Raw genomic sequence first — 48,867 nt, 5'->3', positions numbered from 1 at the left:
CCCCGGTGCCGCGCCCGGCCACCCCGTTCACCCTCCGGCCGAAGGTCCGCAACCGCACCCAGCCCCGCGCCCTGCTGATCGGCTCCTCCACCGGCGGACCGCGGGCGGTGGGCGAGATGCTGGAGGGGATCGGCGCCGCCGCCCTGCGGCGCGTGCCGGTGCTGATCGTGCAGCACATGCCCCCGATCTTCACGGCCGTCTTCGCCGAGCACCTCTCCACCCGCACGGGGCTGCGCGCGGCCGAGGGCAAGGCCGACGAGCGCTTGGAGGCGGGCCGGATCTACGTGGCACCGGGCGGGCGCCACATGGGGCTCGTGGCGGGACCCGGCGGTCCCACGATCCGGCTCACCGACGGGCCGCCGGTGAATTTCTGCCGTCCGGCGGTGGACGTGCTGTTCAAGGATGCGGCCGTGGTGTTCGGCGCCGCTACCGCGACGGTGATCCTCACCGGGATGGGCTCGGACGGTACCAACGGCGCGCGCGCGCTCACCGAGGCGGGCGGCCCGGTCCTGGCCCAGGACGAGGCGACCAGCACCGTCTGGGGCATGCCCGGCAGCGTCGCCCGGGCCGGCCTCGCCGAGGCCGTGCTGCCGCTCCCCGAACTCGCGACGGCGCTGCGCGCCCTGATCACGGGGCAGCTGTCATGACCGAACTCGAGTTCGAATACCTGCGCAGCTTCCTCAAACAGCGCTCCGGCCTCGCGCTGACCGCGGAGAAGCGCTACCTGGTCGAGAGCCGCCTGACCCCGGTCTGCCGGCGCTTCGGGCTCGCGACCCTCGGCGATCTCATCGGCGCGCTGAAGCTCGGGCAGGATGGGGCGACCGAGCGCGCCGTTGTCGAGGCGATGACCACGAACGAGACCTTCTTCTTCCGCGACCGCATCCCGTTCGACCTGTTCCGCGACACGATCCTGCCCGAGGCCCTGGCACGCAACGCCAGCCGGCGCCGGCTGCGGATCTGGTGCGCCGCGGCCTCGACCGGCCAGGAGCCCTATTCCCTGGCCATGCTGCTGCAGGAGGCAGCGCCCCGGCTCGCCGGATGGCAGGTGGAGATCGTCGCCACCGACCTGTCCACCGAGGTGATCGAGAAGGCCAAGCTCGGCCTCTACAGCCACTTCGAGGTTCAGCGTGGCCTGCCGGTGCAGTGGCTGATCAAGTACTTCACCCAGATCGGCGAGCAGTGGCAGATCGCCCAGAGCCTGCGCTCCATGGTGGATTACCGCCAGCTCAACCTGCTGCACAGCTTCGCGTCGCTCGGCCAGTTCGACGTGATCTACTGCCGCAACGTGCTGATCTACTTCGATGCACCGACCAAGTCGGATGTCCTGGCCCGGCTCGCGGCCCAGCTTGCACCGGGGGGCGCCCTGTTGCTCGGGGCGGCCGAGACCGTGATCGGCCTGACCGACCGGCTCAGTCCCAACCCGAAGCAGCGCGGCCTCTACGGCCATTCCGAACCGGTGGGCCGCACCCCCGAGATGGTACCGCCCCTGCGCGTGGCCGCCGGCGTCTGACGGCCCGGCGGCCAGTCCGGGCCCCGTTCTGCGCGTCGGGATCGTCGCGGCCGGCCCCGGTGCCATGCCCGGTGCCGGCGTCCTGACGGGCGCCCCACCGCCGGGTGCATCGCCCGCCTGCGCCCGGACGGGGTCGACCCCGGCGTAGCGAGGCGGCATCAAGGGCCTGCGCAGCAGCCCGGGATCGGCGGACGGCCCGGCGGCCAGGAGACACGGCATGGCGGCAGGAATGGCGGCAGGACACGGGGCGGGATTGCCCAAGGTCGCGTTCATCGGCACGGGCGGGACGATCTCGTCGCTGGGACGCGACGCCCTCGACATCCTCGACTACACCGCCACCGACCGGCGCCTGGAAGCCGGCGCGATCCTGGATGCGGTCCCGGAACTGGCCACGGTCGCCACGGTGGTCCCGGTGCCGTTCCGGGCGGTTCCGAGCCCGGCGATCGGGTTCGCCGAGTGGCGCGACCTCGTCCTGCTGTGCGAGCGGACCGCCGGGGAGCATCCGGACCTCGCAGGCATCGTCATCGGGCACGGCACCGCCACACTGGAGGAGACCGCCTACGCGCTGAGCCTCACGCTCACGATCGACCTGCCGGTGGTGCTGGTCGGCTCGCAGCGGCCGATGAGCGCGCTGTCCACCGATGCCAAGCTCAACCTCGTGGCGGCGGTCCGCACCGCCGCCAGCCCCGCCTCCCGGGGGCGCGGCGTACTGGTGGTGCTGAACGACGAGATCCAGGCGGCTCGCGAGGTCACCAAGACCTCGGTGGCTCGGCTGCAGACCTTCCGCACCCCGGATTTCGGCGTGCTCGGCCAGGTCGACGGCGATCATGTCCGCTACTACCGCCGCTCCGAGCGGGCGCACGCGCCGGGCACGCCCTTCGACATCCGGGCGCTGGCCGCGCTGCCGCGGGTCGACGTGTGCTACGGCTACGCCGACGCCGACGGCACCGCGGTGCGGGCGTTCCGGCAAGCAGGGGCGCGCGGCCTGGTCGCGGCCGGGCTCGCCCCGGGGATGATGCCGCCGGCCGAGGCCGACGCCCTGGAGCAGGCCGCCGCGGCGGGCATCCCGGTGGTGATGTCCACCCGGGCCGGCAGCGGGGTGGTGCCACTGACCACGCGGCTGCGCACCCGCGGCATCCTCAGCGCCGACAACCTGACGCCGCAGAAGGCCCGGATCCTGCTCGCCCTGGCGCTGACCGCGACATCCGAGCCCGACGCGGTCGCGCGCCTCTTCGCGACCTATTGAGAACCGATGCCCCTGATCGATCCCGCCCGGACGCGCCTCCTGGTCATCGACATCCAGGTCCGGCTGATGCCGGCCATCGCGGACGGCGCCGGGGTGATCGCCAACACGGGCCGCCTCCTGGCTGCGGCCGGGATGCTCGACGTGCCGTCCCTGTTCACCGAACAGAATGCCGGCGGCCTCGGGCCGACCGTGCCGGATTTCGCCCCGGAACCCGGGGCGGCCTTCGCCAAGATGAGCTTCGGCGCCGCGCAGGCGCCGGGCTTCCTTGACCGGATCGGGGACCGCGACCTCGTCGTGACCGGCTGCGAGGCGCATATCTGCGTGCTGCAGACGGTCCTCGGCCTCCTGGAGGCCGGCCGGCGCGTCTGCGTGGTCGCCGACGCGGTCGGCTCGCGCCGGCCCGAGAACCGTGCGGCCGGCCTCGCCCGGATGGCGGCCCACGGAGCCGAGATCGTCACCACCGAGATGGTGGTGTTCGAATGGCTCGGCACCGCCCGGCACCCGCGCTTCCGCGAGGCCGTCAAGCTGATCAAGTGAGCGGGCTCAGCCGCCGTCCAGAGCCGCACGGGTGCGGGCGTCGGTACCGATATCGTCCAGGCCCTCGAGGCCCAGCACTTCGATCAGCCGCATGCGGGCGCGGCTGACCCGGCTCTTGATCGTCCCGACGGCGACGCCGCAGATCGCGGCCGCCTCCTCGTAGGTGAAGCTCTGGGCGCCCACCAGGACCAGGGCCTCGCGCTGGGCGTAGGGCAGGCGGTTCAGGGCGCTCTGGAACTGGGCCATCTCCACCCGGATCTCCTGCTCGGGCAGGGAGGTCAGCTTCCCCGCCAGCACGCCGTCGGCATCCTCGACCTCGCGCTTGCGCTTGCGCTGCTCCGAGTAGAACAGGTTGCGCAGGATCGTGAACAGCCAGGCCGTGAGGTTGGTCCCCCGCCGGAAGCTTCCGGCATTGACCCAGGCGCGCACCAGCGTGTCCTGCACGAGGTCGTCGGACCGGTCGATGTCGTAGGTCAGCGAGAACGCGAAGGCCCGCAGGGCCGGGATCGCCCCCAGCAGGAGGCCGCGCATCTCGGGATCGACCCCCTGGGATGGCGGCCCGGAATTGCTGCCGGCGGGAGCGGCTTGGGTCATCATCATCATTGCAGGGCCTCCGTGTCGGAGCATGCGGCGAGGTCGTCGATCAGCGTCCGGAGCCGCTCCGGGATCGGCAGGGCCAGGACGTCGGCGTAGTACAGGCGCAGGCCACGTCCGATCCGGTCGCGATCCGCCTCGCTCATCGGCCGTCGTCCGGGCATGGGGCGTGCGGCCGCGCCGTCGGGCAGGGGCGCAGCATCGTTCGCGGGCGTCAGCCCGGCGCCCTCCGCCTCCCCGGCGAGGCGCGTCACCACCCGCTCGTCCTTGCCCTGGATCATGATCACGCCCCGATCCTCGGCGATGCGGCCCCGGGGGGGGCGGCACCCCCGCCGCCCCGGTCTGTCGACCGGATCCGGCGAAGACGCGCTCCATCGCCTTCCGACGGCGCTGGTAGGCGCGGCGGATTTAATCGGTTCTGAACTTCGTATTCATCAAATCTTAATGTCGGAATTTATGAGCTAGACGGTGATTGATTAGCAAATATTCCAGTTACAATTCAGAAATACTATTTATAGCTTGGCCATAAGCCAAGGTCGTCCACTGAGGCTGAACGGCGGCTGAGCATCCTGGCGACGTTCAGGACCTCGTGGGCGAAAGCGTCGAGGGTGCGCGACCGCGCTGACGTTCGGTGTGCGCAAGCCAGGCGCGTCCCGCAGGATGCGACAACCTGAAGATGCGGGGTCTGTAGCCAGGGCCGGGCAGCTGTGCTGAATAGGTCCGACGAACGGCCGCAGGACGCCTCGGTGCCGGCAGCAAGCGGGCAGCACGGTCGCAGTTTGCTATCGCCTCTCCATCCCGTCGCTGCGGTGAGGCCGCAGCTCACGCCAGACGACCTGGCGCGGAGGCTTGCCGGCCTGGGGCAGGGCGAGCGTCTGGTCGTCCTGGGCGTCGACAGCGCCGCCATGGGGACGCTGATCTCAGATGGCACAGACCGCAGCGCGCTGCTGGTCGCAAGCGGAGGCCGACGCACGGCCGCGGCGCTCATCGACCGGCTTCTCGACGATCTCGCCGAGCTGGCGCTGGAGAGCTGGCCGCATTGGTACGGCCGTGATGCGTCGCCCACCCCGGTCGTCGCCGATCCGTGGCTGAAGGCGGCCGCCAAGCGCGCCAGGCTCGGCCTGACGCCGCGCTTCCGCAAGATGGGGCGCGACCTCGAACTCCGCCGCCTGTCCCGGTTGATCGACCCCGCCGGCGTCATTTTGGTCTGGGAGGTCGATCCGGTGGCGGCGACGCGGGCGCGTCCGGCCATTGAGGCGCTGGATTGGTGCGTTCGGCACGGGGCCACGGTGGTGCCGGTGCCCGCCGCGGAGCCATCCGACGCCGCGCCCTACGACCGGATCCTCTACGGCGCCCATCAGCTCGCACGGAGGGAACGTGCGGCGGCCGAGCGCTTCATCGCGCCGGCCGGAGCACACCACGCGAGCGCCATCGAGCGGCACGTCGCGGAGGCACTGGCGCAGGACGCAGACCTCAGGGGCCTGTTCGTCTGCAATGCCCCTGTGCCCGTGGGGGCCTGGGGCGCACGACCCCGCGTCGACCTGCTCTGCCGCAAGCACCGCATCGTCGTCGAACTCGACGGCCCCGAGCACCGGGTCGAGCCCAAGTTCGGCAACGATCGTCACCGGGACTACGAGCTCCTCACGGCGGGCTACCTCGTGCTGCGCTTGACCAACGATCAGGTCGCGACCGACCTTCCCCTCGCGATCGAGAAGATTCGAGCCGTCGTCCGCCTGCGACGCGGTGCGCAGGAAGGGCGAACCGATGCGTGAGATGCCGACGCCGAAGCAGGCGCTGATCCTGTGGTGCCTCCTCGGCCGCTGTGGAAGCGCGCTGCAGAGCACACTCGCGCCGCGCATCGACAAAGCGGACCGGGAGGCCCTGATCGCGGGGCGCTACCTCGAGGCAGAGCGGCAGGGGCGCTCCCTGCGCCTGACCGTCACGGACAAGGGCTGGAACTGGGCGGGCGAGCACATGCGCGAGCCCCTGCCGCCAACCTTCCGGGTGCTGCAGGACTGGCTGGAGCGCATTCATGTCGATCTCGCCAGAACGGGTCGGCCCCTCGCCGACCTCGTCGGGAGCGCCCCCGACGAGCCGGCACCGGCGGCGCCTGCCCCACGTGCGAGTAGATCGACGGCCGAGGGGCCGCAGAAACGCGGACCTAAGAAGCTCGGACCCAAGCAGCTCGGACCCAAGCAGCTCCGGGCGCGCATCGACGCCGCCTACCTCGCGCTGACGGGCGGGGCGCGGGCCAAGGCCGTGCGCCTGAGTGCCCTGCGCGCCCATCTCGAGGACCTCGACCGCGCGACCGTCGATGCGGGCCTCGCGGCCATCCTGCGCAACGATCGCACGGCGCGGCTGAGCCAGTTCAGCGACCCCAAATCGCTGGATGCCGCCGAGCGCGAGGCGGCGTTCAGCCCGGCCGGCGAGCCGTTCCACATCCTCTGGATTCAATCATGATCGATGCCCTCGACGCCCTGCGCGCGATCGATTTCGACTGGGTGCGGACGCTCGACAGCATCTGGATCGATACGGCGCCGACCGGCGGCCCGAACGAGCGGCTCGTCCCGGAGATCGTCGCCGACCTGCACGGCAAGGCGCGCCAGCCGGCCGACCGGGCGCTGGGCCGGGTGCTCGTCGGCCAATCCGGAATCGGCAAGACCCACCTCATCGGGCAGGTCCGGCGCGAGGCCTGGCGCACGGGCGCGTGGTTCGTGCCCCTCGACGTCCTCGGGCTGACGGATTTCTGGCGCAGCGCGGCCCTGAGCTTCGTGACCGCCCTGCTGCAGACGATGCCGGACGGGCGGCGGCAGTCGGATGCCGTGCTCGCCGGCGTGGCACGCCGCTTCCGTGTCGAAGCGCAGGTCGAGGCCGCATTCAACACGCCGAACATGGATGCCCGCCGGATCGTCGACGTGCTGGTCCGGGCGCTGATGAGCGTCGATCCCGGTCGGGCGCTCAAGCACCTCGATGTCTTCCGCGCCTTGTGTCTCCTGCGGTCGCAGGATCTCGCCGTCGTCGGCCTCGCGCATGCCTGGCTGCAGGGCTACGATGCCGACCCGGCGGAGCGGGCGGCCCTGGGCTTCAAGACGCCGCCGCCGGCTCCCGTCGAGCTCGTGCGCGGCATGTGCTGGATCATGGCGCTGAGTGGGCCGACGCTCATCGCCGTCGACCAGATCGACGGGGTGATCGAGACCGGCCGTCTCGCGGCCGAGGATGGGATCGACGCGGAGGCGGGCTTGGCCGAGGTGCTCGCCGCGGGGCTCCTGGAGGTCCACATCGTCTGCGACCGCAGCATGACGGTGATGACCTGCCTCCAGGAATCCTGGGAGCGGCTGGAGGTACGCGGCCTGAAGCCCATGCGGGAGCGTTTCGCGGAGGCGACGGGGCTCGTGGGCATGAACGAGCGGGCTGCCGCCGCCGCTCTCGTGGCCGGTCGTCTCGAGCCGGCCTACGCGGAGGCCGGCTACGTGCCCCCGTTCCCGACCTGGCCGTTCAGCGAGCGCGCCCTCGCCGCCGCGGCGGCGGCCGGCATGATGCTCCGCACGCTGCTGATGCGCTGCGACGCCTTCCGACGCCGCTGCCTCGCGGAGGGCGCCGTCTCGGTCTGCGACAGTCTTGGAACGGCCGGTCCACCTCCGGAAGCCCCATCCGAGGAGGCCGGATTCGATCTCGCCGCCGCGTGCCGGGAGGCCGACATTGCGGGCATCCGCAGCGATGAGGATACCTGGCTCGGCCAGCTGCTGCGCGACACCTTCGACCTCTACGCCCTGGAAGACGATCCGGACGACACCCTCGACGTCGCCAGCAAAGGCGAGCCCGACCAGCGGATCCCGCCCCTGCACGGACGGCTGATCTACATCCACCGGGATGAGAACGACCGGGAGCGGCACGTCTGTTATCGGGCCCTCCAGCACCAGAACGCGATCGCGTTCCAGGCCCGTCTGCGGGCGGCGCTCACGGCCTCCGGCATCTCGGCGCGAATCCCCGACCGGGAATTGCTGCTGATCCGCCGCGGGCCCATGCCCGGCGGGGCCAAGACGAAGCAGCTCGTCGACGCGTTCACGGCAGCCGGGGGCATGTCGATCGACCCCTCGGACGCGGATCTGCGCGTCTTCGTCGCCCTGCGCGACCTCCACGCGCGGGCGCTGGAGGCGGGCGCGTCCGATCGGTTCGAGCGCTGGATCCGCGCCGAGCAGCCGCTCGTGAACACCGCGTTCTTCCGGGATGCGGGCCTCGCCCATGCGGCGAAGGCCGCTTCAGCTCCGGGACAAGCTCAAGCCGCCGGCGAGGGCGCCGCTGTCGCGAACGCACCCGCTGCGCCCCCGGCGGCTCACGCCCCGGCGGGACGGGGAGTTCGGCCGGATCGGCCCAATCCCGGACCGTCGGCGCCGGGTGCCGAAGCGGATGCGATACCGGTCGGGCACCGGCTCACGCCCGATGCGCCCGGCGTGAGCCTGCCGCTGCGCCTTCTGCCCCGGCATACCGCGATCATCGCGGGCTCCGGCTCCGGCAAGACCGTGCTCCTGCGCCGCCTCGTGGAGGAGGCCGCGCTCGCGGGGCTTCCGGCCATCGTCATCGACCCCAACAACGATCTCTCGCGCCTTGGCGATCGCTGGCCCGAGCGGCCGCATGGGTTCTCGCCGGACGACGATCGCAAGGCGGCGCTCTACGCCGAGCGGGTCGAGGTGGTGGTGTGGACGCCGGGCGTGCATGCCGGCAACCCGCTGTTCCTCTCCGTCCTGCCCGACTTCGCGGACCTGGGCGAGGATCGGGATGAGCGCCAACAGGCGATCGAGATGGCGGCCGAGACTCTGGGGCCACTGGCCGGGGCCAAGACCAATCTCCAGCGCGGCGTGCTGGCGGATTCGCTGCGCCGCTTCGCGGAGCGCGGCGGCGGCAACCTCGCGGCCTTCATGGCCCTGCTCGCGGATTTACCCGACGGCATCAGCCAGATCGGCAACGCCGCCAAGCTCGGGCTCGGCATGGCGGACCAGCTCCACGCCGCCGTGGCGACGAACCCGCTCCTGAAGGTGGAGGGCACGGTGCTCGACCCGCGGCACCTGTTCTTCGGGCGCGACCCGGCGCGCACCCGCATCTCGGTGATCAACCTGTCGGGTCTCGCATCGGACGCGGCCCGCGAGGATTTCGTGAACCGGCTCCAGATGACGCTGTTCGGCTGGATCAAGAAGAACCCGTCCCCGCGCGGCATGCTCTACGTCGTCGACGAGGCGCAGACGTTCCTGCCGGCCCAGAGGGCGTCGCCGAGTCTCGGAAGCGGCATCAAGCTCGTGGCCCAGGGCCGCAAGTATGGGCTCGGGATGATCGTGGCGACGCAGGTGCCGCGCGGCATCCACAACCAAGTCGTCTCAAACTGCACCACGCAGTTCTTCGGGCGACAGAGCGCGCCCGCGACGATCGCGGCCGCCCAGGAGATCCTGGCGGCGAACGGAGGCGCGGCCGCCGACATCGGCAAGCTGGGGGCCGGGGAGTTCTACTTCGCCACCGAGGGCTCTGGACGGCCGGCCAAGCTGCGCACACCCCTCTGCCTGTCCTACCATCCGGCCAACCCGCCGACGCCGGAGGAGGTCATCCGTCAGGCCAAGCGCTCGATCGAGGCGGGCACCCGGGCGCGCGCCTCCTGACGCCACAGGTCCCGAGCCGGCGTAGCTGCGACCGGGCTCGCCGAGAGGAAGGTTCACGATGACGGCGAGGTCCGATCTGCCGGGAGGTGCGTCCTGCGACCTGCGCCTGCTGCACGCCACGACGATCGCAGGCGGCCAGGTCACCATCGATATCCGAGGTGAGCGTGTGGCCGCGCTCCACGCCCCAGACCGACCCCTGCCGCCCGCAGGCCGGGAGATCGATCTTGGCGGCGCTCTGGTGCTGCCCGGCTTGTCGGACAGCCATGTGCATCTCGACAAGTGCATGCTCGGCCTGGACTGGCGGCCGCACCGGGCCCAGGGATCCGTCCGCGCGATCATCGAGGACGAGAAGGCCGTCCGCCGGGCCCGCCGGATCCCGCTGGCGAGTCAGGGCGCCGAGGCGCTCCTCGAACGCATGCTCCGCGGCGGCACCACCAGCTTGCGGACCCATGTCGACATCGACGACGTGACCCGGCTGGACCACCTCGCGCAGATCCTCGACCTGCGCGCGCGCTGGTCCGATCGCATGCAGATCCAGATCGTCGCGTTTCCGCAGAGCGGGATCCTCCGCTGCGCCCCGGTCGCCGGCTACCTGGACGAAGCCCTGCGGATGGGGGCCGACCTCGTCGGCGGCCTCGATCCCGTCGGCATCGACGGGGACCGGGACGGGCCGCTCGACACCGTCTTCGGACTGGCCGAGCGTCACGGCCGCGGCATCGACATCCATCTCCACGACGGCGGCGAGGCCGGCCTCGACGAGATCGACGCGATCGTCGCGCGCACGAAGGCCTCCGGGCTCGGCGGCCAGGTCACCATCAGCCACGCCTTCGCCCTGGCGGATGCCGACGACCTGCGGCTCGGCAGGATCGCGGAGGCGCTGCGCGAAGCCGGCATCACCCTGGTGAGCAGCGTGCCCGGCACACGCAGGTGCCCGCCGATCCCGCGCCTGCGGGACCTCGGCGTCGCGGTCTGCTTCGGCACCGACAACGTACGCGACTGCTGGAACCCGTCCACGGTCACCGGCATGATCGACCGCGTCCTGCTCGCCGCGTACCGGTTCGATCTCAGGAGCGACGCGGACCTCACGGCTCTGCTCGATCCGGTCACCGCCGTGCCGGCGCGGGTGGCCGGGCTTGGCCCGGGGACGGTGGCCTCCGGCGTGCGGGCCGACCTCGTCGCGTTCGACGCCGCCTGCGCGCCGCAGATCATCGTCGAGCGCCAGGAGCCGGTTCTGGTTTTGGCGAAGGGGGTGGTCGCCATCGACCGCCGTGGCCCGGTCGCCGGAACGACGCCGTTGCCGGCTTGACGGCGGGGGCGCCGCAGGCACGGTGTCGCCCATCAAGACCGCCGAGCCCTTCGCTACGTCCTCGCCGCCGTGCGCGCGGGTTCGGTCCGGTCCGCCGCCGAGATCCTGAACGCCGCCGCCTCGGCGGCGAGCCGGCAGGGCGACGGAGGAGACGGACCGCAGGCTTCCTCTCCGCGGCTCCGACGTCCTAACCTCCTTGAGTCCTAACCTCCTTGCGTCCTAACCTCCTTGTAGGGCTGGATCCTCCCGCACCCGCATGCCGCCGTCGATGCGCTCGACCGTAACGCCCTCCGCCGACGAAGGAGTTCGGACCATGCCGACGCAAACCATCCTGGCCGCCACGACCGCCCTGGCCCTCGGGCAGGGCACGGCGCAACCGATTCCCTCAGTCTCGGCCACGACGACCTACCATCGGGTCGAGATCGACGGCGTCGGCATCGTCTACCGTGAGGCCGGGCCACGCGACGCGCCCACGGTCCTGTTGCTGCACGGCTATCCGTCGTCGTCCCGGCAGTGGGACCCGCTGCTGCCGCTCCTCGCCGACCGCTACCATCTGATCGCCCCGGACTACCCGGGCTTCGGACAGAGCGACGCGCCGTCGCCGGCCCGGTACACCTACACCTTCGACACTCTCGCCAAGACCATGGAAGGCTTGGTCGCCCGGCTCGGCATAGAGCGGTACACGCTGTTCCTGCAGGATTACGGCGGGCCGGTCGGCTTCCGCATGGCGCTGGCTCATCCCGAACGGGTCGACGCGCTCATCGTTCAGAACGCCAACGCCTATGCGGAGGGCCTCGGTGCCAAGTGGCAGGGCATCGCCCGGTACTGGGCTGATCCCGCCGCTCATCCCGAGCAGATCGACGCGTTCACGTCGCTCGAAGGGGCCAAGCAGCGCCACCTCGGCACCAGTCCCAACCCCGAGCGCTACAACCCGGACACCTGGGCCGACGAGTACGCCATCCTGGCGAGGCCGGGCGAGCGGGAGATCCAGGCGGCGCTGCTCGCCGACTACCGCACGAACGTCGCGTCCTACCCGGCCTGGCAGGCCTGGATGCGGGAGCATCGGCTGCCGATGCTCGTGCTGTGGGGCCGCTACGACCCATCCTTCATCGTGCCGGGCGCCGAGGCCTACCTGCGCGACGTGCCGAAGGCGGAACTGCACATCCTCGATGCCGGGCACTTCGCGCTGGACGAGGCGACGGACGAGATCGCCCGGCTCACCCGCGACTTCCTCGGCCGCGTCGAGACAACGCCTCTCCCGTCGTCGGCCCCACGTTGAGAGGAGGGCTCACGTCGAGAGGAGGGCCCACGCTGGACGTGGGCCATCTTCGGGCGCCCCGAAGCGATGCCCGCGTCGGCAAGGCCACCGAGCTATCGACGATCAGCGTCTGACAAAGGCGAGAGTGTCGGCATTGATGATATCCGCATGCACCGTCAGCATGCCGTGCGGGTATCCGGGATATGTCTTCAGTGTTCCGTTCTTCAGGAGCGTGATCGACTTCAGCGCCGCGTCGGCGATCGGCACGATCTGGTCGTCCTCGCCATGGAGCACCAAGGTCGGTACGGTGATCGCCCTGAGATCTTCGGTCTGATCGGTCTCCGAGAAGGCTTTGATACCCTCATAATGGGCTTTGGCGCTGCCCATCATCCCCTGCCGCCACCAGTTCTGGATGACACCCGGAAGGGTTTTCGCACCGTCGCGGTTGAAACCGTAGAACGGACCGGCCGGGACATCGAGGAAGAACTGGGCGCGGTTTTCGGCGAGCGCCTTGCGGAATCCGTCGAACACGTCGCGGGGCAACCCCTCCGGATTGGCCTCGGTCCTGAGCATCAGTGGTGGGACGGCGCTCACCAGGACCGCCTTGGCGACCCGCTCCTGCGGCTGGCCGAACCTGGCGACATAGCGGGCGACCTCGCCGCCGCCCGTGGAATGGCCGATATGGATGGCGTTCCGGAGATCGAGATGCTCCACCACGGCGGCGGCATCGGCCGCGTAGTGGTCCATGTCATGGCCGTCCGAGACTTGCGCCGAGCGGCCGTGACCGCGGCGGTCATGGGCCACGACGCGATAGCCGTTCCCCACGAAGAACAGCATCTGCGCGTCCCAATCGTCCGACGAGAGCGGCCAGCCGTGATGGAACAAGATCGGCTGGGCATCCTTCGGACCCCAATCTTTGTAGGCGATTTCGGTGCCGTCCCGGGTCGTAACCGTGGCCATGGTGTTCCCCGTACCTGATCCAATTCCGTTCCGGCCGTTCCGCCGGACGGCCGAGCACGGTTCCTAGGGCACCGCGCCCACGCCCGCTTGTACGAAAGCATCGCGCTTGTGCCGTCACGGCGCCGAACAGACCCGCGTCCCGACGGGCCGCGCGGGTTCGTGCCGAGCGTTGTCCCGGACGGCAGCGATGCCGAGCCGATCGGCCTCGGGCAAGCCCGGCGGCGCGCCCTAACGTGACAGCGGGCGGGACCCGAGCACGGTGGTCAGGCAGCGCTCGAACTGGTCCGCCTCGAAAGGCTTGGCGTAATACGCGAAGGCTCCGAGCGCGAGCGCCCGCTCGCGGGTCGCCTCGCTCGGATAGGCCGTCATCACCATGACGGGAAGATGCGGCCGCTGGCCCGCCAGGATCCGGAGGAGATCGAGGCCGCTCAAGCCCGGCATCTGCACATCCGTCACCACGAACGCGATGTTGGCCTCGTCGAGGGTGGCGAGCAGTGGCTCCACGCCGTCGAACACGAGGGCCTCGTATCCCAGCGCGCGCGTCAGACGATCGAGGGCGGAGCGGATCGAGGGATCGTCGTCCACGATGGCGACGACGGGACTGCGCACGGAACGTTCAGCCATGGGCGAGCGGCAGCATGAAGTGGAAGGCGGCGCCCCCCGTCGGGGCGGCATCGACCCAGATGTCGCCCCCATGCGCGTCGATCAGGTTCCGGCAGATGGCCAGACCCATCCCCATGCCACCAACCTTGGTGGAGTGGAACGGTTCGAAGATCCGCGCACGCCGTTCGGGCTCGATGCCGGGACCCGTATCGACCACCTCGACCACCACGGAGGCGGCAACCCGGCGGATCGCGATGGTGATGTCCTTCCGGCCCGGGGCGTCCGCCATGGCCTGGGCCGCGTTGACCAGCAGGTTGACGAAGATCTGCTGGATCTGGATCAGATCCGCCGGGACGGGCGGGATCGCCTCCTCGGCGGCGAGATGGATCGTGGCGCCGTGGCTGCGGATCTCGCGCTCGACCAGGAGGTTCGCGTCCCGCGCGGCCTGGACCAGGTCGATCGGGGCGACGATCCGCGGCGCGTTGCTGAGATACGAGCGCGTCCGCGCCACGACATCGCGGGCGCGCGTCGCTTCGGCCACCACGTCGTCGAGGGCGAGGGAGGCCTCGACCACGTCGGGCTCGGAGCGGCGCAGCCAGCGCAGGGCCGCCTGGGCGTTGGCGACGATGGCTGCCAGGGGCGAGTTGACCTCGTGGGCGATGGAGGCGCTGAGCGCCCCGACCGTGGTGATCCGCGAGGTCCTGGCGAGTTCCGTGTCGGCCGCCGCGAGATGGGCCTGGGCGCGCTTGAACGCCGTGACGTCCAGCGACGTGACGATCACGTCGGCGAACGCCGCGCGCTCCTGCGGCAGCGTCGCCGTGAACAGCACGTCGCGTTCGCGCCCATCGGCGCCCAGGATGTGGGCTTCCGAGCGGAAAAAGCGGTCGCCCCGGCCGAATGCGACGAGCCACTGCACGAAGGTCTGGTCGGTGTCGGGCAGCAGGCGATCCAGGGAGCCGAGATAGGCGTCCTTGGCGGCCGCGCCGGTCTCCTCGAGGGTGAAGGCGTTCACATCCGTGATGATGACCTTCGCCCGCAGGGCACGGAGCTCATCGGGGTGACTGGCGAAATGGCACTCGATGTCGACGATTCCGTCCCGGCGCAGGGCCGCAACGGCGTCGGCCACGGCAGTCCAATCCTCGCGCCAGATCGAGATGCCCGAGCGCTCGTAGATGGCCTCGAAGGCACGGTCGGCGCTCCGCCGGCCTCGCCGCAGCGCCATGAGATGGGCCGCGGTGGCGGCCGCGGCGAGAAGCGCCAGGATCCCGCACAGGATCGGCAGGACGCCGCTCGACGACGCGCCCGTCGAGCCCGCCAGGAAGGCCAGGGCGATCGGGATGCCAACCGACAGCCCCGCCGCGGCGAGGTCTCCCGCGCCGATGTGCGCGGGGCGGGATGGCTGTGCCCGCATCCAGGCCGGCAGGTCGTCATTGCCCGTGACCTGGTGGTGGGACGTCTGCGCCAGGCTCGGCCAGCGCGAGAAGACCTGCCGCATGCCACTCATCCAACCGGGTCCACCAGCTTAGGGAGATTGCACCAGCCCGTCTCCGATACGCCTGTATAATGGCGCAATTCGACCGTGGATTGCATGTTGCCGCTATCGACTTGTATCGGCACGGCATCATCAAGTTTCCGAACGCAGGTTTGCTCGCTTCGTCCCACGCGCGGGGTTGGACGGGCGTCGCGGCCGAGTTCCGCTCCCATCCGTCCGGAGACCTTCCGGCGATCGTGCCGACCCAGATGGAGATCACTCTGGCGACGCGGCGCAGTCCCGGTGCCCGGGTGAGCCGGAAGGGCGCGGGCGTGCGCCAGCAGACGCCCGTCGAGGCGGGGACGATCTGGCTGTGCCCGGTGGGTGTCGGTGAAGACGACATCAACATCTCGGCGCCACTCACCGAGATCCTGCACATCTACCTGCCGGTCGATCGCTTCAAAGCCCTGGCCGACCTGTACGGCGATGCCCGCATCCGGGCCGATACGGTGCGCTACCTCGCGGACGTCCAGGATCCGCTGATCCGCCAGATCGCCCTGTCGATCCTCGGCGAACTCGTGGCGGAGAGTTCGGCGGGCCGGATGATGGTGGAGACCGCCGCGCTGACCCTCACCGCGCGGATCGCCCAGGCCTACGGGCACGATCGCCCGGACGCGGCCGCCGCAACCTCGGAGGAGGGCGCCTGTCCCGACCGGATTCAGCGCGCGATCGCCTTCATTCGCGACAATCTCGAGCGCGATCTCTCGATCAACGAGCTCGCCGCCGTCGCGTGCCTGAGCCCGTTTCACTTCGCCCGGATGTTCAAGCGCGTGACGGGACAGACGCCCTACGGCTACGTCAGCGGGGAGCGATTGGCGTGTGCCTGCCGGCTCCTGGCCGACCGCAAGACCCCGATCCTCGACGTCGCGCTGCGCTCCGGGTTCTCGAGCCAGGCCGCCTTCGGAACGGCGTTCAAGCGCGTCAAAGGTCACACGCCGTCCGAATATCGGAGGCTCTTCAGCTAGGTGTCGGATTTCGAAGAGCAAGATCGAAGAAAAGTCCCGCAATCTCGATGAGTACTTTACAGCCTAAATAAAGATATTGTTTTTCCTGCAGAAACAGGAGAGACTACGATGCTCGATGCATCTCCCTCGCGCCCTGATCGATCGGAGACGCGCCTCGGCTCGTCCGCACTGCGCGCCTGGGAGCGGGCAATCACGCCGTCCCATTGTCCACCTCGGCGGCCCCGGGACTGGCCCGCGACGTGGTCGGACGGGGCCGACATCCTGGCCCACAGAGTGGAGGCATCGGATGTCCCCTCTTCCATCGCGCGTTGCGACGCCCTGCTCGTGCAGGTCTTGCCGACGGATCGGCCGGCCGCGGAGCGTGACCGGCCACAACCCGGGGACGTTCTACTCGTGGATCTGCGGCAACCCCACGCGATCGCTGTCCTGCCAGGAGCCGTTCATATCGCCCTCCACAGCACGCTGCTCGGGGAGATTGCCGCATGCTTTCGCTCCAGCCGGGCCAACCCCCTCGACGCGCTGACGGAGGCCTGCGGCCGGCGCCTGACCGATGCCACGATCCGCGATCTGGCACTGCGCGCCTGCGCGACGGTCGATCGAACGGATCGCGGGGCGACGGTGTTCCGCAACCAACTCGGCCGGGCGCTGGCGGCGCACCTGCTTTCAACCTACGCGGCCTTCGTAGACGCGGCGGAGCCGGCACGCGGCGGTCTCGCGCCCTGGCAACTCAAACGCGCTCAGGATCGGATGCGCGATGCGCTCGCCCGATCGCTCAGCCTGCCGTCGGTCGCGGCGGCTTGCGGCCTGTCACCCAGCCATTTCGCCCGCGCCTTCCGCTGCTCCACGGGAGTCTCGCCCCATGCCTGGCTCGTGCGGCAGCGCCTCGCCCGCGCCAAGGACCTGATGCGCGCGCAAGACCTGCCGTTGGCCGACATCGCCCTGGCCTGCGGCTTCGCCGATCAGAGCCACTTCACCCGCGTCTTCGCCCGTGAGGAGGCCATGAGCCCGGGCCGCTGGCGCCGGTCGATCGAACGGGACTCGGCCGCGTGCTGAGCCGCCCCGGTCCGCCCGGCCTCCGGGACGCCGCCGTCAGGTCGCGTGCTCGGCCGACGGGAGCACCGTGGCGACTCCCCCGAGGAGCGTCTGGATCTTGGCCTGGATGATGTCCTTAATGTTCCCGTCCGGCGGAAGGCGATAGATGAATTCCCGCACGCCGAGGTAGAATATCGAGGAATGGATGGACCAGACGATCTCGATCTCGATGTTCGATGCCGGCACATCCCTGATCGACGGCCGATCGAAGTGGGTCCGCAATTCCTCGACCACGCTCTCGAACACGCGGTCGCGCAGGAAATTCAGATAGCGGGCGTTGAAATCCAGGTTCTTCAAGCCCGCGAACATGAAGAGCCGGACCCACTCCGGCGTCAGGATGACGTTGGCGTAACTGATGTAGAACTTCGTCAGCCGCGTCTCCAAGGGGACGCTTCGATCCTTGATCGTCTCCTCCCAGAACGGGTCCCAGCGCCCCACGAAGACGTCCTGGTAGACGCGTTCGATCAGAGCCTCCTTGCTCGGGAAATAGCGGTAGAGCAGCGGCTGCGTGATCCCCAGGATCGTGGCGAGTTCGCGCGTCTGACCTTCGAAGCCGCGCTCGGCGAAGAACGCGACGGCTGCCGCGGCGATGCTCTTCTCACGGTCGATGGGCGAAAGCCGCCTGCGCGACCCGGTTTGGCCCCGCTCGGCAGGGTTCTGGGGGGGGCGGGAGGCGGTGAGCGGACCAGCAGGGCCGGATTTCGGCTTGGGCGAACGGGCCATGAGCCCTCGATACCATAGGGGCCGGAATGATCAAACGATAAACGAGGCGGATCCGTCCTCGCCGCTGTCAGAGCCTCCGCCGCGCACAATCAAAGTCAGCGCACCGCCACATTCTTTATCGAACGATAAACAACGTTGACAGGCAGCCGAGGCTGTCTCATTATTGATCAAGCGATAATCAGCGACCGGGATTGGACGCGCCGCGCCGAGGGCCGGGCGGATCACCCAATCAGGGGAGGGGGCGTTATGGGAACGACCGGGAACGGGCGTCGCGGGAGGCGGCCCAACGCTGTCGTGATCGGCGGCTCCATGGCGGGTCTCTTCTCAGCCCTGCTCCTGCAGCGGGCCGGCTGGGAGGTCGACGTCTTCGAGCGCGCTGGCAGCGAGCTGTCCGGGCGCGGCGCCGGCATCGTCACCCACGCCGAGCTGTTCAGCATCCTCCAGGCCGCCGGGATCGATCGGCAGGCCGCCGAAGTCGGCGTGTCGGTGGTCGGGCGGCGGGTGCTGGCGCGGGACGGCTCGATCGTCGGCGCGCTGGCGCTTCCCCAGGTCTTGACCTCCTGGGGACATCTCTACGGGCTGCTCCGCGATGCGCTCCCCGCCGAGCGCTACCATCACGGCCGCACCCTCGCGCGGATCGAGGAAGGCTTCGGGACCGTCACGGCCCATTTCGAGGACGGCTCCTCGGTCTCGGGGGACCTGCTGATCGGAGCGGACGGGATCTTCTCCGCGGTGCGCGCGCAGTTCTCACCGGAGGTTGTCCCGAGCTACGTCGGCTACATCGCTTGGCGCGGCCTCGTGGATGAGGCCGCGGTGTCGCCGGAGACGCGTGAGGCGCTCCTCGACCACTTCGCCTTCGCGTTGCCGGACGGCGAGCAGATGCTGGGCTATCCGGTGGCGGGCGCCGACAATGCGATGGCGCGCGGCCGCCGCCGCTACAACTTCGTCTGGTATCGCCCGGCCGCGGCGGACACCGTCTTGCGCGACCTGCTGACCGATCGCGACGGCGTCGCCCATCCGCTGTCGATACCGCCGGGCCGGATCCGCCCCGAGATCGTCGCGGCGATGCGCTCGGACGCGCGCCGGCTCCTGGCGCCGCAATTCGCCGAGGTCGTCGAGAAGGCCGAGCAACCGTTCATCCAGGCGATCCAAGACCTCGAAACACCCCGGATGCGGCTCGGCCGGCGGGTCGTCATCCTGGGCGATGCCGCCTTCGTCGCCCGGCCGCATGTGGGCATGGGCGTCACCAAGGCCGCCTCGGATGCGCAGAGCCTTGTTGATGCGTTGGCGGCGCATCCGGATGACCGCGACGCGGCGCTGGCGGCCTTCGAGGCGAGCCGCCTCCGCTACGGCGCCGCCGTGATCCGCCGGGCCCGGGAACTCGGCGCCTACATGCAGGCCCAGATCCTCACCCCGGAGGAGCGCGCCATGGCCGAGCGCCATCGCCGGCCGGAGGCCGTGATGGCCGAGACCGCCGTCGCCACCGGCATCGCGGCTTGATCCGAGGCTTCCGCAGAGGAGGACGCAGTGAACAGCGCACGCATCTCAAGCCACCCCACCTTCCGTCGGCTGTGCTTCGAGCGGAACTGCCTCGGCATCTCCCTGGCGGTGGTGATGGCGACAGCCTACTTCGCCTACATCCTCACGATCGCCTTCCGGCCCGACCTCCTCGGCACACCCATCCGGGACGAGGACGGCACGATCCTGACCTGGGGGCTTGTCGTCGGGGTGGCGCTCCTCGGTCTGGGGTTCGTGCTCACGCTCATCTACGTGCTCGTGGCCAACACGCGCCTCGACGGCCTCAGCCGGCGCCTGCGGGAGGATCTCCGATGACCGGCGCGCGCTTCCTGCCCGCCGCGGCGGCGATCCTTCTCGCCGACGTCGCCCACGCGGACGCCTTGGCGGGGCCAGTGACACGCCAGCCGCTGAATTCGATGGCGATCGCGATGTTCCTCGCCTTCGTCGCGATCAGCCTCGCGATCACCGTCCGGGCTGCGCGCAGCGGGACCAAGACGGCGAGCGACTATTACGCGGCCGGCGGTGGGCTGAGCGGTTTCCAGAACGGGTTGGCCATCGCGGGCGACTACACCTCCGCGGCTACCTTCCTGGGTGTGACGGCGCTGATCTACACGTCGGGCTATGACGGGATGATCTACGCGGTCGGCTTCCTCGTCGGCTTTCCGATGATCCTGTTCCTGATCGCCGAGCCGCTGCGCAATCTCGGTCGCTTCACATTCGCCGACGTGGCGGCCTACAGGCTGTCTGAAGTTCCGGTGCGCCTCGTGGCAGGCGTGAATACCCTCGTCATCGTGCTGTTCTACCTGATCGCCCAGATGGTCGGGGCCGGCAAGCTGATCGAGCTGCTCTTCGGGCTGCCCTACATCGCCGCGGTGGTGCTCGTCGGCGTGCTGATGATGGCCTACGTCGTGTTCGGCGGCATGCGCGCGACGACCTGGGTCCAGATCATCAAGGCGGTCCTGCTGCTTTCGGGATCCGTTCTGATGTCGACGCTGATCCTGGCCCGCTTCGGTTTCAGCCTGGAGGCGCTGTTCGCCCGCGCGGTGGCCCTTCATCCGAAGAAGCTGGCCATCATGGCGCCGGGGGGGCTGGTCCGGGATCCGGTCTCGGCGATGTCGCTGGGGCTCGCGCTGATCTTCGGCACGGCCGGCCTGCCGCATATCCTGATGCGCTTCTTCACCGTGGCCGATGCCCGCCAGGCGCGGTTCTCGATCCTCGTCGCCACGGGGTTCATCACGGTCTTCTACACGCTGCTGTTCATCCTCGGCTTCGGCGCCATCGCGCTGGTGCGGGGCGATCCGGCTTACCTGGACGCGGCCGGCGGCGTCATCGGCGGCACCAACATGGTCGCCCTCCACCTGGCGGACAAGCTCGGCGGCTCCCTGCTGCTCGGGTTCATCTCGGCGGTGGCCTTCGCGACGATCCTGGCCGTGGTCTCGGGGCTGACGATCGCCGGGGCCTCGGCGGCAAGCCACGATCTCTACGCCCGCGCCCTGCGCCGGGGCCGCGCCACCGAGCAACGGGAGGTTCAGGTGTCGAAGGCCGCCGCGGTCGCCATCAGCCTGGTCGCGATGGGGCTCGGCATCCTCTTCGAGAATCAGAACATCGCCTTCTTGGTCGGGCTCGTCTTCGCCATCGCGGCGAGCGCGAACTTCCCCGTGATCCTCCTCTCCGTGGCGTGGCGGGACCTGACCACCCGCGGGGCGGTCACGGGGTCGCTTGCGGGCCTCGTCAGCTCTCTCGTTCTGGTCGCGCTGAGCCCCGGCGTCTGGACCGCGACGCTGAAGCTCGGCGCCGCCCCGTTCCCGTACGACAACCCCGCCCTGTTCTCGGTCCCGCTGGCCTTCCTGACCTCTTGGGCGGTGTCGCGGCTGGACCGGAGCGAGGCCGCCGCATCGGTCCGCGCGGCCTACGCCGCACAGCACGTGACGGCCCATACCGGCTTCGACCGGGCCGCCGCACCGGCCGCCCACTGAACCGACAAGGAGAACGGCCATGACGCAGCAGACGACGTGGAACTGGCCGACGCCCCCGGGCGACTGGCCGCAGGACCTGCGCGCGGATTTCGCCGCCGGTTCGGGGCGCGGACAGGTCGGGAGCCGCCTCGTCTCGGAGACGGACCGCGTCCGGGTGTGGGCGCTCAGCCTGAAGCCGGGCGAGCGGATCGGCTTCCACACCCATGTGCTCGACTACTTCTGGACTGCCGTCACCGGAGGGCGCGCCCGCTCACACTATCCGGACGGCCGGATCAACGAAGTCGCCTACGAGCCGGGTGACACCCAGCACCACACCTTTCCGGCCGGCGCGTTCATGATCCACGATCTCGAGAATATCGGTCCGACCGAACTCACCTTCACGACCGTCGAGTTCCTCGACAGCGCGAACGCGCCGCTTCCCCTGACGGGGCGATGACGTCCGCCCCGGCCGTCCGGCCACGCGGCGGCGACGCCGGACCCGACCGGAGGCCGTCGCCACGCACGAACCTTGCTGTGAACGCCGGCGCGGCACGGCATCATGAGAACCTCCTGGGTCGCTCCCCCCGGATCGGACACGTTTGGCCTTGCGAGTGACATGCCGGAAGCAACCGTTCACATCGTCGACGACGATCCGGCTGTGCGCAGCGCGCTGACGCGTCTGTGCAGGTCGGCCGGTCTCGCGGCGGTCGCCCATCGGGATCCGACCACGCTGCCGATCGCCCGGACGCGCGAAGCGTCGGAATGCATCCTGCTGGACGTGCGCCTCACCGAGCAGAACGGTCTGACGGTCCAGGAGACCTTGCGCGATGCCGGCTGCACCGTGCCGATCATCTTCCTCACCGGATACGGGACCATCCCCATGACCGTGCGGGCGATGCGCGGAGGAGCGGTCGAGTTCCTGACCAAGCCGGTCGGCGACGGCGTGCTGCTCGAGGCCATCCATCGCGCGCTGGAGATGGACGCCGCCGCCCTGCGGGCCGGCCGCCTTCAAGACGCGTTGTCCAGGCGCCTCGCAGCGCTGACGGCGCGGGAAGGCGATGTGCTGCGATGTGCGATCGGCGGCTTGATGAACAAGCAGATCGCCGCCGAACTCGGGATCACGGAGATCACCGCCAAGGTCCACAAGCGCCGCATGATGGAGAAGATGCAGGCCCGCTCGCTCGCGGACCTCGTGCTGATGGCGCATCACCTCGGGATCGAGGCGACGCGGCAGCGTTGACCAAACCGATCGGTCCCGGCCTTCGCCGAATCCTGCACGGTGAGATCGCCGGACGGGCCGTTCGTCCCTGCCGGTGCCGGCCTGAGCCTCATCGGTTTCGCCCGGAAAGCCCGGCAAGCTGGAGGGCTGTCGCGGCGGCGGCGAGCGACACGCCCAGGCCCGAGACCGCAAGCCAGCCGCCCGCCTGCCAAGCGGCGGTGGCCCCCGCCGAGCCGGCCGCGCCGCCGAGGAACATGGCGCCCATCAGGATCGTGTTGAGACGGCCCCGGGCCTCGGGCCGGAGGGCGAAGATCAGGTGCTGGTTCGAGACGAGGGCACTCTGCATGCCGAAGTCGAGCAGGATCACGCCGATCACGATTCCCGCGAGCGCGTTCCAGGCCCCCAGCACGAGCCAGGAGATCAAGGTCACCGCTGCGCCGATCGCCACCACCGCGTGAGGGCCGCGCCGGTCCGCTACGCGGCCCGCGATCGGGGCCGCGAAGATGCCGACCGCGCCGACGATTCCGAACAGGCCCGCCACGTCGGCGCCGAGGCCGAAGCGCGGTTCCTGCAGGCGGAAGGCCAGGATCGTCCAGAACACCGTGAAGGCGGCGAAGATCAGCGCCTGGGTCACGGCTGCGAGACGAAGCGCCGGCAGCTCGCGCCAGAGGTGCGTGAGCGAGCGCATCAGCGCACCGTAGGGCAGGGCCTGGGCGGGTCGGCTCACCGGTAGGCTGACTGCCATCAGCCCTCCGGCTCCCAGGGCCATCGGCACGCCCAGCCAGAACATCGCCCGCCAACCGCCGTGGGTCGCCACGAACCCGGCCAGCGTTCGGCTCAGCAGGATCCCGGTGAGGATCCCGGACAGGACCGTGCCCACGACGGCACCGCGGCGCTCGGGTTCGGCGAGGTGGGCGGCGAGCGGGACGATCTGCTGCGCGACGGTGGCGGACAGGCCGACGAGCAGCGAGGCCACGACGACCAGCGCGGCGTTGGGCGCCAAGGCTGTGAGCAAGAGCGCGACGGCGAGCACCACGAACTGACCGACGATGAGTGCGCGGCGTTCGACGAGGTCGCCCAGCGGGACCAGCAGGAAAAGACCCAACGCGTAGCCGAACTGCGTCGCTGTGGGCACCAGCCCGGTGAGGCCGCCGGGCAGATCCGCCTCCATGATGCTCAGCATCGGCTGATTGTAGTAGATGTTGGCGACCGCGATGCCGGCTGCGCCGGCCATCGCGAACATGAGCCCGCGCCGGAGGAGAGCGGGCTCCCGGGTCTCCAGAGACTCCTGCGTGATCATCGCCATCTCCCATCAAGCCGGGCGCGGGCGCCACCGGGAGGCGGCAGCACGAGCGCACCGGCGGAACGCGTTACCGGGTGCTCAGGCCAAGTCTGGGTCGAGGAAGCGGTGGATCGCCTGGACCACGACAGATCCTTCCCCGACCCCGGACGCGACGCGCTTGACCGAGCCCGCGCGGACGTCCCCGACCGCGTAGATGCCGGGTGTCGTGGTGGCGAAGGGCGACGACAGAGCCTGCCCGGCGGCGTCCCGACCGGTCGATACGAAGCCGCCTGTGTCGAGCGGCAGGCAGCCGCACAACCATGCGGTGTTGGGCGCGGCGCCGATCATCACGAACAGAGCGCCGAGCGCGTGTGCCTGGACGTCACCGGTCTTGGTGTCGCGCCACGAGACACGACGCAGGAACGCGTCGCCGTCGAGGGCGGCCACCTCCGTGAACGGATGCACGGTGATCTTCGGCGACGTGCTGATCCGCCGGACGAGATAGTCCGACATCGTCGCCCGCAAGCCGGGTCCGCGCACCAGGATATGGACGTGGGCGGCGGTGGCGGACAAAAACATCGCCGCCTGCCCGGCGGAGTTGCCGCCGCCGACGACCGCGACCGCCTGCTGCTCGCACAACTGCGCCTCCGTCCCGGTCGCCGCGTAATAGATGCCCTGTCCCTCGAACCTCGCGTAATCCGGCAGGTCGAGCTTGCGGTAGCGCGCCCCCGTCGCGACGACGACCGCCTGGGCACGGACGGACCGCCCGTCCTCCAGGACGATGCTGTAGGGGCGATCCGTGCAGTCGAGACGGCAGGCCGCGCGGGAGATCGCGAGATGGGCGCCGAACTTCTGCGCCTAGATCTGGGCCCGTCCGGCCAGCGCCTGCCCCGAGATGCCGGTCGGGAAGCCCAGGTAATTCTCGATCTTGGAGGATGTGCCGGCCTGCCCCCCGGGGGCCTCCTCCTCGATCACGATGGTCGAGAGGCCTTCCGAGGCCGCGTACACTGCGGCGGCCAAGCCGGCCGGCCCGGCACCCACGACCGCGACGTCGAAGATCCGGCCGTCGTCGAGGGGTTCGGTGAGGCCGATCCGGTCGGCCAGTTCCCAGGTGGAGGGATTCCGCAGAACGAGTGGGCCTGGCGCGACGACCGACGGGAGATCGGACTGCGTGAGTCCGAAGCGTCGCATCATCTCCGCCGCGTCGGCGTCGAGGTCGGTGGCGACGGTCCGATGCGGATAGGCGTTGCGCGTCATGAAGCGCTGGAGGCGCAACGTTTCCGCGCAGTGGCTCGGTCCGATCAGCACCACGCCGCCGTGCTGGTGCCGCACGAAGCCGAGGCGGCGCAGGATGAAGGCCCGCATCACGATCTCGGAGAGGTCCGGCTCGGCTGCCAGCATCCGCCGGAACTCCAGGCGCGGAACCCGGATCAGCCGGGTCTCCATCCGGGCCTGGCTGCTGACAAGGGATGCACGCCCGTTCAGGAAGTTCGTTTCGCCGGCGAACTGTCCTGGATGATGGACCGTGAAGACGTGACGCTCACGGTCCGGACCCTCGTCGAACGTCTCCACCTCGCCATCGAGCACCAAGAAGAAGTCCGCGGCGCGATCGCCCCGCCGGTAGAGGAACGAGCCGGCCGGCACCGTTTCCTCCGTTCCGTACCGGGCGATGCGCGCGATCATGCCCGCGGCGAGGCGCGGAAAGGTCTGGGCCTCCCGGAGGTAGGGATCCGTCTGATCGAGGGGGGAGGACATCGCGGCATCGCCGAGCGTCTGGACCATCGGAGATTTCTCCTCGTTCAGCGGGCTGGTTTCGGGATCGCCCCGTCGCCGGAAACGGAGGACGGACTCGGCGCCCCGGTCGCGACGCTCACGGTCGCGGTCAAGCCTGCGGCGAGCGTCACGTCATCCGGTACGGCGTCGATCGTGACGCGGACCGGGATCCGCTGGGCGAGCCGGACCCATGTGAAGACGGGATTGACCGCGGGCAGGCCGGCGACGCCGGGCGTCGCGTTCGGGTCCATGATGCCGCCGGCCACGCTCTGGACGCGTCCGTCCAGCACCCGGTCCGGGTAGCCCATCAGCACGATCCTGGCGGCGTCGCCGACCCGGATGCGGCGCAGCTGCGTTTCCTCGAAATAGCCCGCGACCCAGTAGCTGTCGGAATTGATGAGCGTCATCGCGGCTTGGCCCGCGATCGCGTAGGTGCCGGCCTGCAGGAGGAGGTTGGTCACGGCGCCGTTGACGGGCGAGCGTACCTCCACGCGCGAGAGGTTGAGCTCGGCGTTCTCCAGATCGGCGACGGCACCTTGATAGGCAGCCTCGGCCGCGTCCGCGTTGCTTTGGAACGTCTGGCGCACCTCGTCGCTGACCGCGAGGTCGTCGAGCTTGTTGCGGCGGTCCGCCTCGGCCCGGGCGTTGGCGACCTGCGCAGCGGCCCGCGCCACGGCGGCCTGCGCGCGCTTGACCGCGATCCGGTAGTCGCGCGGATCGATCCTGAACAACACGTCGCCTTTGCGGACCGGCTGGTTGTCGGTGACGAGGACCTCGGTGACCTGTCCCGATATCTCGGCCGCGACCTGCGCGGTGTAGGCGCGCACGCTGCCGTCGCGGGTCCAGGGCGTGTCGACGTAGTAGGCCCAGGCGAGCCAGGCGAGGAACCCGGCGCCAGCCAGCACCGTCGCCACCGCGAAGAGGCCGAAGACCGACGGGACCGCGGGATGGGGAAGCGGCGTCGGAAGCGGGGTCGGCGGCGGCACCCGTGCCGGCGGTGCCCTGTCCTGTTGGAAACGTGGCATCATTCACAGACGCCCGAGCATGAGGACGAGCCCCGACAGCGTCACGGTGAAGCAAACGAGTTCGATGAGCGGCGCATGCGACCAACGCCGGGTCGCCCGGATCCGGCGCACGGCGATGACGACGCCGCCGGTCACGCACCCGGCGATCAGCACGCAGGGCGCGAAGGGCGCTACGAAAACCCCCAGGATATCGATCTCGCGCAGCGGCATCACGGGGCGGCCCTCCAGATCCGTCCGGGGAGCACCACCTCGAAAGCCGCGACCGCGAACGCAATGCCGACGAAGACCGCCAGGCTCTCGTTCAGCGAGCCGCCGAGATCGTATTGCATTGGGTTGGTTGGATCGACCGCAGTCAGGAATGACAGGTTGTAGCCGATCGCAGCTCCGGTCGTCCGCAGATCCGTGACCGCGACCGCACCGACGAAGAGGAAGGGGAACAGAACGACGGCGAGGATCTCGAAGGCGGCCGGCGTACCGAGGAGGTAATACTTCGCGCCGAGCCCTGCGATCTGTCCGACGCCGACGCCCCAGAGATAGGCGCGCGCGTGCCTGTCGGAATCGGGCATCGTCGCAAAGATGATCGACACGACGCCCGCGAAGGCGACGAAGAGGCCGCCGGTGGGCCAGGCGGTCGTGATCCAGATCGCCCAGGCGGCCCCCACGACCAGGAAGGTTCGAAGCGCATTGGCGGCGACCACGTCCGAACTCGGCATCGCGGCGGCTGCGATCGCGGGCGGTGCGCCCTGGCCGATCTCCGCAAGCGCGCTCGCCGCGTAGACGCAGCCGATCCCCAGCGAGATCTCCGCACCGCGCGCCAGGGCCGTCCCGAATACCGACAAGGGCGCATCCGAACTCAGGACGACGATCACGCCCGCCGTCAGGCCACCCAGAGCCGCGCCGTAGGAGGCAAGGCCCGGTAGGCTGCCCCCGATATAGGCGCTGAGCCCGAACCACAGGGCCAGATACACCCCCAAGCTGATCGGCGACTGACCGAAAGCCGCGATCCCGACCACGCCGGCGACGAGCCCCAGCACGGTCCCGATCATCCGCCATGCCCCTTTCCGGGCGACCAGCCCGCGGGTGGGCAAGGCCAGCGACATCACCGTCCAGGCGGCCCAGCGCGGCGTGTCGAGCTGAAGCCACATGGCCAGCCAGAGCGCCGCCAGAGCAGCCAGCGTCGTCCGGATCCCGAACGGTACGCCGGTCGCAGCGAGGCGCCGCAGAACGTGGGTCGCGTGGTCAATCAAGGAATCTGTCATCGTCGAGGGACGCTCCCCGCCGGACCGGCGTCCGGCCAGGCGGTGGGGCTTTCCGGGCCGCGCTGCCCGGCAGTGCGAGGATCAGGCTCCCGGGATCAGAAAGCCCCGCCGGCGCGTCAGCGCCTCGGCCACGGGACGCGGCACCCCCAGGTTGGTCGCCAGCACGTCCGGGGGGTTCGAGCCCAGCCAAGCCGAGAGATCGTTGGCCTGGTAACGCCCGTTGTTGAAGCCGATGAGCACCCGGAGGATGCCGGGCCCCGTGTTCCGGATGTAGTGTCCCGATCCCATCGGGGCGTAGCCGATATCGCCAGCTTCGAAGGTCTCGACGACGACATGGCCTTCAGCCAGGAACACGGCCATCTCGGCCGATCCGTCCAGGTAATATTGCCATTCGTCCGCGTTCGGGTGCCAGTGCAGCTCCCGCATCGCCCCCGGCTCGATCTCAAGCACCGATCCTGCCATCGTGGTCGAGAGCGGGAATTCGTCGACCGTGACGGTGCGCTGGGTGCCGCCTCCCGGGACGCGCCGCGGTTCCTGTGCGTGGAGCGGGTACCGATGCCGCGACGTCAGCTCCGGCCGCGCCCGGGGCGCAGAATCCGGCGACCGGTCGTCCGGCACGGGCCCCAGGGCGAAGTACGCCTCGCCCCGGGGTAAGCCGGCGCAATCCGCGGGTGCGATGCCGAGGTTCTGCGCCAAGGCGGCCTCAGGCGTATGCGCCAGCCAATCCGTGACGCTGAAGGTGTGGTCTTCGGAGAAGTCGCCGCTGTCGAAGATGAGGATAAAGTGGCATTCCTCAGGTCCAAGCCCCTGGATCGAGTGCCCCCAGCCGCGCGGGAAATACCAGACGTCGCCGGGGGCGAACGTGTCGATCGCCGAGCCGCCGTCGGGGTTCAGGATCGTGGTGCGGCAGGACCCCGAGACGACGTAGGCCCATTCGGCAGCGTTGGCGTGCCAGTGCATCTCCCGCATCCCGCCGGGCGCGAGCCGCATGGATACGCCGGCAATGCCCTGACTTGCGGGAAACTGTTTCACCGAGGCGCCGCGGGTGACGCCTCCGGGTCCAAGGCGAGGCGGTTGCGTCTCGAGGCGGTAGCGGAACGACAGATCCGTGCTGGTCACCGTACAACCCTCGTTGCAAGAGAAACGTGACGTCCCGCGGGGCGCTCCGGGCGATGCGCCGCGTCACATCCGGAAGCGGTGGAACGGTTGCGCGGTGCCGGGGGGAAACCCCACCCCACAGCGCCGCGCGCCAACGTTCCGGTTCGGAATCCGCTGATCGTGTTCCTGATCTGAAAGCGGTCGAACTCAGTAATACCTTGGGATCGGACCATCCTGAGGTGTGGTGTCACCGTCGAGATCGATCATAACCGCGTCGACATAACACCAGCCCCAACCTTCCGGAGGGTCGTATCCCTCGATGATGGGATGCGCGGTCGCGTGAAAATGGGCTGTCGCGTGACGCATGGGCGACTGATCACAGCAGCCCACATGACCGCAGGTTCGACAGATCCGCAGGTGAAACCACGCGCTGCCGATCCGGAGGCAGTCCTCACAGCCACGCGCACTCGGCGTCACCGTCTGAATGTCTGCACCGTGCCTGCAAACTGGCGCCACCCGGCTTCTCCATGCTTGACCGACGGCATCCGGATTGTGCGGGAGGAGCGCGACCCGGACGCAGCCTCACTCAAGAGACAGCGATCCCGCCCGAGCATCTTGTCGAAAGCTGCGGCCATTTGGACGATCGGATCGGTTCCACCGACATCGGCACGCGATCAGCCGGCCATGGCTGGCGGGCGCCGTGATACGAATGTTCCAAAAAGATAAGATCCATCAATATTCGCGAAGCTGTCTGCTCCATCCCTGCAGCATCCACCTGCACGTCGCCCCGGATTGCCTGCGGCGCCCAGGTGGCCCGAATCCGTCGCCGGGATACGGCGATCTTCAGGGATCATGGACGATGAAGTCACTTCTCCTCGGTGCCACCATGCTGGTCGGGCTGCTGATCGCCTCGGCCAATCCGAGCTTTGCGGCCGGTGACGGCTTGGATCGGGATGCGGCCGCGCAGGGCAACGGCCGTTTCGCCGGCATGCACCGCGGCGCTCGGATCACCTCACGGTACGGGGTGATGCGTCCGCGTCGCCATCATCGTCGCTGAGGCGTCCGGACAACTCAGCTCACCGCGCGGCGCGACCGGGGCCGGCGGCTTCCGGCCTCGGGTTCTGGGAGCTGGAGGCTGCGGGCCTGCGCATCGGACGCCGCGCGCCCCTGACCGCCGCCGCTCCGGATGCCCGTGAAGCCCACGCCCGTCTCCCGCCCGAGGACCCTGATGGCCAAGGTCAAGATCCGCGCCTACACCAATCCTGCCGGCGGCTGGGGCGCGCTGGAGGCGACCGGCAAGGCCCTTGTCGAGCAGGATATTCCGGTGCGGGGAGCGGCGACGCTGCTGCGCATGAACCAGCCGACGGGATTCGATTGCCCGGGCTGCGCCTGGCCCGATCCCAAGAAGCCGGGCCCGTTCGAGTTCTGCGAGAACGGCGCCAAGGCCATGGCCTGGGAAGCGACCGCCAAGCGGTGCACCCCGGACTTCTTCGCCGCCCACACGGTCTCCGAACTGGAGACGTGGAGCGACTACGATCTGGAGATGGTCGGTCGCATCACGCATCCGATGCGCTACGAGGCGGCCAGCGACAGGTATGTCCCGGTCGCCTGGGATGAGGCCTTCGCGCGGATCGGGACGATCCTGCGCGAGGATATCGAGCCGGATCAGGCCGAGTTCTACACATCGGGTCGCGCCTCCAACGAGGCCGCCTTCCTGTTCCAGCTCCTTGGCCGGGCTTACGGGACCAACAATTTCCCCGACTGCTCGAACATGTGCCACGAGGCGACGAGTGTCGGCCTCCCGCAGAGCATCGGCGTCGGCAAGGGCACGGTGCTGCTGGAGGATTTCGACCGCGCCGACGCCATCCTGATCTTCGGCCAGAATCCGGGCACCAACAGCCCGCGGATGATGACGAGCCTGCGCGACGCGGCGCGGCGCAACGCGGCCATCCTGAGCTTCAACCCGTTCCCGGAACGAGCCCTGGAGCGTTTTCAGGCGCCCCAGAACCCCGTCGAGATGGCATCGCTGACGTCGACGCCGATCTCGTCGCGCATCTTCCAGGTCCGGGTCGGAGGCGACGCGGCGGCCCTCAAGGGCATCATGAAGGCCTGCATCGCGATGGACGATGCCGCCATCGCCGCCGACGAGGGGCGCGTGCTCGATGTGGACTTCATCGCCGGCCACACGAACGGCTTCGAAGCCCTCGCGGCCGACCTCCGGTCCACATCCTGGGCGGCGATCGAGCGCCGCTCCGGTCTCACCCGCGCGGATCTCGAATCCGCGGCGCGGACCTACGTGGCGGCCGAGAACGCCATCCTGGTCTGGGGCATGGGGATCACCCAGCATCGGCGCGGCACCGAGAACGTCCGCCTGATCAGCAACCTCGCGCTCCTACGCGGCAATGTCGGGCGGCCGGGCGCCGGCCTGTGCCCGGTGCGCGGACATTCCAACGTCCAGGGCAACCGGACCGTCGGCATCACCGAGAAACCGACGCCGGAAATGCTCGACCGGATTCGGGACGCCTTCGGCTTCGAGCCGCCCCGGGCGCATGGCCACGACGTGGTCGCGGCGCTGGGCGCGATGGTGCAGGGCCAGGCGCGGGCCTTCATCGCGCTCGGCGGAAATTTCGCCGCCGCCGTCCCCGACACCGAAAGCGTCCAGCAGGCGATGCGAACGCTCGACCTGACGGTGGCGATCAACACCAAGCTCAACCGGGGACAACTCGTCCACGGCCGTGAAGCCTACATCCTCCCCTGCCTCGCCCGCAGCGAAGTCGACCATCAGGCGACGGGGCCCCAGTCGATCACCGTCGAAGACTCGATGTCGATGGTGCACGCCTCGGCCGGCCGCAACAGGCCCGCCTCCGAGCACCTGATGAGCGAGACCGCGATCGTGGCCGGCATCGCCCGGGCGACGCTCGGCCCGGACTCGGCCGTTCCCTGGGAGGACTTCGCCGCGGATTACGACCGTATCCGCGACGCGATCGAGCGTGTGTTCCCGATCTTCCAGGGTTTCAACGCGCGGATCCGCGTGCCCGGCGGCTTCCATCTCACCTCGCTGGCGCGTGAGCGGATCTGGGCCACGCCGTCCGGCCGGGCCGAGTTCGCGGTCTTCGAGGGCCTCGAGGAGGATGCCCTCATGAGCGACCCCGGGGCGCTCTGGCTCACCACGATGCGCAGCCACGATCAGTACAACACGACACTCTACAGTCTGTCCGACCGGTATCGCGGCGTCTTCGGCGGCCGCATGGTGGTCTTCCTCAGCGAGTCCGAGATGGCCCGGCAGGGCGTCCGGGCCGGGGACCGGGTGGCGCTCGACACGATCGCTGACGACGGGGTCGCCCGCTCGGTGGAGAGCTTCCAGGTCGTGCCCTACCGGCTGCCCGACGGCTGCGTCGGCGCCTACTACCCCGAGGCCAACCCCCTGGTCCCGCTCGGCCTGCACGATCCGCAGAGCCACACCCCCTCCTTCAAGGCGATTCCCGTCCGGATGCGCCGCCTCGAGACGGGAGCCGCCTGACCATGGACGCCCTCACGCTCTCCCGGATCCAGTTCGCCTTCACGATCGGCTTCCACATCCTGTGGCCGGCCTTCACGATCGGCATCGCCTCGTTCGTCGCGTTCCTGAGCTTCCGGTGGTGGCGGACGGACAATCCGGTCTACGGCGCGCTGATGCGGTTCTGGATCCGCATCTTCGCGCTGGGTTTCGGCATGGGGGTCGTGACCGGGCTGGTGCTCTCCTACCAGATCGGGACCAACTGGAGCGGGTTCTCCCGGGCCGTCAGCAACGTGCTCGGTCCGTTCTTCATGTACGAGGTCATGACCGCCTTCTTCCTGGAGGCGGGCTTCATCGGCATCGTCATCTTCGGCGAGAACCGGGTCGGGCGCGGCGCGCATTTTTTCGCCTGCCTGATGGTCGCCACCGGGACCCTGTTCAGCGCCAGCTGGATCCTGGCCTCCAACAGCTGGATGCAGACCCCGGCCGGCTACACGCTCGACGCCGACGGCCTGTTCCACGTGGCCGACTGGTGGGCGGCGTTCTTCAACCCGTCCTTTCCCTATCGCTTCCTGCACATGGTCTGCGCCAGCTACATCACGGGCAGCTTCGTGGTCGCGGGTGTCTCGGCCTATCATCTCTGGCGGCGGCAGCATGTCGAGGTTGCCCGCAAGGGCTTCTCGCTGGCGATGGGCGCGGCCCTCGTGCTCGTCCCGCTTCAGCTCGTCATCGGCGATGCGCATGGACGCAACACGATGCGCCACCAGCCGACGAAGCTCGCCGCAATGGAGGGCCTCTGGGATTCCGGCTCGGGCGTGCCGGCGACGCTGATCGCGTGGCCCGACATGGCGGCTGAGCGCAACCGCTTCGAGATCGCCATCCCGCACGTCGCGAGCCTCTACCTGACGCATAGCTGGAACGGTTACGTGCAGGGCCTCAAGGCCGTCCCGGCCGCCGAGCGGCCCTATGTGCCGCTGGTGTTCTTCGCCTTCCGCATCATGGTCGGCATCGGCATCGTGCTGCTGATCCTGGCGATCATCGGCGGCGTGCTCCGCTGGCGCGGCCGCCTGTTCACCACCCGCTGGTTCCAGCTCGCGGCCATGGCGGCGACCCCGCTGGGCTTCATCGCGGTGATCGCCGGCTGGACCGTGACCGAGACCGGGCGGCAGCCCTATGTCGTCTACGGGCATCTGCGCACAGCCGACGCCGTGGCGCCGCTGGCGCCGGGCGCCGTACTGACCTCGCTGCTGATGTTCGCCCTGGTCTACAACCTGCTGCTCCTGGCCTTCTTCTGGTACGGCGCGCGCGTTGTCATCCGCGGACCGGCCGCGATCACGGGCATGCACCCGAACGCGGTGCGCCCCGGCCTCGAGCAGGCCGGAACGGCGGTCCTGGGCCGGGGGCGCGCCCTCACCACGCCGATCACGGCCGGGGAATGACGATGGACCTGCCCCTGATCTTCGCGCTCGTCTCAGCCTTCGCCATCGCGATCTACGTTCTGGCCGACGGCTTCGACCTCGGCATCGGCATCCTGTTCCTGCTCGCTCCGCGCGATCGGCATCGGGACCTGATGATGCAGAGCATCGCGCCGATGTGGGACGGCAACGAAACCTGGCTCGTGCTCGGCGGCGCCCTTCTCTGGGCCGCCTTCCCGGTCGCCTATTACGTGCTGCTTCCAGCCTTCTACCTGCCGATCATGGCGATGCTGTTCGCCCTGATCCTGCGCGGCATCGCCTTCGAGTTCCGGTTCCAGGCGACGCGTTTCCGGCGCGTCTGGGACTTCGCGTTCGCGGGTGGCTCCCTCCTCGCCGCGCTGGCGCAGGGCATCGTCCTGGGCGGCTTCATCGGCGGCGTTCCGATGCACGATGGCGCCTTCTCGGGAACCGCCTTCAATGCTTTCAGCCTGCTGGGGCTGCTCTGCGGCGCGGGTCTCGTCGGCGGTTATGCGTTGCTCGGCGCCGGCTGGCTGATCTGGCGCACCGAGGGTGCGGTTCAGGTCTTCGGCCGGGAGGTCGGACGCGCCGCCCTGATCCTCACGGCCAGCATGATGACCCTCGTGAGTGCCTGGACGGCCCTCACGGTTCCCGAAGTCGCGCAGCGGTGGTTTGCAGGGCCGCAGGTGCTGCCGCTGGCGCTCTTTCCGCTGGCGGCCGCCGGCGTCTCGGTGCTGATCGGGCGCAGCCTGTGGAGCCGGCGCGAGACCCGCGTTTTTCAACTGACGATCATGTTGTTCCTCCTCGGCTTCGCGGGTCTGGTGGTCAGCCTCTGGCCATACGTCGTCCCGCGCCACGCCACGATCTGGAGCGCCGCGTCCGACGACGCGACCCTGCGCTTCGTCGGGGTCGGTGTGCTGATCGTCGTGCCGGTCATCATGGCCTATCTCGGCCACGCCTACTGGGTCTTCCGCGGGAAGACGGTGCTGGAGGCGCACGGGACCGAGGAGGCTCGGCCAGCGGCTCCGCCCGTAGGCCGACGCGCCACCGCGTCCGAGACCGCCCTGCACCTGTGCTGATGCTGGCCCCCGGCGCCGCCGCAGCCGAATCCTCACGGACCGCATCGCCCTGGCCCTCGCAGCTCCGATCGACGGCTCGGGCGGTGGAGGGCGATGCTCCGGTCCCGGGCGCCACGGCGGTCGAGAGCGCAGCCGCCGCAGCGCGGATTTCTGGCCGATATTGTTCGCGACCGGTGCCGGCGCAAAATTGCGCCAGCCGGCATAGGTGACGATGGTGCGAAGATTGATCGCTGCGCAGAGTTCCACACTCTATACGGCGCCCGCCATGTACATCTACATGAGTCGCCACGGCAGACCGCTGCGTCGCGGCAGCGTCGATGACCGGTTCGACCGCCCCGGCTCGATCGCGGCCATCGCACGGGTCTGACGTCAGGAGGTCGTAGCGACGACATGCAAGCGCCGCAGCTCATCGTTCAACCGGACCACGGCGTCGAGCCGGTCGTCGCGCTGATGCGGAGCGCCGAGCGGGAAATCCTGCTCAAGCAATTCACCTTCGACCATCCCCTGCTGATCGACGCGGTTCTGGCTCGCCACGCCGAGGGCGTCGCGGTGCGCGTCCTCCTCAACCCGGCCAAGGGCACCGGCGAACGCATCAACGACGGGACCTTCGCGCGCCTGGAGGAGGCCGGCATCCCCGTGCGTTGGACGTCGCCGCGCTTCCTTGTCACGCACGAGAAGTCCCTGGTCGTGGACGGCGCGCGCGCCATGGTGGCGACGTTCAACTTCATGGAGAAGTACTTCACCAAGACCCGGGATTACGCCGTCGTCCTGTCCGATCCCGGTCAGGTCGCCGGCATCCGGGCCTGCTTCGAGGGCGATTGGAGCGGCGAGGCGTTCGCGCCCGACGGCGGCTCCGACCTGTCCTGGAGCCCCGGGGGCGCCAGGGCGATCCTGTGCGACCTGCTCGACGGCGCCGAGCGCAGCATCGATCTCGCCCACCCGAAATTCGCCGAGCCGGTGATCTTCGAGCGGATCCACGCCGCCCTGAAGCGCGGGGTGCGTGTCCGCCTGTTGTGTGGCGGCAAGCACGGGCTGCACCAGCCCGACCTGATGTACTCTTTCGCCCTGTGGCGCCTGTACCGCGCGGCCGGCGGCCGGCTTCACAAGCAGCGGGGGCTGCGCAGCCACGGCAAGATCGCGATCATCGACGGGGCGCGGGTCTATCTCGGCACCCAGAACCTCGATCAGGCCGCCTTCGACCTGCGGCGCGAGCTCGGCGTTGTTGTCCGAGACGCCGCGACCGTCGGCGCGATCGCGGCGATCTTCGAGGCGGATTGGCGTGGCTCGCGGCGGTACGAGCCCCCTTATCCGATCGCCGCGGCCGACGCGGAGGAGAATGCGGAGTTCGAGCCGGATGCCGACCTCCGACACAGCTGAGCCCGTCCCGGCCCGAACCGCCGTGGCGCCCGGACTTCCGGAGCTGTTCTGGCTGTTCAACCGGCTGACGCTGGTCAGCTTCGGCGGCGGTCTCACGGCCTGGGCGCGCAAGCTGATCGTCGAGGACAAGCGCTGGCTCGACGACGCCGAGTTCCTCAGCGCCTACGCGCTGGCCCGGGTGCTGCCCGGGGCCAACCAGGCGAACTTCGCGATCTATGTCGGCCACCGCTTCCGCGGCGTGCCTGGAGCGGCGGCCGCCCTGCTCGGCCTGACGCTCGTGCCGTTCGGCATCGTGCTGGGCCTCGCCTGGGCCTACTTCCGGAGCGGCGCGGTCCCGGCGGTTCAGGATATCCTGCGCGGGGTCACCGCCGCCGCAGTCGGGCTCGCCCTGGCGGCAGGCCTGAAGGCCGGCGAGGGCTTCGCGCGGCGGCCCGCGGCGCTCGCCATCATCGCCCTGGCCTTCTTGGGCTCGATCGTTCTGCACCTCCCGCTCCTCGCCGTCCTGGCGATCCTGGCACCCCCGGCCTTCCTGGTGGCGTGGCGGCATCCGCGCCGGCGCGGAGACGCGGAGACCGAGCGGTGAGACCCGGCGCTCTCGTCGCGCTCGCGACCTTCTTCAGCACGATGTCGATCCTGTCGATCGGCGGCAGCAACAGCGTCGTGCCGGAGATGGCGCGTCATGCGGTCGGGGAGGCGCACTGGCTCACCGGCGGCGCGTTCTCCGACCTCTTCGCGATCTCGCAGGCCGCGCCCGGGCCGAGCAACCTGATCGTCGCGATGATCGGCTACAAGGTCGCCGGCCTCGCCGGGGCGGTCGTCGCCCAGGCCGCCATGATGCTTCCGGCCGCGGTGCTGATGATCGTCGTGGCGCGGATCTGGCAGGCGTCCTCGGGGGCCGCTTGGCATATCGCCCTGGAGGCGGCGCTCGGGCCGATCGCGGTCGGGCTGATCCTGGCAAGCGGGTGGACGGTCGCGGAGGGGGCCGGCTTGTCGTCTCGCGGGTACAGCGCCGCGGCGATCTTCACCCTGCTGTTCTGGCGCACCAATCTCAATCCGCTCCCGATCTTGGCCATCGCGGGCTTTCTGGGCTGGATGCGCGCGATCTGAGTCCTTTGGCCGGCGGCAGGCGGAGAACGGCGGATCAGTGGACGAGGTCTGCCGGGAGATGGGCGTGTCCGATCCGACGCTTTATCGCGGGACGAATCAGTTCGTCGGCATAGGCGTGCTGGCGATCCGCTGGCGCAAGCACTTGGAGGACGAGAACGGCAAGCTCAAGCGGCTGGTTGTTCCGTGGTATCTCGCTGAAACCCACCGGAGGCGATCGGTCTTTCTGCTCCGCCTGCCACTGCGCGCGCCCAATGGAAGCCGACGATGTCACTCCCAAGGACGCGGCGCGAAGTGCAGCCGGGTCGATGACAGGGACGGATGCATCGCTGGAAGCACGCCGGGTCCGGCGCAGCGTTACAATTTCGATGCTGGCCATGGGCGGGAGGCCGTGGCATGGCCAAGCCGGTGATTGATCATCCCGTCTGCCCCCCTCCCGCGCAGCCTGCCAGCCTGGGTTGGTCCAGCTTCTTCGAGGACCAGCGGGGGGACGACGAGGCCGATCTCGCCCCCATGCGGATCGCCACGGTCCACCGCTCCCGCATGACCGCCCTGGCTCTCACCGGACCGGTCAAGCTGACGCTTCCGGTTCATACGAACACCGGCGCCTTCGCGGTGGGCGATTGGGTGCTGGTCGATCCGCGGACCCACACCCTGCACCGCCGCCTGGACCGCAGGTCGGTCCTGGAGCGACGCACCGAAGGCGGCAGGATTCCGCAGGTGGCCGCGGCCAACGTCGATACGCTGTTCATCGTCACATCCTGCAACGCGGATTTCAATCCTGCTCGGCTGGAGCGCTATCTGGCTCTCGCCAATCAGGGCGGTGCAAATCCGGTGATCCTTCTGACCAAGGCGGACACGGTGGCCGATGCGCAAACCTACCGGGACCAAGCCGCCGCGTTGCAGCGCGGTCTGGCGGTCGTGATCGTCGATTCCCGTCTCCCGGAGGCTGCAGGCGCCTTATCGCCGTGGTGCGGCGTCGGACAGACCGTTGCACTGGTCGGCTCCTCCGGTGTCGGCAAGTCGACCCTGGTGAACACCCTGACCGGCGTGAACGCGGAGGTCTCCCAGGAGACGGGCAGCATCCGCGAGCACGACGCGAAGGGGCGCCACACCACGACGTCGCGCTCGCTGCACGCCATCGCGGGCGGCGGCTGGGTCATCGACACGCCCGGGATGCGAACGCTTCAGGTCAGCGACGCCGCCGACGGCATCGCGACCTTGTTCGCCGAGATCACCGAACTGGCGCCTTCGTGCCGGTTCCGCGACTGCACGCATGCCCACGAACCCGGTTGCGCAGTGCGGGCCGCCGTCGCCAACGGCCAGCTGGATTCCGATAGGCTGACCCGATGGCGCAAGCTGCTCACCGAGAACCTCGACAACGCCAAGGTGTCCAGCGGGCCGCGCGGCCGTCAGAAGACCGGCCGGTAGGCTGTCGGTCTGCGTCGAAGCGAGCGTCTGAAACAGAGACGGCGAACGCTTTGCCCGACCGATAGGACTTACGGTCCGGTCGGCGGCAGCACGGGCGCCGATCGTGGTACGGCCAGGTCATACGATCGCAGCGCATTGTGCGAGTCTGAAGCGCCTCACAGAATGGCACGATGAAGGCTGGCCGAATGGTAGACCGCTATTCTCGGGTCCTTCCACGGCCTGGCGGTTCGAAGAGTCGATGCGACATGCCGCTGTACGAGCGATGCGGTCGCCGAGGCCTGAAATCCGCTTAACCTACTGCCATCGTTAGACAAAAATCTGGTGCCGGTGGAGAGGATCGAACTCCCGACCTTCGGTTTACAAAACCGCTGCACTACCGCTGTGCTACACCGGCCCACAGTGAGAAACGACGTATCGAGGGATAACCAGGAAGCCTCGGTGTGTGAGAATTTTGTGTGATCGTCAACCCACCGGCCTGTGGCCGAGAGGGGCTTAGGCTGGAAGCAAATTTTTATAGCTTGCTGCCTACTTTAGACAGGAACTTCCCCGGGAGCGGACGATCCAATCAGGTCACTGGCTCGCAGGACAGAAGGGCAATAGGCTCACTTGAGACCACCCTGTCCGTATGAGCCGTCGCATGACCCAAGACGAGGAAGAGGGTTCGGATTGGCGTTCGGAAGCCACTCGTGCTCCGGACGATGCGACGATCAAGATCGCACAGGAACGGGCTCGGGAACCGGGCCGTGGTCATTCTGCAGAGAGACCCACCGATATCCCACCTGCCGGATGGAAGGATGTTCTTCAGCGGGTGTTTTGGGCGATCCCTAGGGACAGGGTGCTGTCGACCGCTGGTGGCGTCGCTTTCTTCAGCCTTTTGTCGACGTTCCCCGGCATCGCCACGGTCGTCTCACTCTACAGCTTGTTCTCAGATCCGAGCGTCATTGGAGAGCACCTCAGCCTGCTGAGAGGCGTGCTACCAGATGGTGTTCTCAATCTGATTTCCGACCAGCTCCAACATGTTGCTAAGCAGGGAGCAGGGACCCTGGGTACAGCCTCACTGCTGAGCTTCCTGATCGCCTTTTGGAGTGCGAACTCAGGTGTAGCCGCCCTCTTTGATGCCCTGAACGTTATTTACAGAGAAAAAGAAAAGCGCAATTTGGTGCGGGTCTATCTAACGACGTTTCTTTTCACGATCACCGGAGCCCTTGTCACCGTTGCCACGATCGCTGTGGTCGTGGGACTGCCGATCTTCCTCGGCCGTATTGGATTGGGCGAGCGGACGGATGCGTTGCTACGGTTCATACGCTGGCCAGTTCTCGTCATTCTCGTGAGCGCCGGCCTCTCACTGGTTTACCGATACGGTCCGAGTCGGCGAGAGGCAAAGTGGAGGTGGGTGAGCTTGGGAAGCTCTGCCGCTGCCTTAGGATGGGTTGGCACTTCAGTCGTGTTCACTCTGTATGTAGCCACCTTTGACAGCTACAATCGAATCTACGGTAGTCTAGGTGCCGGAATTGGATTTATGACGTGGATCTGGCTTTCGATTGTGATCGTTCTTCTTGGTGCTGAACTGAACTCCGAGATGGAAAGACAGACAGCCAGAGACAGCACGATTGGCCAACCGAAACCCCTGGGATCTCGAAAGGCTTTTGCCGCCGATACGGTTGGACGTCCGTAAGCCGGTAGCGAAAGTGCAGGATCAAATAGCAATACCGTCGAGCCACATAATCGACGAAGCGGATTGAGGCTCCTTGCCGGACAGCTTTGGACCACTATCAAAACAGATTTGAGCTGCCCGACTTAATTGGCCTATGTAGCTTTTCGTGCCTTCTCATTGTCAGCAGCAGGTCAACGTGGACCATCGGAAGTGGCTCAGCGCCCAAGCTGGCATAGGTTGTTCTAATGCTCGCTGCGAAGGCCAAACGTGTTCCCTCGGACAGAGCGGAGGTAAGAGAGATTCCAGACTGCTGCATGGCTCGTTCCCCATTCGTTCCTGCCTTTGGATGGGATGAAATGGTTAATGAATGATTAATGACCAGATTGACTCGATTGACCGTTAGGCCTGCGTGAACCCGGGTGGTACGCCGCTCGTGCGACTAAGATAGGTGGTCAAAGAACAGGCGAGCTAATTGGTGATACGCACTGAAGCAAGGGCGGCACTGAATAGCTGCTGCATTGCCTGATTGATATCGCCGTTTGTCGCAACCGGAAAATAGAGCCCGTCAGTTGCGCAGCTTTTGAGCATCGGACCAATATTGTTTTCAAATGGCTTCACGTTTTGGTTGTAGAAATCGTCGCTATACAATGGAAGATACTGCGTGTAAATAATTCCGATTTTGATGTTGCTGTTTTTCATTGTCTGACAGGTAGACGGACTGATGGCGCTGATAAAGCGATTGTTGTTGATTTTATATCCGGAACTCTGATTGCTCATCGTTCCGTCAATTGGGGTGTCTTGAACCCCATCAGTGACGAAGAACAAGAAGCGTATAGGAGTAGCGGCGGTAACGCCGTTGCCACTTGCAGGAATCTGACTCGTCATTTTGGAAATCGCACGCTCGTAGGCTGTTTGACTATCCCTCTGATCTTGATATGAATATGCCAAATCAATCTGGCTAGAGGCGGACTTCACTAGATCCAGAGATGGGGTCAGTGACATAAGCTTTGTTTGGAAGTCGCTAAAAGTCCACATCTCCATTCTGAACTGCTGAGTTAAGTTCATGCTGGACTTCGCGGAGTCTACTAAGTTAGAAACAGCATCACGTAGCACTTGTATTCTAAGCTTAATGTTGTTTCTTTTTGCGATATTGTAATTGTCGTTATTGTTCTCAGTTCCGTTGCTGTTTAAAAGGTGACATGCAAAAGCGCAGCCATTAGCGACTCTTTGCATATTTGATATGTCGGCTGCTGTGGCTGCAAGCCCCATTGAGGGTGAATTATCCAGCAGTAAGTAGAAGTCGATATATTGAGCGACGTTGCGAACGCTTCCGGACTGTCCAGAGATGTTCATCGTCACGACGTTCATCATGCTACCTAGTGTCGTTTTGACCGTTGCTGTATAATTGGCAGTGATACCAACCTGAGTTGCGCCCGGCAGCGGCGTTGGAGTAAATGAAGTTATTGTTACACCCGGCAGCTTGGCCGCATCCGCCATAAATTGAGTTCTTGCGCTAGATAACATGTCGCTCGTGAGCGTGTTTGTTTTCTGCGTTATGACGCCTAAAACTGCAGAATCGACTGCGGCGTCAAGTTGAGCTTTCGCAGCGTTACGACGTCCATAATCTACCGCTGCACCTGCTGCGAAAAGCATCGGCATACTGAGCAACGCAAAAAGGATTGCTATCTGGCCATTTTGATCCTGCTTAAAGCTACGAAAAACGTTGTTTTGAAGCAAATTGAATGTCCATTTCATGTGATGCCAAAGACGGTTTAATAGGTCGGACACTTAGAGCCCCCTGGCATGACGACTTCGCCCTTATCGAGACGTTGCGCCCATGAGATTTGCCGATTGAAGACAAGGCCCCTTGAACCAAAAATCATTTGGTAGAGCTTGGAGCCAATTATTGGGACGTAGGCTACTGTCACTTCAGCTAGAACATACCTGGCGCCGTCATATTGAAATGTGGCTGGAGTATTTGGCAGTCCGCTGTTGCCGTTGATTGTGAGAACAGGGCGAGCATTCAGGGGATAACTTGAGCAAACTCCACCAAACAGCGCACCAGATATCTTTTCGACACCCATTGAATGAATGGCAATTTGCAAATTGATAGTTGGATAGGGGCGCATGATTGGACCAGCGGCATTTATTATTGCATCCATGTCAGCTGTGCTGGGATTGCCGTTGGTGGCACGACCCGAAAGGTCTGCAATTGTTCGTGCATAGAGCGTGGTCTTCCGGCCAGTATCAATGGCGCGCACCAGTTCAATCAAGCCAAAATACAACGTTATTAGAAGTGGAAGTATTAGGGCGAACTCTAAAGCCGCCACGCCATCTTTTTCTTTTCCAAGCCGATGGATATTGTTTGCAATGATATTCATGGCGAGGCAGTTTAGGAGCTGGATGAGCAGGCAGCGTTCGAGTTGAACGGCTCAACCTGGAAGACGGTGGCTGCTTGTAGTAGGCGACGTCGATTAGGTAGGGTGGCGTAGGCCGCTCCGAGCAGTGGAAAATAGACAGGCACGTCTACTGCTGCTTGGACCACGATCACGTCGCTTGCTCGTGCACAGCTGTATGATGGGAAACTTGCGTTCCAGTCCGAGATACCAGTCTTAGGATTGGTCGATGTTGCTTGCGCCGGCGTTGCTGAACCAAAGCTCGCGGCCTTCGTGATGCTGATACGGACGTTAGAGCACGGGAACACCGTGATGCGTGCTCGACCTCCCGGGTAGCACATGGCGGTCCGGAAATTGTTGAGCAGGGTCGTTGAGTCCGTGACGTTGGCGTTCGCCGTTTGAAACTGGCCTGTGTAAATCTGACGTCCAGCATCGACTACGGCTTGCTGAAGGATGCCCTGAGCAAAGTAGGTCACACCAGCCTCAAGAATTGCTCCCGAGAGAGCCAAAAAGGGAACGGCCACGAGGGCGAACTCGACCGCCGAGGATCCACCGCGGTTACGGGACAGCTCACGGGAAGCCCTACCAAACGGGTCTAGAACAGACCGAAGGGTGGTCAGTGCCACCCCATTGCCTATCCGTGTCGTGAGCGGGAGCCGTTTCCACATTCTGTGCACGTCATGTGAATTTCGATCCCCTCACCGGGAATCGCTTTTTCTAACGGCACCACATTGGCGGAATATGTATTGCTAATTGGTTGCTATTAATGTCGACGTTGTCTTTCCAGGAGGGAAAAACAGCGAAAAAACAGACGTTGAAATAAGTACCACCGCCTAAATAGGCGGTTTCTTTGGGTCTTTATCAATGATTCACCTTACGCCACGTTCAGCCTCCATAGACGCTTGCGCCCACTGGGTGGGCAGTCTGAAGGCGCAAGGTGCTTTCACCACCCGCCCCCACACGTTTCTCGAAGCGTCAGTTAGCGCTCAGGCTTGCGAGATGATGCGGACCATCGACGGATTGCGATAGCAGACCGTCCACTTCCCAAGCCTCACCGAGCAGTTCGACAGCGAAACCGCCCACGGCCGGTTTGCCCGTCAGCTCCACGGAGCCATCGCGGAGTATTTCCTCGACCTCAACTGAGAGAGGGCGATGGAAGGGCTCAAGGCAGCCCTTGCTCATGGTCGTAAGGGAGGACGACCCAAGAAACTGTCCGCAGAGGACATCGAGGTCGGTCCGGCTTTGCTTCAGGCTGGGACGATAAGCATCGCTGAAATAGCCAAGCAGCTCGGTGTCAACCGAGACACGTTTGACACCTACTTCCGACGTCCTCGGACTAACGGCCACGCTAGCAAATGACTAATGAACGATATATAGCAATCGATTTATTTATATACCATGCAGGAAGTTATCTATTTGCCGCATATTTCGATGCGGCGTTACGAACAAAATCCAGGCATTCTCTGCGCAAGGCCGAGTTCTGAATGTTGCAAAATATATCAAGTATTTCTGAAAGTTCAGTCATGGTAGAGATAATCAAGTTTTCATGCGCCGAGCCGCCCCCAGGCAGGAATGCATCTTCGGAGATCTCAAGCATCCGTGCTATCAACTACAATTTGTTTCGACTGGCATACTCTGACATCAAAAATCTCCACATTTCTTGATGTAGATTAGATTTCTACGAATACGGTCCGGAAGAGAAGATTTCTCTTACAGCTCATTGGCCGGAGAAATGCAACTGTGGCAGCCGTCACCGAACCGCATTCGGAGATGCTGCACGACTCAGATAAAAAGGACGACTGAAACTATTCGTCCACCGAGCGAGTTCCCAGGTTGAACTCAGGGGTGGGGGGATAAATGAATTCATTATTAGGCGTAGAGCCAGCTCTAACAGCAGCTGGGTTTGTTGGTATCTGGAACACCAACGTCACAGCCGGACGATCTTTGCTCGACGAAGGAGCGGCCGCTCTTTTGGCCGGAAATCCAAGCCTCGCCGGTGAACAGCTTCCTATGGAAGTGGCTCTTGGACGGATCCACGCTGACGACAAAGGGTGGGTGTTCGAACGCATCCGTCGTGTGAGGCAGACGGGAGGCTCGTTCTCGGCTGAATTCCGAGTAGTGACCGACACAGGGGTTCGTTGGGTTCTTAACCGTGGGACCCTCGTGCCGGATGAGTCCGGGAGGATGCAGGGCCAAGGTGCCTACATCGATACCACCGACGCTCACTCTGACGTTTTCATCTCGGCCAGCTTACTCAACCAAGAGGTTGAGGATCCGCTGATCGCTGCTGCTGACCGCTGCCTTGAGATGCACTCGACCCTGAAGCGGGGTGATTACCCCGATCTCCGTCGTCTTACAGAGATGCTCCTGGTTGGATTTGGACGATCGCTAGCACTGCGTCGCTCCTGATGGACGAACTCAAGATCCATCAGGGACCGCTCCCTGCCGGGCCACGACCGAGTTGATGAAATCGAGGCAGATGCGCCGGTCACTCGAATCTTTGATGCGATCGAACGACTCCAGAAGCTCTCGGATCTCAAGGGCCTTGGATGGCAAGCCTTCATCAATGTAAAAGGCAGCTGGCTCCGTTCCAAGTGCATCAGCGATGCTTTTAAGGATACGGCTATTTTCGAAATCATTTCTACTCATCAGGATGCTCCACGTCGCACCAAAGATTGCAGAGCATCAATTCAGAATTGTTTCCGCTGCTTTTCCAGAGCGAGCGATGCCGATAGCGATATGGCTCAGGCCGCTGAAAAGCAAATTTTCTAGAACACCATCCTTGTAGATCTTGTTGAGTCGGTATGCTTTGAGCATAGCGTCTGAAATTTCCTCCAAAGTTTGATCAATCGATGCATCTGCTTCAAGTGTTTGATTGGTTGTCGCAAGAAACTTTCGAACTTGCAGAAGAATTGTAGCTTGGCGACCCAGGGCTTTGAGAGCCTCGACTTGGTCGTAGGTGAGACCGTGAGGATGTGGTTTGGTATCAACAACGCAGAGCGTGCCTATGCCGTATGTTGAATCAAGGCGAAGAGGTACCCCAGCATAAAACCGCAATGATCGGGCTCCAGTAACAAGCGTATTATCTGAAGTTCGGACATCTTTAGTCAAATCGTTGATAATCAGTATGTTTTCTTCGCCGATGGTATGAGCACAAACAGATTGTTCTACCGGTGTTTCCAGCACATCGTTTCCAACGGCTGACTTAAACCACTGTCTGTCATCGGAGACTAAAGTTACGTTTGCGACTGGAGTGCCGCATATCAAGCGGGCTATGGCAGCTAAATCATCGTATGACTGCTCTGGCTTAGTGTCGAGTATATTCAACGAGTTGAGTTCTTCGAGTCGATGTGGGTCTAAAATGATAGACCATGGAATTCCAGCCATATCGGGTCACGTTCCTCAATCAGTCGGGGAGCTTTGCGGCCCCTGTGACCGAACTTCTGGTTGAGAACAAGGCGATGCTGATGCAGGTGTAAATCGGTAGCGATTGCCGTCGCTGATGAAGAGAGCGAACTGCACACAGCTGACTTGCCAGGACGCTGATCCGGCTAGCTTGACCGAAGGAACCTTCAATCAGTGAACCGTCCTGCCAATCCGTTCGCCTCGGCTTGGGTTTGTACTGGTCCCCAGACGGACGCCCAACCAGCCGGAACTTCGTAACGATCGTACCTATTCCGTTGCTTTCACAACTTGCATGTCCGATTTCCAGACAGAGAAACAACTCTAAGTTAAGATTTCTGCAACCTAAGAGCGATAATCGAAGTTGTCGGGGAAAGCCTTCCTTCTCTGTAGCACGAGAAGGCAATAAGGAATTTCGCGCAGAGCGATCAGCTGCATCCATAAAGAGATCGCTGAATCCGTCCGATTGGGGTGAGGCTTGAGAGTTCGTTCTTGTATGGTTGAAGACGGATTTCACCGATTTGCGTCACTGGTTACTCACGTCTCAGGGCTAACACCTGTAACTCGCCGAGATAGACGTCTCCATCACCAGGCACGATCGACTCTAGCTTGGCAGTAAGCGGTTGGAGATCGGCGTTTCTGGCTGGTCTAGCTGAGCAGGTCCAACGATGGAACGTTGCCCCGTAACCGGAGCCGGTTCGGAAGCACGGATCCTGGGTGACGAAAGCGGCGTAAAATCGTGAAGAAGAAAGAGATCTTCATCTTTCAAAGCTTCCAGAGGCAGAAATTCGTCCGGATATTCCACTCCAGTAGAAAATTCTCCACCTGGGGGAGAATTTCGACGATTTCTCGGCGGAAGAGCCTTCCTTATATGAGGAAAAGAAGAAGCAAAGAAACTAACCCGTATCACGAAACGCCCGGCGAACGTCTGTCGTCTAGGTAATATTCAAGCATAAAGTATAAGAATGATTTTTGTCGAGGATTACATCTTTAGACGACAGATACTTACGCAATATCTCTGACGATTTTTTTCTCATCCACATCAACGCTGAGAACGGCAAGAAGTTCCCTCTACCGAGGGTTCGTGCAGACTCATGAGCTTACGAGATTTACATTGAACAATCAGATTACCGACGAATTTGATTTCATCGACGGCGAAGATTACGTGAACGATGAACGCATGTTGGGCCTTAAATGGGACGTTGACCCAGCGCTATTGGAAAAACTCAACCTAACCAACGATAAGTATGGGGTCATGCGATCGATCATCGCAGAATTAATCGTAGCCTCCGAAACTGATCAAGCAATTGCCTATTCTAGACGACGGCCTTTCTACACAGGAAGGCAGCGGTATCACGGACGTGGTTTTACGTATGCACGGATCATCAAGGCAGTAAACATTCTTACAAAAGCAGGATATGTTCATAACTGGATTGCTCCAGCTCGTTCTCCGAAAAAAGGTCGAAAAGGCACTCAGTCAACGATCTATGCAATGCCCAAGTTAATTGATGCATGTCAAGGCTATGCAGTTAGGCCTGTCCAACATGAATGCATCTGGCAGCGTGACGAAGACGGGAACTGGATCCATTATTTCGATACTTCGAACACTAATGAGATGCGAGATGAATTGCGGGCAATCAATGATGTCATGAGAAAAATTAAGATCGATGTAGCGATGGTTGGTGTCAGAAGGACAGAAAATCATATAATTATTCCGCACAAATCTAGTAAGACTAAAGAACTGACAGAAATTGCCATACCTTATACTGAACCTCAACTACGCCGTGTGTTCTGTCGATCTTCTTTCGAGCTTGGCGGTAGACTTTACGGTCCTTGGCAGAATATGCCCAAATATGCACGAGGACTTCTGACTATCAATGGCGAACCTACAGCAGAACCGGACTTCTCGTCGCTGCATCCAAAGATTGCCTATGCCTTCGCAGGATACTTTCTTGATAAAGATTATGACATCTACGAGCGAAGAGGATCGTCAGAGAGAAAGTCCTACAAGCTTGCGCTGATCATATGTATGAATGCTCGTAATCCTGATGGAGCTAAACATGCAATTAAAAAGAAGCTCAAATGCTCCCTCAAAGAAGCAACGAGTATTTACAACGAGGCAATAGAGCATAACCATCTCATTAAGGAATTCATAGCAGCAGATAAAGGAGTCGAATTTCAAAAGATAGACAGTGAGCTGGCTTTGCAAGTAATCAAGTCCTGTCAGAAGAACGATATACCAATCCTTCCAGTGCATGACTCATTTATTGTAATTACCCACCCCCTTGCGCGGGTTGGGTTTCGCTGATTCCCTCGTGGGATGGTTCGTACCGATCTTGAGCGGCTGAGCCGCGAGGAGTTGATCGAACTGGTGCTGCGGCTGCAGCGTCCGGATA

The 48,867-nt window shown here is 65.9% G+C and carries 45 protein-coding genes, 1 tRNA gene and 3 pseudogenes; 29 read left to right on the top strand and 20 right to left on the bottom strand.

The features are described 5' to 3' along the window. The 4 genes from FV242_RS16455 to FV242_RS16440 all read left to right on the top strand — a co-directional run. The coding region (locus tag FV242_RS16455) for a CheB methylesterase domain-containing protein (protein WP_246692736.1) at positions 1-647 on the top strand (647 nt) is incomplete at its 5' end. Next, entirely contained in the window at positions 644-1,510 is an 867-nt protein-coding gene (locus FV242_RS16450) for a protein-glutamate O-methyltransferase CheR (RefSeq protein ID WP_147939673.1), read from the top strand. The genes FV242_RS16455 and FV242_RS16450, both read left to right, overlap by 4 nt. Before the next feature lie 229 nt (positions 1,511-1,739). Next, a complete protein-coding gene (locus FV242_RS16445; protein ID WP_147939678.1) occupies positions 1,740-2,756 on the top strand; it encodes an asparaginase in 1,017 nt (338 codons plus the stop codon). Between the two features lie 6 nt (positions 2,757-2,762). Beyond that, complete coding sequence (locus tag FV242_RS16440; protein ID WP_147909698.1) at positions 2,763-3,293, top strand: isochorismatase family protein; 531 nt, start codon at positions 2,763-2,765, stop codon at positions 3,291-3,293. A 6-nt stretch (positions 3,294-3,299) separates the two neighbouring features. Here FV242_RS16440 and FV242_RS16435 read toward each other — a convergent pair whose 3' ends face one another. Both FV242_RS16435 and FV242_RS16430 read right to left on the bottom strand, forming a co-directional pair. After that, positions 3,300-3,896 carry a sigma-70 family RNA polymerase sigma factor gene (locus FV242_RS16435; RefSeq protein ID WP_147909697.1) on the bottom strand — a complete coding sequence of 199 codons (597 nt, stop codon included), beginning with the start codon at positions 3,894-3,896 and terminating at the stop codon, positions 3,300-3,302. Then, the gene (locus FV242_RS16430) at positions 3,893-4,168 is read right to left on the bottom strand and encodes a NepR family anti-sigma factor (RefSeq protein WP_147939677.1); all 276 of its coding nucleotides are present in this window, start codon (positions 4,166-4,168) and stop codon (positions 3,893-3,895) included. Before FV242_RS16430 ends, FV242_RS16435 begins: the two co-directional genes overlap by 4 nt. A 528-nt stretch (positions 4,169-4,696) precedes the next feature. Between FV242_RS16430 and FV242_RS16425 the strand changes: the two genes are divergently transcribed. The 5 genes from FV242_RS16425 (at position 4,697) to FV242_RS16405 (ending at position 12,117) form a co-directional block, all read left to right on the top strand. Continuing rightward, a complete protein-coding gene (locus FV242_RS16425; protein ID WP_246692735.1) occupies positions 4,697-5,659 on the top strand; it encodes an endonuclease domain-containing protein in 963 nt (320 codons plus the stop codon). Continuing rightward, positions 5,652-6,347 (top strand): hypothetical protein, encoded by a 696-nt coding sequence (locus FV242_RS16420; protein WP_147939672.1) that lies wholly within the window; start codon positions 5,652-5,654, stop codon positions 6,345-6,347. Before FV242_RS16425 ends, FV242_RS16420 begins: the two co-directional genes overlap by 8 nt. Continuing rightward, complete coding sequence (locus FV242_RS16415) at positions 6,344-9,532, top strand: ATP-binding protein (RefSeq protein WP_147939671.1); 3,189 nt, start codon at positions 6,344-6,346, stop codon at positions 9,530-9,532. Before FV242_RS16420 ends, FV242_RS16415 begins: the two co-directional genes overlap by 4 nt. A gap of 58 nt (positions 9,533-9,590) precedes the next feature. Further along, entirely contained in the window at positions 9,591-10,838 is a 1,248-nt protein-coding gene (locus FV242_RS16410; protein WP_147939670.1) for an amidohydrolase family protein, read from the top strand. 313 nt (positions 10,839-11,151) lie between these two features. Then, positions 11,152-12,117, top strand: a complete 966-nt coding sequence (locus FV242_RS16405) for an alpha/beta fold hydrolase (protein ID WP_147939669.1) — start codon at positions 11,152-11,154, stop codon at positions 12,115-12,117. Between the two features lie 102 nt (positions 12,118-12,219). On the opposite strand, the gene FV242_RS16400 is transcribed toward FV242_RS16405, so the two are convergent. From FV242_RS16400 to FV242_RS16390, 3 genes are all read right to left on the bottom strand, one after another. Next, positions 12,220-13,056 carry an alpha/beta fold hydrolase gene (locus FV242_RS16400; RefSeq protein WP_147939668.1) on the bottom strand — a complete coding sequence of 279 codons (837 nt, stop codon included), beginning with the start codon at positions 13,054-13,056 and terminating at the stop codon, positions 12,220-12,222. Positions 13,057-13,284: 228 nt separating this feature from the next. Then, positions 13,285-13,665 carry a response regulator gene (locus tag FV242_RS16395; RefSeq protein WP_187193514.1) on the bottom strand — a complete coding sequence of 127 codons (381 nt, stop codon included), beginning with the start codon at positions 13,663-13,665 and terminating at the stop codon, positions 13,285-13,287. A 7-nt stretch (positions 13,666-13,672) separates the two neighbouring features. Next, positions 13,673-15,154: a sensor histidine kinase gene (locus FV242_RS16390; RefSeq protein ID WP_187278450.1), complete on the bottom strand. Its 1,482-nt coding sequence runs from the start codon at positions 15,152-15,154 to the stop codon at positions 13,673-13,675. 149 nt (positions 15,155-15,303) lie between these two features. On the opposite strand from FV242_RS16390, the gene FV242_RS16385 reads away from it, so the two are divergent. Together FV242_RS16385 and FV242_RS16380 are read left to right on the top strand one after the other, a co-directional pair. Further along, a complete protein-coding gene (locus FV242_RS16385) occupies positions 15,304-16,155 on the top strand; it encodes a helix-turn-helix domain-containing protein (RefSeq protein WP_187278449.1) in 852 nt (283 codons plus the stop codon). Positions 16,156-16,548: 393 nt separating this feature from the next. Continuing rightward, a complete protein-coding gene (locus tag FV242_RS16380; RefSeq protein WP_187278448.1) occupies positions 16,549-17,208 on the top strand; it encodes an AraC family transcriptional regulator in 660 nt (219 codons plus the stop codon). 36 nt (positions 17,209-17,244) lie between these two features. On the opposite strand, the gene FV242_RS16375 is transcribed toward FV242_RS16380, so the two are convergent. Next, entirely contained in the window at positions 17,245-17,970 is a 726-nt protein-coding gene (locus FV242_RS16375; protein ID WP_147939663.1) for a TetR/AcrR family transcriptional regulator, read from the bottom strand. 246 nt (positions 17,971-18,216) lie between these two features. Between FV242_RS16375 and FV242_RS16370 the strand changes: the two genes are divergently transcribed. The 5 genes from FV242_RS16370 (at position 18,217) to FV242_RS16350 (ending at position 22,683) form a co-directional block, all read left to right on the top strand. After that, positions 18,217-19,470: an FAD binding domain-containing protein gene (locus FV242_RS16370; protein WP_147939662.1), complete on the top strand. Its 1,254-nt coding sequence runs from the start codon at positions 18,217-18,219 to the stop codon at positions 19,468-19,470. A 27-nt stretch (positions 19,471-19,497) separates the two neighbouring features. Continuing rightward, the gene (locus tag FV242_RS16365; protein WP_147939661.1) at positions 19,498-19,803 is read left to right on the top strand and encodes a DUF485 domain-containing protein; all 306 of its coding nucleotides are present in this window, start codon (positions 19,498-19,500) and stop codon (positions 19,801-19,803) included. Continuing rightward, entirely contained in the window at positions 19,800-21,464 is a 1,665-nt protein-coding gene (gene actP, locus FV242_RS16360; RefSeq protein ID WP_147939660.1) for a cation/acetate symporter ActP, read from the top strand. Before FV242_RS16365 ends, actP begins: the two co-directional genes overlap by 4 nt. Positions 21,465-21,483: 19 nt before the next feature. Beyond that, positions 21,484-21,900: a hypothetical protein gene (locus FV242_RS16355; RefSeq protein ID WP_147939659.1), complete on the top strand. Its 417-nt coding sequence runs from the start codon at positions 21,484-21,486 to the stop codon at positions 21,898-21,900. Positions 21,901-22,059: 159 nt separating this feature from the next. Further along, positions 22,060-22,683, top strand: a complete 624-nt coding sequence (locus FV242_RS16350) for a response regulator transcription factor (protein ID WP_147939658.1) — start codon at positions 22,060-22,062, stop codon at positions 22,681-22,683. 88 nt (positions 22,684-22,771) lie between these two features. On the opposite strand, the gene FV242_RS16345 is transcribed toward FV242_RS16350, so the two are convergent. From FV242_RS16345 to FV242_RS16315, 7 genes and pseudogenes are all read right to left on the bottom strand, one after another. After that, a complete protein-coding gene (locus FV242_RS16345; RefSeq protein WP_246692733.1) occupies positions 22,772-23,962 on the bottom strand; it encodes an MFS transporter in 1,191 nt (396 codons plus the stop codon). Between the two features lie 81 nt (positions 23,963-24,043). Beyond that, positions 24,044-25,627, bottom strand: a pseudogene (locus FV242_RS16340) (FAD-dependent oxidoreductase). Between the two features lie 116 nt (positions 25,628-25,743). Continuing rightward, on the bottom strand, positions 25,744-26,745 hold the full coding sequence (locus tag FV242_RS16335) for an HlyD family secretion protein (RefSeq protein ID WP_147939657.1): 1,002 nt from the start codon (positions 26,743-26,745) through the stop codon (positions 25,744-25,746). Next, positions 26,746-26,952, bottom strand: coding sequence for a DUF1656 domain-containing protein (locus FV242_RS16330; RefSeq protein ID WP_147939656.1), 207 nt, complete (start codon positions 26,950-26,952; stop codon positions 26,746-26,748). Then, positions 26,952-28,001 (bottom strand): FUSC family protein, encoded by a 1,050-nt coding sequence (locus FV242_RS16325; RefSeq protein WP_147939655.1) that lies wholly within the window; start codon positions 27,999-28,001, stop codon positions 26,952-26,954. The genes FV242_RS16330 and FV242_RS16325 overlap by 1 nt, the downstream gene beginning before the upstream one ends. Before the next feature lie 81 nt (positions 28,002-28,082). Next, on the bottom strand, positions 28,083-29,120 hold the full coding sequence (locus tag FV242_RS16320; RefSeq protein ID WP_147939654.1) for a cupin domain-containing protein: 1,038 nt from the start codon (positions 29,118-29,120) through the stop codon (positions 28,083-28,085). A 186-nt stretch (positions 29,121-29,306) separates the two neighbouring features. Beyond that, on the bottom strand, positions 29,307-29,615 hold the full coding sequence (locus FV242_RS16315; protein WP_147939653.1) for a UBP-type zinc finger domain-containing protein: 309 nt from the start codon (positions 29,613-29,615) through the stop codon (positions 29,307-29,309). A gap of 343 nt (positions 29,616-29,958) precedes the next feature. Between FV242_RS16315 and FV242_RS16310 the strand changes: the two genes are divergently transcribed. From FV242_RS16310 to rsgA, 9 genes and pseudogenes are all read left to right on the top strand, one after another. Next, positions 29,959-30,156, top strand: a complete 198-nt coding sequence (locus FV242_RS16310) for a hypothetical protein (RefSeq protein ID WP_147939652.1) — start codon at positions 29,959-29,961, stop codon at positions 30,154-30,156. Between the two features lie 171 nt (positions 30,157-30,327). Next, entirely contained in the window at positions 30,328-32,619 is a 2,292-nt protein-coding gene (locus tag FV242_RS16305; protein WP_147939651.1) for an FdhF/YdeP family oxidoreductase, read from the top strand. A gap of 2 nt (positions 32,620-32,621) precedes the next feature. After that, positions 32,622-34,034 (top strand): cytochrome ubiquinol oxidase subunit I, encoded by a 1,413-nt coding sequence (locus tag FV242_RS16300; RefSeq protein WP_147939650.1) that lies wholly within the window; start codon positions 32,622-32,624, stop codon positions 34,032-34,034. A gap of 2 nt (positions 34,035-34,036) precedes the next feature. Next, the gene (gene cydB / locus FV242_RS16295) at positions 34,037-35,107 is read left to right on the top strand and encodes a cytochrome d ubiquinol oxidase subunit II (protein WP_246692732.1); all 1,071 of its coding nucleotides are present in this window, start codon (positions 34,037-34,039) and stop codon (positions 35,105-35,107) included. 390 nt (positions 35,108-35,497) lie between these two features. Beyond that, a complete protein-coding gene (locus tag FV242_RS16290; RefSeq protein ID WP_147939648.1) occupies positions 35,498-36,484 on the top strand; it encodes a phosphatidylserine/phosphatidylglycerophosphate/cardiolipin synthase family protein in 987 nt (328 codons plus the stop codon). Continuing rightward, the gene (locus FV242_RS16285) at positions 36,462-37,067 is read left to right on the top strand and encodes a chromate transporter (protein ID WP_147939647.1); all 606 of its coding nucleotides are present in this window, start codon (positions 36,462-36,464) and stop codon (positions 37,065-37,067) included. The genes FV242_RS16290 and FV242_RS16285 overlap by 23 nt, the downstream gene beginning before the upstream one ends. Next, positions 37,064-37,591, top strand: coding sequence for a chromate transporter (locus tag FV242_RS16280; protein ID WP_210248936.1), 528 nt, complete (start codon positions 37,064-37,066; stop codon positions 37,589-37,591). The genes FV242_RS16285 and FV242_RS16280 overlap by 4 nt, the downstream gene beginning before the upstream one ends. Next, positions 37,536-37,769, top strand: a pseudogene (locus FV242_RS16275) (transposase); the annotation flags it as partial. The gene FV242_RS16280 and the pseudogene FV242_RS16275, both read left to right, overlap by 56 nt. A 215-nt stretch (positions 37,770-37,984) precedes the next feature. Continuing rightward, entirely contained in the window at positions 37,985-39,019 is a 1,035-nt protein-coding gene (gene rsgA / locus FV242_RS16270; protein WP_147939646.1) for a ribosome small subunit-dependent GTPase A, read from the top strand. Between the two features lie 319 nt (positions 39,020-39,338). Here rsgA and FV242_RS16265 read toward each other — a convergent pair. Continuing rightward, a tRNA-Thr gene (locus FV242_RS16265) sits at positions 39,339-39,413 on the bottom strand. Between the two features lie 243 nt (positions 39,414-39,656). On the opposite strand from FV242_RS16265, the gene FV242_RS16260 reads away from it, so the two are divergent. Next, the gene (locus FV242_RS16260; protein WP_147939645.1) at positions 39,657-40,694 is read left to right on the top strand and encodes a YihY/virulence factor BrkB family protein; all 1,038 of its coding nucleotides are present in this window, start codon (positions 39,657-39,659) and stop codon (positions 40,692-40,694) included. Positions 40,695-41,141: 447 nt separating this feature from the next. Here FV242_RS16260 and FV242_RS16255 read toward each other — a convergent pair whose 3' ends face one another. Genes FV242_RS16255 through FV242_RS16245 form a run of 3 tightly spaced genes read right to left on the bottom strand, consistent with a single transcriptional unit; the run spans position 41,142 to position 43,695 of the window. After that, on the bottom strand, positions 41,142-42,428 hold the full coding sequence (locus tag FV242_RS16255; protein ID WP_147939644.1) for a TadE/TadG family type IV pilus assembly protein: 1,287 nt from the start codon (positions 42,426-42,428) through the stop codon (positions 41,142-41,144). A 17-nt stretch (positions 42,429-42,445) separates the two neighbouring features. Then, positions 42,446-43,054 carry a TadE/TadG family type IV pilus assembly protein gene (locus FV242_RS16250; RefSeq protein WP_147939643.1) on the bottom strand — a complete coding sequence of 203 codons (609 nt, stop codon included), beginning with the start codon at positions 43,052-43,054 and terminating at the stop codon, positions 42,446-42,448. Between the two features lie 11 nt (positions 43,055-43,065). Continuing rightward, on the bottom strand, positions 43,066-43,695 hold the full coding sequence (locus FV242_RS16245) for a TadE/TadG family type IV pilus assembly protein (RefSeq protein WP_246692731.1): 630 nt from the start codon (positions 43,693-43,695) through the stop codon (positions 43,066-43,068). 370 nt (positions 43,696-44,065) lie between these two features. Here FV242_RS16245 and FV242_RS16240 point away from each other — a divergent pair. Then, a pseudogene (locus FV242_RS16240) lies at positions 44,066-44,428 on the top strand (recombinase family protein); the annotation flags it as partial. 49 nt (positions 44,429-44,477) lie between these two features. Here the strand turns inward: FV242_RS16240 and FV242_RS16235 are convergent. Continuing rightward, positions 44,478-44,666, bottom strand: a complete 189-nt coding sequence (locus FV242_RS16235; RefSeq protein WP_147939641.1) for a hypothetical protein — start codon at positions 44,664-44,666, stop codon at positions 44,478-44,480. Between the two features lie 260 nt (positions 44,667-44,926). Here FV242_RS16235 and FV242_RS16230 point away from each other — a divergent pair, with 260 nt between their 5' ends. Next, a complete protein-coding gene (locus FV242_RS16230; RefSeq protein ID WP_147939640.1) occupies positions 44,927-45,478 on the top strand; it encodes a PAS domain-containing protein in 552 nt (183 codons plus the stop codon). A 9-nt stretch (positions 45,479-45,487) separates the two neighbouring features. On the opposite strand, the gene FV242_RS16225 is transcribed toward FV242_RS16230, so the two are convergent. Continuing rightward, complete coding sequence (locus FV242_RS16225; protein ID WP_147939639.1) at positions 45,488-45,718, bottom strand: hypothetical protein; 231 nt, start codon at positions 45,716-45,718, stop codon at positions 45,488-45,490. 36 nt (positions 45,719-45,754) lie between these two features. Next, positions 45,755-46,456 (bottom strand): GAF domain-containing protein, encoded by a 702-nt coding sequence (locus FV242_RS16220; RefSeq protein WP_147939638.1) that lies wholly within the window; start codon positions 46,454-46,456, stop codon positions 45,755-45,757. 1,129 nt (positions 46,457-47,585) lie between these two features. Between FV242_RS16220 and FV242_RS16215 the strand changes: the two genes are divergently transcribed. Beyond that, positions 47,586-48,779: a hypothetical protein gene (locus tag FV242_RS16215; protein ID WP_147939637.1), complete on the top strand. Its 1,194-nt coding sequence runs from the start codon at positions 47,586-47,588 to the stop codon at positions 48,777-48,779. Positions 48,780-48,867 lie beyond the last annotated feature (88 nt).

This window comes from Methylobacterium sp. WL64 (genome assembly GCF_008039945.1).
Taxonomy (GTDB): domain Bacteria; phylum Pseudomonadota; class Alphaproteobacteria; order Rhizobiales; family Beijerinckiaceae; genus Methylobacterium.
Note: the sequence above shows the minus strand (reverse complement) of the source record. Positions and strands in the feature narration are given on the sequence as shown.

Coding starts and splice junctions, on each gene's coding strand:
- FV242_RS16450 (WP_147939673.1), top strand. CDS start 644: ATGACCGAACTCGAGTTCGAATACCTGCGCAGCTTCCTCAAACAGCGC.
- FV242_RS16445 (WP_147939678.1), top strand. CDS start 1,740: ATGGCGGCAGGACACGGGGCGGGATTGCCCAAGGTCGCGTTCATCGGC.
- FV242_RS16440 (WP_147909698.1), top strand. CDS start 2,763: ATGCCCCTGATCGATCCCGCCCGGACGCGCCTCCTGGTCATCGACATC.
- FV242_RS16435 (WP_147909697.1), bottom strand. CDS start 3,896: ATGATGATGATGACCCAAGCCGCTCCCGCCGGCAGCAATTCCGGGCCG.
- FV242_RS16430 (WP_147939677.1), bottom strand. CDS start 4,168: ATGATCCAGGGCAAGGACGAGCGGGTGGTGACGCGCCTCGCCGGGGAG.
- FV242_RS16420 (WP_147939672.1), top strand. CDS start 5,652: ATGCGTGAGATGCCGACGCCGAAGCAGGCGCTGATCCTGTGGTGCCTC.
- FV242_RS16415 (WP_147939671.1), top strand. CDS start 6,344: ATGATCGATGCCCTCGACGCCCTGCGCGCGATCGATTTCGACTGGGTG.
- FV242_RS16410 (WP_147939670.1), top strand. CDS start 9,591: ATGACGGCGAGGTCCGATCTGCCGGGAGGTGCGTCCTGCGACCTGCGC.
- FV242_RS16405 (WP_147939669.1), top strand. CDS start 11,152: ATGCCGACGCAAACCATCCTGGCCGCCACGACCGCCCTGGCCCTCGGG.
- FV242_RS16400 (WP_147939668.1), bottom strand. CDS start 13,056: ATGGCCACGGTTACGACCCGGGACGGCACCGAAATCGCCTACAAAGAT.
- FV242_RS16390 (WP_187278450.1), bottom strand. CDS start 15,154: ATGCGGCAGGTCTTCTCGCGCTGGCCGAGCCTGGCGCAGACGTCCCAC.
- FV242_RS16375 (WP_147939663.1), bottom strand. CDS start 17,970: ATGGCCCGTTCGCCCAAGCCGAAATCCGGCCCTGCTGGTCCGCTCACC.
- FV242_RS16370 (WP_147939662.1), top strand. CDS start 18,217: ATGGGAACGACCGGGAACGGGCGTCGCGGGAGGCGGCCCAACGCTGTC.
- actP (WP_147939660.1), top strand. CDS start 19,800: ATGACCGGCGCGCGCTTCCTGCCCGCCGCGGCGGCGATCCTTCTCGCC.
- FV242_RS16355 (WP_147939659.1), top strand. CDS start 21,484: ATGACGCAGCAGACGACGTGGAACTGGCCGACGCCCCCGGGCGACTGG.
- FV242_RS16350 (WP_147939658.1), top strand. CDS start 22,060: ATGCCGGAAGCAACCGTTCACATCGTCGACGACGATCCGGCTGTGCGC.
- FV242_RS16345 (WP_246692733.1), bottom strand. CDS start 23,962: ATGATCACGCAGGAGTCTCTGGAGACCCGGGAGCCCGCTCTCCTCCGG.
- FV242_RS16335 (WP_147939657.1), bottom strand. CDS start 26,745: ATGATGCCACGTTTCCAACAGGACAGGGCACCGCCGGCACGGGTGCCG.
- FV242_RS16330 (WP_147939656.1), bottom strand. CDS start 26,952: ATGCCGCTGCGCGAGATCGATATCCTGGGGGTTTTCGTAGCGCCCTTC.
- FV242_RS16325 (WP_147939655.1), bottom strand. CDS start 28,001: ATGACAGATTCCTTGATTGACCACGCGACCCACGTTCTGCGGCGCCTC.
- FV242_RS16310 (WP_147939652.1), top strand. CDS start 29,959: ATGAAGTCACTTCTCCTCGGTGCCACCATGCTGGTCGGGCTGCTGATC.
- FV242_RS16305 (WP_147939651.1), top strand. CDS start 30,328: ATGGCCAAGGTCAAGATCCGCGCCTACACCAATCCTGCCGGCGGCTGG.
- FV242_RS16300 (WP_147939650.1), top strand. CDS start 32,622: ATGGACGCCCTCACGCTCTCCCGGATCCAGTTCGCCTTCACGATCGGC.
- cydB (WP_246692732.1), top strand. CDS start 34,037: ATGGACCTGCCCCTGATCTTCGCGCTCGTCTCAGCCTTCGCCATCGCG.
- FV242_RS16290 (WP_147939648.1), top strand. CDS start 35,498: ATGCAAGCGCCGCAGCTCATCGTTCAACCGGACCACGGCGTCGAGCCG.
- FV242_RS16285 (WP_147939647.1), top strand. CDS start 36,462: ATGCCGACCTCCGACACAGCTGAGCCCGTCCCGGCCCGAACCGCCGTG.
- rsgA (WP_147939646.1), top strand. CDS start 37,985: ATGGCCAAGCCGGTGATTGATCATCCCGTCTGCCCCCCTCCCGCGCAG.
- FV242_RS16260 (WP_147939645.1), top strand. CDS start 39,657: ATGACCCAAGACGAGGAAGAGGGTTCGGATTGGCGTTCGGAAGCCACT.
- FV242_RS16255 (WP_147939644.1), bottom strand. CDS start 42,428: ATGAAATGGACATTCAATTTGCTTCAAAACAACGTTTTTCGTAGCTTT.
- FV242_RS16250 (WP_147939643.1), bottom strand. CDS start 43,054: ATGAATATCATTGCAAACAATATCCATCGGCTTGGAAAAGAAAAAGAT.
- FV242_RS16235 (WP_147939641.1), bottom strand. CDS start 44,666: ATGCTTGAGATCTCCGAAGATGCATTCCTGCCTGGGGGCGGCTCGGCG.
- FV242_RS16230 (WP_147939640.1), top strand. CDS start 44,927: ATGAATTCATTATTAGGCGTAGAGCCAGCTCTAACAGCAGCTGGGTTT.
- FV242_RS16225 (WP_147939639.1), bottom strand. CDS start 45,718: ATGAGTAGAAATGATTTCGAAAATAGCCGTATCCTTAAAAGCATCGCT.
- FV242_RS16220 (WP_147939638.1), bottom strand. CDS start 46,456: ATGGCTGGAATTCCATGGTCTATCATTTTAGACCCACATCGACTCGAA.